A 49,540-nucleotide genomic window follows, 5' to 3' on the forward strand; every position below is an offset into this window, starting at 1 on the left:
TCCCAATATGGTGTTCGAAATGGATGGATGATGGCTATTGCCCCAAATTCATCTACAGCAAAAATTGGCGGTTCAACGGATGGGATTGATCCTTTGTATGCAGTAGAGTACGCGGAGGAAAAGAAAAACTTTAAGTTTAAGGTAACCGCGCCTGATTTGGATCATAACACTTATAACTATTATCGCCGAACTAGAAATCAACTAGACCAGAGCTGGAGCATTCGGCAAAATGCAGCACGCCAACGCCACATTGATCAGTCAATTAGCTTTAACCTTTATGTTCGTCATGATATTAAAGCAAAAGACTTACTAAATCTTCATATAGATGCATGGAGTCAAGGCTTGAAAACGACCTATTACGTTAGGAGCACATCTCAAAGTGAGATTGAAGAATGTGAAGCATGCCATAGTTAGTCAATATACGATAAGAGGAGCATCACAAAATGATTCATACACCATTAACGAAAATAAAACTATTAAATCCTGAATATCCAAATAAATCAACTGGGATTATTAATGGAAGGTCTTCAGGTCTTCTCAATTGGAACGATATTGCCTATCCTCAGATGTACGATTTGTATCAAACGCTGCTAGCTAACTTTTGGAAAGCACAAGAAATTAATATGCAGGATGATATTAAACAATGGGAGTCGCTTAGCCACCAGGAAAAAGATGTTTTTTTGCGCATCAATACACAGCTTGCTTCGCTGGACAGCTTACAAACACCGACAATGAGTCAAGTCATGGATTATGTGACAGACTCCAGTTTTAAAGCGATCTTTGCGGTCATTTCCCAGCAAGAAGCCGTTCATAATGAATCGTATTCTTATATACTTAGCTCGCTCATCCCTATTGATGAACAAAATCAAAGGTTTAACCAAGCCAAAAGTGACCCTATCGTAAGGAAGCGAAATCAGCTTATCTTAAATGCTTATGAGGATTTTAGACAGAACCCAACGCCACTATCCTTATTTAAGTTAAGTGTGAATTCTATTAATCTAGAAGGCATTTATTTTTATGCCGGATTTGCTTTTTTCTATCACTTAGCCCGACAGCAAAAAATGTTAAAAACCAGTACCATGATCAGTTATATTCAACGGGATGAAATGCAGCATGCCTACTTTATTTCTCAATTTATTCGTATTCTTTTAACCGAAAACCCTGAACTAAATACGGAAGAAAATATTGAATATGTGTATGAAACGATTAACGAGGCAGTCGAACTTGAAAAAGAATGGGCACATTACATTTTGGCTGATATTACAGGGATTGATCTACAAGAATTCGAAGGGTATGTCGAATATCTTGCAAACAAGCGATTAAGACAGCTTGGTTTAAACAATCTTTATGAGGAAAGAAGAAACCCAATGCCTTGGATTCAAGTTTTTAGTGATGAAATGATGAATACGACAAAGTCAGATTTCTTTGAACAAAAGTCAAGAACGTACTCAAAGGTCTCACAGTCTAATGGGTTTGATGAATTGTAATGAAGCTTGCCATTGTTTATACCTCAGTAACAGGAAATACAAAAGAATTAGCTGAGGAAATTTATCGCATTTCCCTGATAAAATCATTGGACACAGATATGTACCGGATCGAAGAGTTTCAGGAATCTTATTTGCTTCAATATGATACAATCTTAATAGGTACGTACACGTGGGGAATTGGGGAGATCCCAAAGGAAATGTGGCGACTATACCATGCGTTTGAATCGCTTAATAGAAAAGATATGTTTACAGCAGTTTTCGGAACAGGAGATAGTTTTTACCCAAACTATTGTGGAGCTGTCGATTTGTTTCGGGATATGCTTTACGTTCACACCAGCTTGGCTGCTACTTTGAAAGTCGAGCTAATGCCACAAAAACAAGATGTTTATCGCTGTCAGCTGTTTGTTGAATCAATTGTAAGACATGCTAGTAAGAAGAAAATACAAGTATAAATATCCAAAAAAATATAAAGATCCTCGCAAACCTTACTTGATAATGAGTGAAAATAAAATCATAGACTGATCAATTCTTAGCGATCAGTCTATTTTTTATCAATAAGGTAAACCTTATTACTCCCCCCTGAATCGCTTTATTCCAAAATATGGCCCGATTGTGGAAGACTGATCTTATTGAAAGTCATCATCCAGCCAATTCTACCTGTATCGCGGATCCTTATAACTGTTAAAACAAGTGATGGAACAAGTATCACTATCCAAAAAGGTAAGAAACGAGCAGGAATAGTAAGCCCATAACATTTTGCGTAACTCTTATTATCTCTTAATACGGAAAGAAATGTATCTAGACATAGGCGAAGACCTATTTTGATAAACAGAGATAACAGTCAATTGTTCTGCATTCCCTAAGGGTATTTGTGCTAAATAAAGATTAGAATTAGTTTAAGTTAAATAGAAGAACTTGAAAGTTATTATGTTGAGAAGGCCTGAAATTGAATCTGTATCAATTCACCAATTTTTAAAACAAATTCACATTCTGTTATAAAAAAATAAATCTTATTTATAACAAAAAGGCAGAGGAATCCCCTACCTAAAGAAATCTGTATTTATGGATTGGTTAGGTGGTCTTAAGAATACTCGGATGAATCCGCCTTATGGCTCCGATTTCAGATGGAAAACGGAAAACGCCGGTGATTGGTGGTTAGTATGTAGTCACAATGCTGCTCAATGGCAGTAACCCATACATGAAAATCATCCTGCTCAAAGCGGTGCAGGGGTGAGGACATTTCCTGTGAACTGGCAATTCTTTTGGCTGTTTCGTGGTCACATCCGCTTAACTCCACCAGCACGTTACCAATTGGCCAGTTTTCCCGTATAATGGTCTCCTCCACACTGTACCGTCCTACAAGGCGGTTGACTGGTAGGTGCATATAATACTCAAAAATTGGATTTAAAAAAATATCCAAAAATTCTCAGATGTCATTTTCATCGTATTATCGCCTTTGCCAAGTCCGTTGGTGGCGGTTCGAACAAACTCAAAACAGACAGACTTTCGAGAACACCGGCTCAAACAAATCGGAGAGTCGGGAAGCCTGGAGGATTTTCCGATTTACACCATCTACCCGAATCGCACCGCATAGAACCGCGGTATCAATAAAAACTTTTGGGGGTCGAGGAGCATCATAAATCAAATGCATCGACTTCCCCCGCCTCTTGGTTTTTTGCATCAATCCACCGGAAGACTTCTTTGGCTTTTTTGTCTTGCTCGGACTGGTTATAAAGGTGTTCTCAGGGATTCTCCAATGTCCACCTTCTGTTTTATAGGCACCTTTAAACTTACCCTTATCACACATTCGACGTATTGTTTGGTCACTTAATCCTAATTTTTCCGTTGCTTCCGTGGTGCTGTAGTAGGTCTTCTTTTCTTCTGCAAACTCTGTTGCTAAATAAAGTGTGTAAACTCCCCTTCTGGTGGTTACATAAAACTTTTTAGTGGGTTTCCTTTTTTGAGCAAGCATGGATGCATACAATTTTTTCCGTGTGTTTCAGCATCCTCTTTACTTAAAGTACTGATTTTGTCGATATAATCCACAATCAATTCAAAGGTTGTTTCTTTTTCCTCGTCAAATGCCTCTTGGATCTTTCTTTCCAACTGACGAAGGTCCGATATCTGATCCATAGTAGGAGCAGACAATCGCATTCTGGACAAAAATGCCGATGGAAGATTTAAATGATGAAATGATTTTTCGATAGCTGTCTTAAACACCGTCGCTGCCTTTTCTTTGTCAATATTAGAAAGGATTTGCACACTATCCCATCGATTTTCCTGCTCATGATTCATCACCAACACCTCCTCTTTTTATTTATTGCATCATCAAAAATCAAAATTCTCAACAAACCCAACAAAAGCACCCCCTTCTTCAACTACAATCCCGTTCGAGTATTAGGTTAGCTGAATATCTCTGATTGAACATATGTATTTTATATATTCTTTTATAAAGGGATCTGGGGAAGAACGCCCAGATTTCGGGACTTAACCCCGTTAACAAGCCGATGGCCCTCACTTGTGGAATCATGTTGTCTTCGTTTACCTATTAGGAGTAGGAAATAATGCCCGATTCATTCGAATTAATATCGTCCACTTCAGAAACCCTAATTGCTTTTATTAACACCAAAAAAATAAAGAAGAATTAGCTTATTTAGGTATATTAAACCAAAAAAATAGATACAATGACTAAACTATCTTTTACAAAATTAAACATTACATTGTTTAAACTGATCCTAGTGATGTCCCTATGAAGAAGTCAGCAGGCATTTAAATCCTTATAAATAATGTACGATGGTGTGAGAGGTTGGGGGGGAATCACCCCCTCCTCTCTCGATTAAAAATCTCTTTATTTAACAGCACTACTGTCCCGTTAATACAATAAGCACATTTTTGCGTTACGAATACTGCCATAACAATTATTTTGAATTGGATATAATGAGTACAGAGTCATAAACTAAGGAGTTATAAAGCATGAACAACAATATTGAAAAGTTTAAAAACATTCATATCATTGTAAACATGGTACGTGGTCTTCAATTTGGGATTGAAGAAAACTTACGGATTATAGCTAATCAGCTTGGTATTACTTATCCAGGACTTAGAATTCTTTGGATACTACAATTTGAAAAAGAAATAACAATAACGAGTCTTTCCAAAATCGGATTGTGGGACATATCTACTACCCATAGGATAGTGGCTAATTTACGTAAGCTAGATTTAGTGGATACAAATAAAAGTAAAGAAGACAATCGAATAAGATTAGTTAGTTTAACTCAAGATGGGTGGAAAGTAATAGACAGTGTGTATGCACTTGCCTTTCAGATGCAATTAAATCCAGATTTGCCATGTGCAATAGAAAAGGCTATGCAGAAATTTAATAACGGTGATTTTAGCAAGTTTATACAGATAGGATTATATCTATGTACAGAAATGATTAGCGAAGACTATGTTAATTGGGTTTATAATGCAATGAATACTCTTATTAAAAAAATAGATTAGAAAAAAATAATAAAAAAGGTTGCAGTTGCAAATAATGTTTTTTAGAACAATTTGCAACTGCAACCTTTTTTATGGAGGTAACATCCTAAAAACTCTGGAGGGGTTAAAGTGAAAAACTCTAAGGTATTTTACATAATGCTGCTAATTTTACCATGGCTTACAGTACCATTATTAGGAAGGAAATCATTTCAAAAATATCTACCAGCAGCAATTTTTATGAGTACATTTACAAAAGCAATAGATTTATACGGTGAAAAGAAAAAATGGTGGCAATTTTATAAAGGAATACCACCTTTGGATAGTATGGACTTTTTTAATTTCGGTCCATACCTTATCACAAGTCTTTGGATGTTAAAAATGAATTATGGTAAAACACTACAATATTTTATTTTAAATATAATTCTTCATATTTTCTTTATCTATTTGGGTGGTCTCAAATTGGTTAAACAATATAAAATATTTAATTTGAAAAAAATAAACAAAACCCAATATTTAATAATTGATTTTTTAAGGGCATCACTTCTTTATGGTTTTCAATACTTAGTTAATCTTGGTCATAGTAAAAATGTGAGTCCTTGAAATGGAAAATCAAGCTTTTTTAACTCTATTTTTTAATAAATTCAATGAAAACGCTATTCTTTCAGTAAAATGCTTGAAAGAATGGTGTTTTTTATGTCTAGGTATTTTTTAACGATTAAACAATGCTCTCTTTCCCTAGAGACGACAAAAATGAAGAGGCAACTCTCTCATTTTTTTTAAGTGCGGAAACAATGAGTTTAGTATCCTACTCAATAAAACCATTGCTGTAAATCAAATTTGCTAAAATGTTCAAAATCCCTAATGATAGATTGGTACATCCTAATATTTTCGCTGTTTTTCATTCCTTTTTTAATCTCGCATTATTATAAGCCCTTACATCTTCAATTAAAAGCAGCAATAATCCTGTACTCCCAATAAAAACTGCTGCATAGCCAACGAAGTCAAAATAATACATAAGACCATTTCCTATCATTAGGGAGCTTGGTTTATGGGGATAATGAAAAATGGAAAGCTAGTTTATTTTACATATTATTGTTTCATTGTCGAGGCATTGCTTCTAGGGCATTGGTAAAGATCAATTTTTTCAACTCTTATGAACCCTTCAACTTTCCGCAATCAATTATTGTAATTTTGACGTTTTCTTATTGGAGATGGTGACAGCTTCACTGGTACTACCCGTGCTTGTATGGACGCTGGTATTACCCCTATTTGGGTTATGGGCTCAGTCTGTTCAAAAAAATGAACATTAATTTCATTGAAATAAAAACACTCCAAACTTGAAGTGTTTTATACCATTTAATATATATTGTTATTTAACGGCCTCTTTAAATTCCTTACCAGGTTTAAAAGCAGGGACCTTAGAAGCAGCAATCTCTATTTCTTCACCTGTTTGTGGGTTTCGTCCTTTTCGAGCTGAACGTTCACGTATTTCAAATGTACCAAATCCTATTAATTGGATTTTTTCTTCTTTAGCAAGTGTGTTAGAGATCGTATCAAATACCGCATCAACTACATTTGCAGCGTCCTTCTGTGACAGTTCGGCTTGTGATGATACAGCTTTCACTAGTTCTGTTTTATTCATTTTAATACACTCCAATTTTAGAATTACTTTGTAATAATATATAGAATACAATTTTGTGATGTAAAAGTAAATTATTTAACTCCTTAAATCGTATAACTATGTCTTGGTAGTAGACTAGATCGCCTAATGAATAACTACTTCTAAACAGTCATCATCACTGTTTAAACTGTTTTTGTTAAAAAAATCAGAAACAACTCTTCTTATTTGATTAATTCCTTCTTCTAATTCTTTGGCCACTAACCACACATCTTATGATGCCATAGCTTACTCATCATCTTAGATAATATTATACGGAAATTTCCACGTGTTTGTAATATAGTGGAAAAAGGTGATTATTTCAGAAAAGAGCATTCGAGATCGAAGCTTAGATCGTTCCAAAGAAAAAGGAACCAACCGGCGACATCACAGTCTATTTGAATATTTCATTACGAAAACGACTGTTTACCTTATCTTTGTAATTTCTTTTTCCAATATATCATACAGGTTGGATAAAAGATGGCTATAACTACTCTTAATTTTCTCGTAAATCAATTTAGCTTCTTCTTCATCATAAAGATGAGAGGTTTTATTTCGATCTACCATCATATCAATCCACTTTTCTCCGTCCTCAATTAAACCATAAGTAAATGCTTCCTTAATGGTTGACCTAGGACTTTTAATTTCAGTGATCCCTGTATATTCTAAAAACATTTTCATAAGTTTCCAACTTAACTCAAAAGTGAACTCAAATCGCTGGATAACTCCATCATAAATAATATCAGTCTCTAGTTGAATTTCTGTTGCTTCCTTAAGTCTTGAAGTTGCACGTTTATAGTCATTAAGCTTCTCATAAAGCCTTTCCTTGTTCATAGATAATCACACCTTCTTTTTTAATATTGAAAATCAGTTTCTCTTTCTTCAGACGATTCATAAAAATAACATCAATTTTCAAAGGGGTGGACATTCCATTTATAGCATGTTCTATTAAGTTTTGCTGTGTACGAGATATTTCTTTTGTAAAAACAGCTAAATCAATATCAGAAGAACGACGGTAATCCCCTCTTGCGCGTGAACCGAATAGAAGAATTTTTTCTATTTTGTTATTCTTCGAGCAGTAGCTTTGTAATTCCCGAATAAAGGGTTCTGATATACCTGTTGCATTCCAATGAGTATCTATCATGATTCTCACCTCGATTCATACTATTTACAATTACTTTCCCAATAATAGAAGAAAACTAAAGGTTTTATCCACAAGTTATTTTCACTAATACCAATTTCAGTACAATATGCATTAACTTCATTAAAATAATTATACATTTCAGACGTTAATTCCATACCCCTTACTATTCTAAGTACTCCTATTTATTGTCTGACAAGACCTGGTAAGTTTCTGGCTTTTCAAATTAAACCACATGCTATATAGATTGTGTAGGCCCCTGATAAAAGACCATCAGAGGGATTGATATGGCGAGCTAACATTCGAACAATGATTCATAATCCTTTGGTTATTCAATACTTTTAGAGCTAATCCATAACTCAACTTTAGGGCTACAGAACTAATAGAATTTATTACATTTTGAAAGTAGGGAAAACTTTTTTAAAAGGCATTATCTGAGATGAAATGTCCAGCACTATTTTCCATCCTTACAGCTTTTTCTAAGTACCTTTCTGTAGTTTTCGGGTCACTGTGGCCTAATTCTTTTTGAATGGTAAAAAGATCAGCCCCCTGCCTATAAAGATAAATAGCGTAAGCATGGCGGAATGAATGGGGAGTAATCCGGTTTTCTCTGCCTTCTAAAAATGGTAAATTGCTGTCCAGAATAACTTTAACAATATAATTACTTAAATTTTTAGTAGAGTAATGTTTTTGATTGCGATCTGCGAATATCGGAGATTCGTCGGTTTTACTAAGTGTTATACTTAACTTTCTTCTTAATCTACTTCCCTTTATTCTCTCAAAATAAACAGGGGAAATTCTTTTTAAAAATCTTTTATTTCTCTTCCCTATCCCCTCAATCCAGTACGCATTCGTACTTGCATCGTAACTGACATCTTTCCATTTTGCTTTTGCTAATTCCGTAATTCTCAATCCAGTTATCATTAAAGTTGTTAATAGAGCATAATTAATAGGATGGTTTTTATAATAATTGATTATCAGAAATGCTTCTTCCGGATAAAAATCTTTGTTTGGTATCTCCGAATCACTAATGGAAGTATTTATTATTTTTTCATGTAAGGGATACTCAATATAATCACATTCATGCAGCCAACGTAAAAACGCTTTTATGACAGCTGACTTAGACTGGATTGTTGCAGGAGTATAGGGTCTGCCTTTCTTTCCTAAAGAAGCTGTACTTAAATATTTATGGAAATTTGTAATATGCCTGGGCCGTAAATTTTTAAAACCCTCTTTCTCGTTAAAATCGTTGACATCAACTTTTAAAAACTCATGGTGATTGAATATGTATTGATAGAATTGTATTAATGTCCGAAGATATTCTCTTTTTGTGCTGATGGTCTTATTTCTTTCCTTGCGAATATGCGTTTTTCTTTGAACATAATAATAGATCATTTCCAAATCGGTAAATCCATCAAATTCTGATTTATAGTTTCTCTCATTTTGCTGCGTATGTAACATCAGTTCCTGAAGATACTCGGAACTTTCAAGCTGATTTATTAAAGAAATGGTATTTATCCCATTCGAAACTTTCCCTTTTGATGATATTAACTCACCCATACTCGTTTCCTCCCCTCAAAGAAGAATTAAGCTCCCCCTTCGCGGTTGAATTATTCAAGGTACAATTTAGATTTGCAACTGATACAATTAATCTCCGATATTTGTTTAAATCGGATCTTCCGAAGTTCATTGCATTTCATTTTCTGAGATGAATTGTATTTAAATCCACATAGACATAAATTTTCGTCTTTTACTATGTGGTGCAGGAAAATTTTATCACAAAACACAGATGGATAAAACATGTTTTAATCTCCCTTTTTTATTTGAATTGTCTTTTAGTAAATTAACTTAAAAATTTTATTTGTAATTTCTTATATTTATTATTTTTATAATTAATTTCGTTTTATCATTATTACAGCTAATCTGACTCATAAAGTAATAAAAAAGGTCTGTTAAAGATATATTTAATAAATTAATAATGGATTTCTTTTGTTATTCTTTTATAGATAAATAGAAAAATACTAATTTGTCTATTATCGATTATTTATCTAAAACTAAATAATTTATATACTGTTTTAACATTTCGTTAATGTCCATCGCAATTTTAAATATACAATTTTTATTTTTACATAATATAATGGTTATAGTTTGCTATAGATAAATTTTAGAAAGGAATGAATTAGGTTTTGGAACAAACTAAAATTATTACTGTTGATGATGTGATGAAAATTTTAGGTATATCTTCTAAACAAACAATCTACAACTATATCGCAGACAATAAATTAACTCCAATTAATAAAGATGACTGGTATATTGAAAGGCGTTATGAATTTGATTTGGAAGATGTTAATCGACTGAAACAAGAACTTGAACCACCTGGGCTAACCACAAGTGAAGTTGCTGCACTCTTAGAAGTTTCACAGACAACGGTTAATAAATTAATTCGTTCAGGGCAATTAAAAGCGTTTAAGAAGGAATTTCGGGGAAAAATCTATAACTTTGTAAACGAGGACGATTTACAGGAGTTTCAATTGAATCACGAAATCGAAGCAAGGCCAAGCAAAAAGCATTTTTATGATAAGGAAAGGAATATCACCCTATTCCAACCATTTGTAAAACAAGCGGAAACCTCGACTGAATTAGCGAGAATTATAGCGATTACTGATGAAAGAGTTGAAGCGCTGACCGAACATGATGAAGTTTTGACTTTTGAGGAGCTACTAACTAATGGGTTTGTTCCTGCATTTGAGATTAAGGATTTAAAGCAAAATACCAAAGAAGGTTATGCTGCTTTAAAGTTTAAAGCACCTAAATTTGTTAAATCAAATCTTTATACCGTCATAGACGTTATTTATCAGCAAGTAAGCCCAGCTAATATGAGGCTTGAAAAGGTTCAAGATGAAAAGGATGTTTATATTTTAGAAGTTAAACCTTCACTTATTAAAACTGATAACAATGGGGAAATATTGGATCTGATTCAGTCAATATTAATAACAGGTGAAGTAAAAAAACGTAAAAGTGGAATTTATATAGATAGCGATATAGAGATTATTAGAATAAGAGTCAGTAAAAAGCAAAAGAAACAATTGTCCATATTAATGAAGGAAAAGGGTTATTCGAGCATTGAAGAATTGTTACTTAGTAACACTTTAAATAGTTTAGCAATCCCCCACAAATGAAGTGGGGATGCACCATAACAATTTTGTATTTTGCAGAGAAAAAGTACACATATTTGCAGTTACAAATATAGAATAATGCACTTTGACGCTGAGCCTCTATGGGCATGCTCCTTTAGCCAAAAAGCCAGTAGCTTCCCAATTATTCCCTGCACTTATTGCAAAATTGCTTTCTATATATTTTATGATTCAATCCCTTTTCATAGAAACAGTTAGCCTTTCCTTTTGCCCATTAGCTGTCGATTACCTGAAAAAAGAATTAGTGTTACTTAAGATAAAAAAACATATCTATGTATAAGCTTCTTAACCATTCAATTATATGATGAGTTTATCTGTTTAAAATGAAATAAACTCTGCGAGATTAGCAGGATTATAGGGCAAGAATAACATAGGGAATCGGTGTATAGGTGCGTATAATGGTTATTATGCGATGAATTAAAACCTTTGAGTAACCAATTGTGAAGTAAAATCGAGGACTTCCTTGCATCAAAGATTTTAGAAGAGGTAATATATGAGGAACTTACAGCAACGTTATTTAACGGGTTAAGGAAATACTATAAGATGGGAGAATCACCATGAAATAAAAACAAAGCGCTTCTCTTTATTCTAGAAGCTGTGGAACTTAGCGTATCAGTATCCCTAGAACTGTATTTTTTACGTTCTTTTAGGTGTATATATAATATTAAGAAACACGAAATTAAATAGTCCTTGTTAAGTCAAGGTTTGTCCACATTTTATAAATAAAATGAAAATGAAATAATATATCGTTATATATGTTTCGTGGTCAAAATGTGGTCAAAAAAATTTGACTTCCTATATTATTTATAGGGAGTCATCCTTTTATTGATCTCAAATGTAACGCACCCTCCTTATTACATCATGCCGCCCATTCATCAATGCATAATAGAAGAAAATAAATGTAAAAAATCATTGATATAATAGAGGTTTTCATTTTTCAATTAAATATTACAATACAGAAATTAAAAAAACTATGAGCAAAATTATGAGCATTTTTAAGATCAAAAGGTAGGGTTTATTGCCCTACCTTTAGTTTGTTATTGGATTAAAGAGAGTGCAGTTACCTTTATCTAGTGTGACGGTTGGGAAGTTTTAATAACCATCGAATCATATCTCCAATTATAGGAAATATATCATTGTGTTTTGCTCCAAAGCGAAACCACTGATGATTCTTATCGTAATTTCCAATATCCCTATTACCAGTGTTATTGTCAGGTAAATACTTAGCTAGATCCAATAACCCAAACTTTTCAATTTCCTCATCAGTTACTTCGTAGTACCTCCATAAAGGATTACTACGACCAAAATCTACATTGGGTATATTTATTAATAATTTATCTAATAACGATTCATTCCGGTAACGTCCAAAAGCAGTCAATCGCATAGCCTCTTCGTAATATTATCTTCTGAATCATGCCACCTCGCTTCGCTATCGTAAGACTTAGCAATGTCTTCTAGGATTGCGCCAACATACGGGTAGTAAAAGTGCAGATGCTCCGCCCAGGCGCGGTATTTCGTTGCTAGCTCTCGCTCCTGTTCGCCACCATGGCCTCGCCATACAACACCACGAGAATTGCGAACCTTTACCTTGAACCCATTAGCAATATCTGGCGATGATATCACTTCCATGGCCTCGCAAACCTCCTGACACGGCCATAAGCCGTCTTCACCCATAGGTGCATTTGCAAGAAGCTGACCCAAGCATTGATCACCGATCTCTTTACGGCCATACTCTTGACATAGACGGCGCACTTCTGAAACCCATTCTACAAGCGCTACTGTGTCGATTATTCCATTTTTATCCGCACCAGGAATCTTGGATATATTATTCAGAAGTTGATATGCAGACGATGCAACTGCCATGCGCTGCTCTTGATTTTCAATTCTCCATTCTTTTGGATCCTTACCTTCGTCGCGCCGTTTGTAAGCAAGTGCAATCGCTTGGACAAAAAGTGAAGGTGAGCCTCCAACTTGGGCTTCGAGATTGGGGATTCCATGTTCACTTTGACCTAGGGCATCAATGAAGAGGAATTCTAGTTGTGCCATTTCCTCGCAGGTGACATCCGTACGACCATCGAGCGAATCTAATGCTTGAGAAATGTAGTAGCTTTCAAGCTTATAATGGCCTGCTGGTTCTGCATCAATTGTTGCTACGTCGTATAACAGCTTCTTAAGTCGGGAAGTCTCAAGATCCTTAAACTCCATTCGGACAGCATGGAATGCGGCGCGGGGCCTCCGAGCCTTTATAACACAATCAACTAGCTCGGTGAGCTCGGAAGGCGAATGCGGACCCCAGGAAGGGAGCACTTCCCTCCAGTACTCTAAACTGACATACTCTTCATATTCGTCCAATAGACGCCAAGTAGATGCCTGAAAAGGCGCGCATTTAAATAATCGCTTTTTCTCTTCATCTGACAACTCATTGGCCACAGCCCTTAATATTTCACCGCGACTCCCGTCATCGATTGCCAAAACAAAACCCTGAATACACCACTCGTATTTACTTCTTAGATCCCCTTCACAGGAAAGGCACTTTAGGACAAATTCCACTCTCGACTCAAAGTCAGTTATACAAGATGAGGCATAGCGGCCTATAACCCCAACAGCACCACTGCTGGTGATTAATTCCGACAAGCCCTCGAAACCGCGTTTGTCCCATATCTCTAGCATCGCATCGAGTCGCAACTTATCGATTTTTTCATCGCGTTTTCTATAGTCATAATCCTCTCCTTGAATCTCGTCAGCTGATTCCTGCACCCAGTTATCAACGAACAGCCAAGCGTGACGAATGGCTGGGTCTAAGGGTCGAAGGATATCGTATGCTTCACGAGCACGATCACGGGTAGCAACTTCTAGTTTCCTGTGTCGACTGCGCCGGGTAAAGGCAAACTGCCTTATACACTCACGCAACTCTGCTTTCCCGGCATCATCAGCATTCTTGGACCACTCACTGATAATATCCCACACTTTTGTTTGGTCTTCCTCATGCATGCTCTGGAGGGATTCGACGAGATCACCAAGTGTCCTTTCGTTTTGAGCCGGCCAAGCTAACAAGAGATTCAAAGCCTTTCGATTAAAGTCATACATCTCTTCTCCCGTTACGACCTGTCCAGCTCCTGAGGCATCACCGCGCCAGTTGGGCCTGTAGTTGGAGTGACCAATCCTAGAACCCGGCTTAATTTGATCCATACAAATCTCCCAACCAAGATTCGGAAAACGTTTAGTAAGCACCTCTAGCACCTTATACCTCTGCTCCGTTGATGCCGAAGTTTGGGGCATCCATGATCTAAAGATTGCTTTAAGACTGGCATCTGGTTTATTTACCCAATTATCATCAATTTTCGTTATGGAGAGTCGAGCAAGAATTGTCGTTACGCGCAGGAGGTTTTGTGGTCTCCAGGCAAGACACTCCAGTGCCCATAGAAGGCCAGTTCTAGATGGGGATACTCCAAACAGACTTCTATCAACCGGCTTGAGAAGACCGTAAACAACTGGATTCTCTTGCTGCAAATCACCATCAATGATTTTAAGAAATTCATCGGGAGCAGCTTCCGCGTAGCGTGGTAAATCGTGATTTTGAGAAAGTAGTTTTTCTAAAGTCAACGGTGTTAAGAGTTTGCGAACCAATACTGCCACCCGACATTCGATATCCATACCTATACGACTCTGAAATAAGTTGTTGCCATGGACCGATAAAATGACTAATGTCTCACAGACACCTGTACGTAACGCACTCGAGTGATTCCGGGTTTTGTTGTAAATAGCGGCAGCCCACCTATCCTTTTCTGGTAGTTCTAGGGCTGGATCAGACTCTAAAAGGACATATTCAGCCGCGACAAAGAACCGATCTAGGTCTTCCCAGGTAACCATCCTTTCAATAGCAAACAAGGCGTCAATCTTCGAGGTTACACCCCTATATCGTCCAGCAGACCACACTGGGCTGTCATCAAACCGTAGCAGGCGAACGATGTCATCTTCTATCAATTCATATTTTCGACTTGCTACCTTCGACACAATCTCCCGGTCCGCCTCTGACTCTGCGAACCAGGCACCAATTAATGCCATCGGGACTAGCGCCTTTGCCCTGTCATCATCGTTAGCCCATAAAGGTATCCTAATCGCATGGTTCTTAGAAAGGCGGCGACGCAAAATTGTTGGCGAACGACCTGACTCACTCGCAAGCCTATCAATATCTCCTTCTTCTATTCCGATGGAGGTAAGAGCTTTTTTAAAGGTTTCGTGACTGAGAAGATCAAGCTTGATGTCTGCTTCTGTATCGACCGCATTTCGGGGGCGTAGGACAATACAATGAAGCCGTTGGTGGGCATCAAGAAGTTCACGCTCAGCATCTTCCGAATTAACGATTGGGATAAAATCGATTAGTGAGGCAACTAACTTCCTGAGTTCACCTGATGATGTAAAGATAGCAGTTAAATCTTTAAACCGCCGAATTTCTTCTTCATTAAACATGCAGGCCAGAAAAGCTAGCGCCTCATCTCGTGAGTCAGCTGCGACCACACAGGGCTTATTGCTTGATTGAGAAAGCCACCTCTTAAATTTATCTTTATAAGCGTCGATTGAAGGAGCAAATATTTCGGGTGTTAGGCGGGGTTCGCTTGCATTCGCCCATCGACTCCATGCTTGCTCAAATGTTTCGTAGCCTCTGACTGGTAATTCTAGTTTTTCTGCAAGCCAGATTTGTGCAGGTACAGATTGATCAAGCCACTGTTCAATGTCGCTCGCATCGAACGCTCTGACAGACTTCCAGTCACCAGCCTCAGTCTTTTTCTTCACCCACTCTCTCTTACCATGCCAATTACGGGGTGTTACGAAAACAAAATTGCTTTCTGAACGAACTGCTCGATCAATCGAGGTCAACCGAGCGTTATAATCACTTTCTGCTTTACCAGCGGGATTCTTATCTGTTCCGAACTCCCAATAGGATGTTCCCTCCGGAATCCATGGTGTAGCGACACCCGCTATAACAAAACCGTCTGAACCTTTGCGCTGTGAATTGTCGTAACCCGGGAAGTCAACCTGGTGCAGTTCTTCGCCAGTTGAGTGAACCAATTTTCTCAATAAAACAGGAAGGTGACTACGCGCGTCAATTTGACTATTGACCCAGTCCTCAATCTGTCTTGCTTTTATCGTTAAGAAATTTGGAACAAAGGCGCGTACTGTTATTTCTTTTTCCACTGGTAACCTCATTAGGCTATCGTAAGCAGTTTGTAATTGCAGTAGTTGCTTTTGATCTGCACCGAATGTCTTTTCCAACCTGACTGCCATTTTCGGGGACAGGGACGATTTCCCATTCAGGAAGTTTGATAATGCCACCCTGCCAATACCTAGTCGTTCTGCGGCTGCAGTGACACTCATACCCGCGGGAATAATGTTTTCTCGAACATAAGCACCAGGATGAGTTAGTGTTCCAAATTGTTTCATGCTTTCCCCTCCAAATGTATTTATTTCCATTTATCATTTATTACCTTAAAATGTATTGTGCAACGCTACAATAGTCAATTCTTTTGTAAAAAATTTCTTTTTTAACCATAAAAGAGAGGACAGTGATATTCACTCTCCTCTTTTACTAGAAACACTTCATTTAGGTTAATATAAATTTTTTTACTCCTTTTTTGCTGTAGGATTTACAAATCCAAACTCAATTTTTTCCCGGTTGACACCTTGGAGTATCCGCTTTTCCAAAAAGGCTCCATTGGTTTTTGCAATAAATTCTGAGCTCTTAGCCGGTCTTTTATATCATTTGATTTATCCTAGCAAAACGATCTAGCTTGATAACAACCAAGGAGTCATCCTTTTCTAGTTCTTGCAGTAGCTTGCTAAACTGTGGCCGTTCTGTTTTCTTTCCAGTGAACTTATCAGAATAAATTTTTTTCGCATCCTTCTTTTTCCAAGGCCTGAACCTGTGCTTCTAAATCTTGAGGTAAAGTTGACACCCTCGCATAGCCATATTTCAAAGAAAATCCCCCTTTATTTATGACTATGGTTATGACACCCCTTGATGCCTTTATTTATTTGTTTTATTTTCCGGTATCAGATCCTTTAAGTTATGACACCACATAAGGCTGTTATAGTCTGTTATAGTTTTTTAGACTTAAAAAAGCCGATTCTCAAGTTAGAAAATCGACCAAAACATTTTATTCCGTTATATAACTCCTATAGTTTAAGTAGAAACCTTTACAAAATCAAAGTTACTTTAGAGGAATGGTTTTACCATAAATGATAAAGAATATCTAAAAAAAGGGGGGAAAGAATGGTTACTAATTTGATTCGAATAGGATTACTTATCGTTTCATGGGCTTCTATTTTATTTTTACCTAAAAGTGCATTTCGTAAATACTTGCCTGTTTCCATTTTTTGCTCCTTGCTGGTTATATGCGGCTGCTTTTTATCTTATAGGTATAAGTGGTGGAGAGTTAAAGGAGGAATCGCAGAACTCATTTTTATGGATTTAAGTTTTATTTATGGTCCATTTTTTGCAGGTACAATGTGGATTTTTCATTTAACGTTTGGCAAATTTAAACGTTACCTTCTTTTAAATTTAATCTTGAATTTAAGTTTATCATTCCCACTTACTTACATTTTTGAAAAGTTTAACGTTTATAAATTAGTTAATTTTAAACGTATACATCTTTTTTTATTTTACTATGGATTTGCTTTTATCATTTATGGATACCAGCTGTTGATAGAGCGTTCCAGAAAAATATTTGATTGGTCTGCTGTTAAATTCTAAGGAATTTTAAAAACAAGGAGCTTTAAATTAAGCTCCTTGTTTGAGTTTATCTACATTGGACATATTTCTGCGAATGACATTTCAAGCGTTATAGCACCGATTGTGGAAGATCTTAAAATACTTATTGTTTTTTTATCCGTCTCTAACCTGCACTCTATTGATACAAATATAAAAGACTGATAAAATCATAGATAAGAGTGTCTCATAAGACTTGTATCAAAAATGAGGTGAATTTTTGCGGAAAATTGGTTACGTAAGGGTCAGTTCGACCAGTCAGAATCCATCTAGGCAATTTCAGCAGCTAAATGAAATCGGAATGGATCTAATTTATGAGGAAAAAATTTCCGGAGCAACAACAGAACGCGAGCAGCTGCAAAATATGCTCGCGGATTTGCAGGAAGGTGATATTATTTTTGTAACAGACCTGACCCGGATTACGAGGAGCACGCAGGACTTATTTAAGTTGATTGATTACATACGGGAGAAAAAAGCAAACTTAAAATCTCTTAAGGATACATGGCTCGATTTGTCAGAAGAAAATCCATACAGCCAATTTCTTATTACAGTCATGGCTGGTGTGAATCAGTTGGAACGGGACCTAATCAAGATGCGGCAGCGTGAAGGGATTGAACTGGCGAAAAAGGAAGGAAAGTACAAAGGCCGGCTGAAAAAATATCATAAAAATCACGCTGGAATGAATTACGCCGTCAAGCTATACAAAGAGGGCAATATGACCGTTAAACAAATTTGTGAGATTACAAGTGTGTCGAGGGCGGCTTTATATCGAAGGCTGTCAGAGGAGGAGCCGAGTCTAAAACGATAGGCAGTATGGAAAATTCAGGGAACGCAAACCTTGCATTTTTTCAATTATTGAGTTGCTTTTGACGAGTTACTTCTATTATATATTGTATATCTTTAACCCACTTCTGCAATCAGGTTATATGACGAGTTTAGGTATTGAAAAAGGAATAGTACCTTTGCAAAATTTGTAGAATTGTATGATGAGTATGATATCAAAAAAGGCGGATTTGGCTCGTTAATGGATATTATGTGATGAGTTTTGTTAGCATGATAGTGTCAGTTAGTATGAACAGCAGTTGGGGACAATATCCTATGAACTCGTCATACCATTTCTAATGGGTGAGTCAAAATTTCTAGTATTTGTAGAGTTTTGTAAAAGCAAATAGTATAATTATCGGAAAATACTAAACCGACTTTTCATAGGGGCGAAATTTATGGCAATTAAGAGAACAATCACAATTAAAGGCTATGAACCCTTTTTTTACAGATTAATAACATTCACTAAATAATTCAACATTTTTTGTTTTATTTTTATTTTTTTAAAATATAACTGAGTACATCAAGTAATTTTTATTTTTTAACAAAAAGAAGAACCACCATGAAACAAGCATAGTGATTCTCCTTTAGTTAAATTATTCTTTTATTACGCAACAGGTATTTGTATAGATAAAAGCGGAGGATACTGCTGTGAACCAAATATATCCCCATCACCAGGATCACCACTTGGCCTATCTCGTAAGATTGTAAATTTAATAGCATTTGCTGGATCGTATTGTACAAAATCCGTAATCTTTTCCTCAGAAATCTTGTAGAGTTCTGCAACTGATTTCCTCGAAATTACACCGCTTTTGCATACAAGATCATAGGTCTCTTTTTCTTTAAAAATGATATCAAATGTGATTTTGTCTGTTCCTGCATTCTTGGATCTAATCGTTTTTGCTAGGTCCTGTAAAGATACTGTTCTCATTATCATCACTCCTTTTCATTAGCTATTGACCAATTCATCTTTACCAACTTCTTCAACATGTAAATCAAATAGTTCAAGAGGATCTTTAACCGGAATTATATGATTCATAGACCAACTGTAAGTGGCACCTGCATAGATAACATCATCAATCAGAAATGCTGCTGTCCCTGCTGTCCCCTTAACTTCTGGCAGGCGAGCATAGAATATCTGACGGGTAGCAAATAATGTAAGGGCCTCTGCAGTTTCCTTTGAATCAGCGACTCCTTCTACAACAATCCCAAGCTCATGTGATCTGATTTCTTTAACTGGTTCTAAATCTCCCATGACGCCATCCTTACCGAAAGTTCTAAAGTTCAAATGATAAGATTCTCCCTCAAATTCTTTCTTTACTTGTTCCCGCGCCATTTCTAGCACTTTATCTATATTTTGGATGGTGTAAGGATCACGTACTCCAGCAATGCCGATATATTTCTCTCCAACCTTCGCGGATCCTTCTAGTTTAACCTTTATATCCCCCTCAACAGGTATATATTTTTGCCCAGTTATCCGAGTTGTCTTTGAATCGTACTGTTCATAATGGCAATTGGTCATATCCAGCATTCCGCCCGCAAAATATTCAAAGAATGGATTGGATCTTTCATACATGGCATGCCCCGCAACAGAAGCTATCGTACAGCTTTGATCTGGATGCATAGCTGTAACCTTCACATCATGGTGCGAGATGGTCCCAATAATACTTTCTTTTGCCCCATAAGGTTCGGCACAGAACGAAGCACATTCAAGCACCTTTCCAACATAATAGGCGTGTTCTTCTGGGAATCCTTCATGAATCGCTGCCGCAGCAAAGATGGCACAATCACTTGAACGGCCACCAATAATTACATCCGCCCCCATCTCTAATGCTTTTACGAATGGATGAATACCTGCTACAGCTACAACTCTTTCCGACCTTTCAACATCCTCTTTTGTCAGTGCTTTTCGCCCATCTAATCCCTCGATGATAACCTCATTGGTCAGCTGGCTCTTTAAGTAATTTTTATCTACCTCTGAATAGAAATAAGCTAGTTTAAAAGGAGCAAGATTATGTTCTTTTGCTAAATCCTTAATGATTTGAACATACATATCCACTCGGCTATTTGCCCCAGTATCTCCTGCAGAGCCAATAAGCATCGGTACTTCCTGTTCCCTTGCAGCCAAAAGCATTAATTCCAAATCATGTTTTTGCCATTTATACATACTTACGGATCGGTTAGCGCCAAGTGCGGAAGCACCGATATCGTCACTTCCGGAATCACAGCAGTAGTAATCAGGTTTTGTTGTTGCACCAATATAAAAACTTTCTTCTTTTGTAGGAGCAAAGCCAAGATGTCCATTAGGACATAGAATCCTCAACTCTTTCTTCATAAAAATCCTCCTTTTGTAATAACATGTTATAACCAGTATTAAACCAAGTGTATAACTCTTACAATATTTTGTCAATTCCCAAAAATTAAAAAAAAGCAAATGTAATGAATTTACATTTGCCTTGTGATAAAAAATTTATACTTGTCCCCTCTGTAATAGGTTTCTTTAAACTCAAGTGGGGTCTTACCTTGATAAACAATTGATGTAACACGAAATAAAGGAAAATGAATATCAACATCTAATATTATTGATAATTGTTCAGTAGTTGATAGGGCCTCGAAGGTTTGTTCAACATGGGTGGGTTCGTAATCGAGGGATTGGTATAAATCGAGCGTAGAAAAAGGTTTTTCTTCCTTGAGTGCCCGTTCCGCAGCCTGCTTCATCTGTTCCCCCACTGAAAATGAAAAATAGCTATTGTAATAGACAATCGGGTTGCTATCACCGTAGCCAACCAATTCAAGATTAATAACCTTTTCCATAACGTCTATATCAAGCAACCGGGCTAATTGAAAATCACTGGTTATAACGCTTGATTTTAAAAGTTTGGTCGAGGCAATTAAACCCTGTTGCTGGAGTGTAGATTGGAATGTATTAAATTTACCTAATTCCTGTTTGATTTTAGGCTGAGTAACAAAGGTCCCGACTCCATGTATACGTTTAACTAGCCCGTCTCTTTCCGCAAGATTAATCGCTTGTCTAACAGTGATTCTGCTAACTTTATATTGTTCAACAAGCTCTCGCTCTGATGGTAGTTGATCATCTGGCTTCCATTCTCCAGATTTAATTTTTTCTTCAATGACTTGTTTAAGCTGTTCGTATAAGGGAATCGATTTATTTCTATTTAGCATCTTTTTCACCTCTTTACTTATTATAACTGATTATATCCATTACTTGGTACATGCAAAGGTGAATATTTAAAAAAATTAAATAATATTAGAGCAAGGCTCTTTTTATTGGGTGCAAAATGCGAAATATTCTAAAAACTATTTGAAATCAAAAAAATATTTGTTATAATCAAAATACTTGATATAACCTCGTATGCTGTGGTTATATCGAGTGAATCTTTAGGAGGTGAATGGAATGTTTGGTATACCGAGTGCTATTTTATATTTAATCGCCTTAATTGTGTTTGTAGTAATTTTATTTGTCTGGCTCAAACGGCCAATGTACGAAGTGATGACACTTTCATTTGTGTTTATTGTAATCATCACTGGATCCTTCGATTTATTCTGGGAATCACTTCTGTACCCCTCAACTAGTTCACTCTTTTATGCTATTTTTGCTTTTATGGCAGTCGCAGTAATTTTTGATGCAACCAAGGTGGTAAACAGTATTATTCATTTAATGCTGGCTATTATCGGAAGGGTTAAAGGCGGGGCAGGGTATGTTGCATTACTATCAAGTACATTTATGGCAGCCCTTTCAGGAAGTGGTCCTGGAAACGTGGCTGCAACTGGTGTATTTACCATACCAATGATGAAACGATCCAATTTTCCGCCAGCTTTAGCAGCATCAGTAGAAATGTCTTCAAGTATGTTAGGCAATATCATCCCGCCATCCGGTATAGTTATTTTAACTTTTGGGATTTTAAATGAAGTTTATCCAGATAGTATTTCATTAAGCGGCTGGATGGTCGCAGCATATGGAGTTGGTTTATGGTTCTTCGTTCAGCGCTGGCTGACACTTTGGGCATTGTGCAAACTATATAAGGTTAAGCCTGTTCCCGTGCAGGAACTGCCAAAGTTTAAAAAAAGTTTAGCAAAGGGCTGGCCTGCCTTAGTATTACCTGTGCTGATTTTCCTTCCTCTATTTGCTGACTCCAATTTCAAAGATTTTATTATCGGCCGTATTGGTGAAACTGGCGCAAGTGCTTTTTCATCCTCTGTACTAATGTTTACACCGGGTTTAGCTGGAGCTTATGCATTAACTATTGGAAGGAAATCATTAGCTTCAGGCCGGATAAATTGGCATAACATTGTAAATATATTTACAGACTCACTGCTTAAGGTTGTGCCTATCGGTGTTACTATTTACATGGCCTATGCGATTTCACAAATTTTTATTGGTTTACAGATGAATGATGTTGTAAGAGATTGGTTCCTTTCTTTTGGATTAAATCAAATAGCAATCATTATTATTTTACCTCTGTTCTTCATGATTCTCGGGATGGTGTTACCTGGATCTGCTCAGGTGGCAATTCTTGGAAGTGCCATGATTGCGGTGTTTGGCTCAATAGGTGGAGACCCGGTTTTATTAGCGATATTGCTCCCAGCTATGACAGGTGCTCTTGAAGGAATGACTCCTCCTTTGGCTTTAGGTTTATATGTTGCGATGGGGATTGCCGGATCCACCTTTAAGGAAACAACCAAACTAGCAATTGTTTGGATTGTTTTACATGTTCTACTCAGCATCATCTTGCTAACAGGTATACTGCCGATAATCGGATTGTAGGAAAAGGAGGTATATAATGAATCTTCTAGTCTCATTAACTGAAAAAATCTACACATGGCTTGCGATTTTGACAATGGCATTAGGTTTTATTGTGGCTGCGGCCTTTACCCTAAGCCTCATTATAGGAGGAAGTGCAGGAGAAAGCGTTGCGGTGTTATCAGGGAACACAATGAAATGGGGCATTCGTTTAGCCTCAATAGCTACACTTGCAGGGATTGTGAATATTTACTTAAAAAATCAACATACCTTAACATTGAATGCTGAAGAGGCAGAGACTGAAATCCCCTTAGAGCCACCTACAGAGGGGGCAATATTAAGTGAAAAATAGAGAAACTGCTTTTGTCGGTATCACGATGCACGTAGACAGTGGGCAAGATCATGATTTATACCCAGGGCACCCATTACTATATGTTGAACGAGATACAATCAATATGGTAAAAGAGATAGGGCTCATTCCCTATCTCATTCCTGTTTATGAGGATGGTTCATTGCCGCCTTTAGATCATCTGAGTGCCCTCATATTAACTGGAGGAGGGTTCTTATCTTTATCAGAGCCGAATTCTCAATTATCTACCCTATATACAACCGGAAAAGAACGATACGAAGCTGAAAAGCAATTAATTAATTACGGACTAGATAAGAACCTGCCAATGGTTGGATTCTGTCGAGGGGCACAAATGATTAATGATGTGTTAGGGGGAAGCCTTGATAATATTCCCGATGAAGGCATCGAGCACCACCAAGAAAGATTGAATATTCCTGCTGACCAAGCTGTTCATGAGATTACGGTAAATAGAAACAGCAAATTTTATTCCCTTACTGGGTCAAAGCGACTTTCAGTCAATTCCTTTCACCGCCAACATATGAGGATACTTGGAAAGGGATTAAGTCCGGTCGCAGCCTCCCTGGAAGATGGGATTGTTGAGATTTTTGAATCTGACGACAATCAGTTTGTTTTTGGATTTCAATTCCATCCCGAAAAATTATATAAGAATGATACTACATGGATTTCCTTTTTTAGAGAGTTTGCTACGGTTTCAAGTACAAATTAATTCAAATATCTTTAAAGAGCTGAAAACCTTTTAAGGAATTCGGCTCTTTTTATTCCTAAAGGTACCATCTTTGACATCGCCTTTGTATTTTAAATTACCATTCTCATAAAATAATTCCATGCGATAATCCCTCCTTTTATTTGGCTCTACTATTTTTCTTTATTATTTCATCCGGCTGCCGATTCGTAATCAAGTCATGTAGTTCTTCAAGAGCAATTAGATAATTGTAAAATTCCATTGAAAAAACACCATCGTTTCCTTCTAACCTATAATAATCATCGAACTCATCCAGCACAGATTCAATCCCCTCCAATAATTCCGACTTTTTAGGGGATCCATATTTTAGGGATTTATTAAGGTCCTTTTCATAGCTTTTCATCCACTCTATATACTCAAAGCGGAGCGCCTCATAATCATCGATATATGGGTGATCAAAATCATTCGGTGAATTGTCAAATTCCTCATAGCAATCATCCGAGCAAAAAACAATGCCCTCACAATTGATTCTTCTTTCCAAACCAGGTTTTTTTCTGCAAACTTTACATCGTTTCATATTAAATCCCTCCCTGTTAGCCAATATACATAGGGATAATATATTTTGTTATGACTTAAAAAGATTTAATAAATTCAAGTAATTAATATTAAAACCTAAGGAAAGTTTAATTTCCACCCCAAACCACATTGAGAAAATCAAATTTCCTCACTTTGCCCTATTCCTCAAAACTTCATATGATTATGAATAGATGACATATTATCAAACCCCACATTTCCATTACTACCACTTTTGCTTTTCGGCCCTATCCCCGGCTGAAAAGCTTGTTTTTTATTCCCAAATCGATCATTTTTTACAGGTTTTTGGGTGTTTTCAGCGTGAAAACAGATTAGCCTATTTGGCACAAGTAGGTTATTTTCTATGTAAATAGTTAATTTTTCAAGTGGAAAACACCAATTTTGGAAGGGATGAGTTCAATGGTTTGGAAAAAGAAAATTGAGGAATTTTTAAAATCGGGGGAAGCATTTATCCCTGTATATGAAAATAGTGCAGGTACTTCCGTTAAGTTGTTTTTTAAAGACGGATCAACTGAAATCCTTAATATATCGTGTAACTCTTTTCTGGGAAAGCTCCTGAATTATTTCGGGACAAGTATTGCAACTAACCGTCGACGTTACGGAGACCTCATTGGAAGAAAGCAGCAAGTTCCTATTGCCCTATCCTACGGCGTCATCTTAGTTCCATTTTCCGCTAGAGAGCCTATTGGCCGCCAGGCACGAACCGGATGGGTTTTGGCAAAGGAAATCCATTCATTTATAAAAAAATCCCCAAGCAAAACAATCATCCAGTTATCAGCACACCAAGTACCTGTTCTTCACTCTGAAAGGTTCAGTTTTGAGCAGCTAAAGAATGCTAGATTCATAGAACTTTGTTTTGGAGAAATTCACGAACCTCATAGAAAAAGCTGGATCTTTTCTGCAGGGTAAAATAATTCCCTGTTTTTTTATTTTTGCTTTTTAAGCCAAAAACATATATAAAAGGACGTTTTTTTAAAACCTTATCAAAAACCCCTCACTACCAAACTGTTTTCATACTGAAAGCAACTTTGAGCTTTCCCTACCCCAGTTGATATATTGGCATTAAGAAAGGAGGGATAACCAATGGCTAATGAAATTTTAGTGAAAAAATCACTTATTTTGTCCGTTGAAGAAGGTATCGACGAGGATGGTAAGCCAATTGTGAAGCGTTATACGTATTCCAATATCAGAAAAGTTGCAACTCCGGATGAGCTTGTTGCTGGAGCTGCTGCACTTGCCAGCCTTTATGAGGGAACAGCTTCTTATTCAACCGTTAACACCAACGATTTATTCTAATTCAAGATTTATAGAAAAATAGAAAGGAGGATAAACTGAGATGGCCAAAACAATGGAACTAAACTTTGATGCAGAGTTGGATCAGCAAAAATTACTATTAAGAATCCAAAAGAATCACTTACCCCAGCAGAAATTAAAACTGCCATGGAGCAAATGGTTCAGGCCAATGCCTTTGAAACAGGCAAAGGTTATCTTGTAAGCGCAGTTAGCGCTCGCGTCATTGATCGTACAACTTCAGATATCGAATTACCGTAACCATTAACGGAAGGTCCTTTAGCCTTCCGTTTTCATTTATCTAATAAGAAAGGAGGAGAACGATAATGGATTGGATGTCCATGATCAGTGAAGTTGGTTTCCCGATTTTGGTTACCTTTTACCTTCTTAATCGAATGGAAACAAAGATAGATCAACTCTCACAGTCCATTAATGACCTGACCATATCGCTAAAAAAATAACATTTGAAAGGATGAAGAACATGCTTATAGCAATTGACCCTGGGCATGGAGGAAAAGATCCCGGCGCCTTCGGGAATGGAATATTTGAAAAGGATATTACCTTGCAGCTGGCTCTTAGTGCTGGTAAATATTTGAGGACGCACTACAACTGTGATGTGGTGTATACAAGGAACAAGGATGTGTTTCTATCGCTTTCAGAGAGGGCAAATATCGCGAATATGGTGAAAGCTGACTTGTTCTGTTCATTCCATATTAATAGTTTTAACACTTTATCTAAGGGCTTTGAAACGTACCGGTATCCAGGGAAATCTGGAAAATCATTAGAATTGCAAAAATGCGTGCATGAAGAAGTAATGAAGGTCCTGAAGCAGCATAATATCCCCGATCGCGGAATGAAGCAACAAAATTTCGCTGTTGTTCGCGAAACAGATATGCCAGCAGTACTGACTGAAACACTATTTATCTCAAACCCAATTGAGTCTGCCCTTTTAAAGTCCGAGGACTTCATTAATAAAGTAGCTGAAGCGCATGCCGTGGGACTCGCCAAAGCAGCAGGATTAACAAAAAAGACCCCTAGCCCACAGCAGGCAAAGAAATACTATCTCGTCACCGGAACCTTTAAATACAAAGAAGAGGCTGAAAAAAACGCAAAGATGCTGACGGATCAGTACGGATGGGTCGTACGCGTAAGAGAATCATAGTTGGCTCTGCAGATATTTGGTGGAGCTTTTTTTATAAAATCTAAAAATCTTACAATACCAAGTAATGTCAGATTTTTAGATTTTGTAAAAAGTATTGATACACAAAGGTTTTGCAAGTCTTTTATGACTGGCAATTTATTAGCGAAAATCTGTTAAAATCCAAATCAGTAGAGGAGGAAGTCTGATTTATGAGCACGGTTCAACCAATACGCGACCGAGCAAAAATAGAGGCCATAAAGAAGATTTTACGCGCATCATCGCTTAGAAACGAACTTCTTTTCGTTCTAGGAATCAATACTGGGTTCAGAATAAGCGACCTACTCTCCCTCAAGGTTGGTGATGTACTAAATAAAAAAGGAGTAACAGACCGCATTGTGCTGCGCGAACAAAAGACCGGCAAAAAGCGTTATATAGCTCTTAATAAAAAGACTAGCAAGTTAATAGAACGATACCTGGAAAAAGAAAGACCATCTGCATCATTATCTGACCCTCTATTCCTAAGCCAAAAAGGAGGACCAATCAGCCGGCAGCATGCCTACGAAATATTAAATCAGGCCACTGAAGCCGTTGGGATTGACGAGCGAATTGGTACCCATTCACTCCGAAAAACATTTGGTTACTTTGCTTATAAGTCCGGAGTGGACCTATCAATGATCCAAAAGCTGCTAAACCATTCCAGTCAATCAGAAACATTGCGGTATATTGGTATCACCCAAGAGCAATTGGACGAAGTCGTGTTAAAGCTGGACCTCTAATAAATCTTCTTAATAAGCTTCTATATAATAAATCTCAGTATTTCTTTTTCTTATTGATAGCTCTGGATTGGTTATTGTCAATTTGGTGCTCAATCTGAAGTTGCTAATTTCTTACTATAGTTTCCAAAAAAAGATTCACCCCCATTTAGGGCGAAATTTAATTCAGGCCCTAAATGGGGGTGAAGGCGTTTCATTATTATTTTTTCTTAGTGGAATTTTCGATTGCACGAATATTTGCCTTAGTTGTTTTTAAAGACTTCTGACCGATGACAGGCAGTGTTAAATGGGATGGGTGGTCAGCGTCTTGATAAATTTTAACAGAAGCTGGTGTATCGTTTATTCCAGGTCCCTGAGGTGCTGTTTGATCATCAAGTTTTTTCGCACCTCCTGCAACGCTAAGGCGAATGCGGTGGCCTTTTTCAAACACATACGATGTTGGCAAAATTCCAACTGTATATTTCTCCACTTCACCTGGTGTTAACGGTTTAGGATTAGCGCGAGATTCAACTCTAGTAGCATTTAAGTATCCTGCTGTAACCTGTTTGGATGTTCCATCTGGGGCAACATCCGTAATCTGAACAACAAAATCTGCATCTTCTGCATCTGCTTCTGCCCAGAAGGTTAGTGACATATTACCCGTAATTTCAGTTGGAACTGTAAGGGTGTCCGTTGTCCAAGTAACAGTATTTTCTTCGTAAGGCTGCTGGTTAATTTGCAGTCTGCCACCTGAACTCAATAGTGATGGCAGGAATGGGCCATTTTCTGGTGAATACTTATAGCTCACACTATCCTTCTTTTTATTGGGAGAATCACTCGTAAAGGAACCATCATTGATACTGTCGATTGAACGGCTCTGTTTGTGGCTTAAATATAAGTCAACATAATTGGTGTCATGAAGCGGCCAAGCCTTCTCATAGCGCCATTGGTTCGCCCCTTGAACATAAATCAATACGGGATCTCTTTCATCAACCCCGTTATCCTCACCCTTTAAGTACTTATCAAACCATAGGGCTTGGTAATCTTCAAACTCATACGACATAACTCCTGAAAGGTATGCATGGGCACCAGGTGACATGATTAATTTACTGTCGCCTCCAAAACTGCTGTATAATTCATATGCCTTCACGTTTCCAGGACTGATATAGTCATTCCAGCCTCCTGAAATAAATGCTGCTACACCACTGTCGGCAATTGCTTTTAATTCGTCAGTAGAAACTGTGCGTTCTTTCCACCAGTCGTCAAAATTACGATGCTGGCTTGCTACATCATATTCATAACCACGTGCTACACGGCCTGGTCCAGCCTCCATTCCGCCAGGATACCATAAATAATTATAGCAATCCGTACAGCCTACAACCGGGCTTATCGCTTTAAGACTTGGAGGAAGTTCTTTTGCTGCGAGCCATTGGCTAATTCCTAAAAGGGAAAGGCCTGTTGTGCCAACTTTTCCATCACTCCATGTCTGCTTTGCTGCCCATTCGATGACATCATAACCATCTTCTCCAAAATGGTTGTATAGACCGCTTTCACCTTCGGACGTACCTGAGCCTCTCAAGCTTATATGCAGAACTGCATAACCGCGTTGTGCTAGATCAATAAGCATCCCCTCAAACGAGTTTCCTGGATCCCCATGACCATATCCGTTAAGTTGAACAATCGTTGGGAACGGACCTTGTAATCCTTCTGGCCTATGCGAAAAAATTTGATATAGATCTTCAAAACTTTTGGGTTGAGGTAGAGGGAGATATTGACATTGACGGATTTCTTGGTAAATCTGATGTACGACCTGGGTTTCAAACAACAAGATATACATTTCATATTGAAACAACAGCCCCTGAAGAAAAAATCGAAGCATATAAACAATATATTGAAGCACATTGCCCTGTAGGAGATACGATTGCAAATACAGTTAATCTTGTTTCCGCAAATGTTGTTGTTGAGAATCCTGTTAAATAATGTTGCATGATTATCCTTAGTAAAAGACCATTATAAGAAGTGGCTGTCTTTTTAGACAGCCACTCTTCGTTAAATCCTCTTTATTCTAGCACTACTTCCTATCCTGAATAACCTAATTGCAATCTGTACCTTTCCCCACATTCCGAACAATTCGGAAGCTGTTTTCGAACCATTCGGAAGTCTCCGAATGAGAATAGTGGAATATAATCCCTTTTATCGGATGATTAGGATTAAACTACCTGTACGATACCCCCTATTCCTGTAGTATCATTGTATTTGGTCTAAAGGATAATCTATTGGGGGTAAATGAATGAAAAAAATAGTTATGATGTTATTGGCAGCCGTATTAATTTTTTCTATTACAGGGCTCCAATCTTCTGATGCACATGCTGCTACGCGTGTAATGTGGGGAAAAACAGAATTAAAGGTCGGCCAGATCGGAAAGGTCACGGTCTTATCAAATACAAATTTGGTCACTTTAGAAGCGAATGGTTCTCTAAAGACTGTTCGTACATTAAAAGCTGGAGACGAATATCGTGTATACAGCTATAAAAGTGCACATGACGGATTGTATGGCGTTGGGGGTGGACAATATATCCAGAAAAGCTCCAAAGTAAAATACGAAACGCCTTCAAAAGCGAAATTAGCGCTGCTTGAACAACAATCGACGGCTCCACAAAATACTTCTACTCCTGCTGGATCAACCAAAATCATGTGGGGAAAAACAGAATTAAAGAAGGGGCAAATTGGAAAGATCACCGTTCTCGGAAATACACCAGTTTACGATGTAAATATGAAATTGGTAAAGACACTAAAAAAGGGCGAAGAATTCCGTGTATATTCCTATAAGAGTGCAAATGGAGGTATGTACGGGCTTGGTGGAGGACTCTTTGTAAAAAAAGGTTCATCTATCAAATATGAAACACCTTCAAAAGCAAAATTAGCTTTATTGGATACCGTAAATAATAAGCCATTACAAGTTCATTTTATCGATGTAGGGCAAGGGGATTCTATTCTGATCCAAACTTCAAACGGTAAAAATATGCTTGTTGATGGCGGGGCAAAATCAGCCGGAGATGAAGTGGTTAGCTTCCTAAAAAATAAAGGAGTAACCAAACTCGATTATGTAGTTGCTACTCATCCAGATGCCGATCATATCGGCGGACTAATTTCAGTCCTTAATACTTTCCAGGTAAGTAACTTTGTAGATTCCGGACAATCACATACGACTCAGACTTACTATGAGTTATTATCTTTGGTCGATACTAAAGATATCAATTATGTAATTCCTAAGGCAGGCAGCACGATTAATCTAGATTCAAACCTTGGGATAACTGTATTGAACGCAGCTGAAGCTGGAGACGATAACAATGAAGCATCAATTGTACTGCGCTTAACATACGGAAACATTAGTGTCTTGTTAATGGGAGATGCAGACACTGCCACAGAACAAGAAATAATGAGCAGTTATGCCGTTAAATCTACAGTATTAAAAGCCGGACACCACGGTTCAAATACTAGCAGTTCTCAAGCATTTATTAATGCTGTTAAGCCTGCTGCAACAGTCTTATCATATGGTTTTGAGAATTCATATGGGCATCCTCATTCAGAAGTTGTGAGCCGTCTAAAGAATGCAGGATCTTTACTATACTCCACTGTTTTTTCTGGTAATATTACCATGAGCACAAATGGATTGAGCTATTCTTTTAATACTAAACCATGGAATGGTGTCACAATAACACCTACTCCTGTTCCAGAGCCACCTGTAACAACTCCTGAACAGCCAGCAGACCCTGGTTCAGGAACATATGTCATTCCGGGGGCACCTACCTCATTTGCTAACTGTACAGCAATGCGAGAGTACTACCCGAATGGTGTACAAACTGGCCACCCAGCCTATGCTGCCAAACACGATCGAGATAATGATGGATGGTCATGTGAACGCTAATATTAAATAAAGGAGTTGCTTTGAATGACCACATATACTCTTGATCGTTTTGAAGATTCGTTTGGAGTTCTTCTGAAACATCCAAATGAGGATAAACAGCTTCTTATTCCTAAAGAAGTACTCGAGGGATTTAGAGAAGGAGATATCTTATCGGTAATAAAAGAGGATGATGAATATTCGATTTCTCTGCTTAACGATGAAACGGAAAAAATGAGAAGTAAGGTTATTGATTTAATTGAGAAATTGAAGAATAAATAAGCAACTCCTAGGACTGACCCCAATTGTTAAACATTCTATCTATTGGGGTCCTTTTTGTTTTTCTTATTAAAAATTTGTTCACTTCTGTATGCTCTCCAGCCCAGCGAAGCGTCCCTTTACTTGCGGGAAGTGCCCGTGGTATCGCGACAGCGAAATTTGCCCCTTAGCGAAGCGCACAGGACGGAGCTTTTTAGCAAATACCACCACGGGTGAAGAGTCGCACGTGAAAAAGGTGTATATGTCGTAATAGGCGTAAATGAAACTGAAGAAATATTTAGTTATTTTATCTGTTTCTGGCCCAGGAATACAAATTGCATTATAAGTAAGCTCCTTCATATGAAGATCAAACTCTTTGTTTGCGAGAAATCTAAATTCCAATTTAGATATGGAAGAAAACACTCTGGGAATACAACAAGCTTCGCCCCATTATCGGTTACCTCAGCAAGGATTTCACAAATTAAATCAAATGGTTTTTCCTTATTCGTTGGTAAAATAGGTGATACTTGTACTATAGCGACGTATTTTTGCAAGTCTTTCTATGTTAACTATGATTAACTATATTTCCTTCCCGTATATAGGTAGTATTTAATGTTACAAAAAAGGTGTAGTATTTAACTTTGTTAACGTTAAATACTACGCCTTGATATACTGTATATAAGAGCAGGTTAATTTAATAAAGATAAAGAATTTAGATTTGGTTTTTATATGAAATTTTACAATGAATTTGTTGAAAATTGGGAATTATAGTGTTAATAAAAACTTTGGAGCTTAAATCATGCACATAATATTTAATGCACTTTTTCTATTTGCAGCAATAAAATGGGGTGACTGGAGAGATTGGAGTAAATACCATTCCACGATTTTGTTCTTATGGTTTGGTGATTTACTTTATAATTTTCTTTGTTACGACTATATTATGTGGGAGTATAAGGAGAGCATATTTGGTTTTTATCTTCTACCAAATCATATGGTCATTTCATTATTAATTATGTTTGTTTGTTATCCAGCCACTGTTTTAATCTATCTAGGGAAATTCCCAAGCAAGAGAATTAACATTATGATATGGGTATTGTTCTGGGTGGTTTTATTTTCTCTAATAGAATACATAAACTTACGATATTTAGATTTAGTATCGCATCATAATAATTGGACAATGGGATGGTCAGTTATATTCAATACGATAATGTTCCCAATGCTAAGATTACATTATAAGTATCCCATAACAGCTTTGCTCATTTCTATTCCCATTATCTCCTTTTTTGTACTCTATTTTAATGTTCCGATAGGTAGATGAAACTGAATTAGAAGACTTTTTAGTGAAATAGCCAAATTTGTGTTAACTCTTCTAAGTTTGAAGTTAGAGGAGTTATTTTGTGTGCCAGTCTTGTTAAGCTAACGCAACCTTTTATCATTGTTTATATGTATCCATAGATAAGCGTTTAAGGACTTGACTTGGAGCCTCTGTGGATACGATTTGTCTTGAAAGGCTGAAGCTAAGGTTTCATTAGGCAAACGAGCCTATCATACCTACCTCTCCAAGTAAAGTCCTATCGTTGTTTACGTTGAAAACTATAATTACTTACTGAAGATAAGAAGTAAACGAAGATAGAAAATATTCTATTTTTGTTTCTTTATTAACGATGAAAAGGTCAAAAACCATACTGTATATAAAGGTGCGTTTGCTTAACAAGTCAAATTAAAAAAGTTGGTTCCTTTAAGCGTTTCCTTAGCGTATAATATCTGCGTTTTGTCGGCAGGACCCCGATAAAAGATCATAACGATTTGTAAGGTTCCTTTTTTAGCGGTTTGCTTCGTTATTTGGAATAAATTCTTGAACCAGTCTTTCATTTTCATGATTTTTACATATAACCGTTTTCCATCTTCACATCAAATAAGCAGCTTTTCACGTAAAACTTTTGCTGAATCATAATTGTTTCCCTTGTGTACGGGATGTTTCAATCCCCCTAAAGAAACAATGTCGACTGATTTGGACAATGGCCATACACCTTAACAAAGAATGCCAATGTATTTACGCCACCTCTTCTACTCGTAAAATCGCTTCTTCCGATGGAATATATTTGGGCCAATTCTAACCATATTTGTACCTACCGTTAAGATATTTGGGTTTCTTAATACATCCCCCGCAAATTGATTCTCTTTCATAACTATAACTTGTATATAGGAGGAGTTATTTCTTCCCTCCGATGCCGACAACTATTTTGTTAATGTTATACCCTCTATTTGTTTCTAAACCAGACTTTCAATTTTAGGTACAAGCACAACCTTAAAATGTTTTTATACATATAATGGAATATTGATAAAAGAAGGGAGCGATGTGCTTTGGCCATATATGATACCGGTCCTATCCCCAATATAGATGGGACAGGCCGAATAGCCAATAAATTGTTTGTAAGTGTTGAAAATACAGCAACTGGAAATTTCCCTGCTAACGCCCTAATTGAAGTTTATCGAATTACTAATCCCAATGAACAAGGACGTGCTCAACAAGTCATTTATGCTAAAAATTTAGTTGGATTATCGGAATTTGGTTCAACTGTTACTAGTGTTGGGCCTGTATTTATACTTGAAGTAACACTTAATAGTCCCTTAATCTATGGGTTTGGCGTTCGAATAACAACCTTTCCTGATCCTGGAGGTGGGAGCCAAATTACAGCCACCATCTTCACACAGAACGCTCAAGGACAAATCATTAATCTTCAACGAGTATTACCAGGAGAATTCGGTACACCTATGAATCCGGCTCTACAAGCAGTTAATGAATCCCAGACCCCAACTGAAATGCGTGATGCCATTGAAAACCCTGCGCTTGGTCTTGACCTTGCTGCCTATAATACCTTAAGCGATGATCAAATGAACCAAGTTGCTGAGATTCTTTTGGATAATCGTCCCCCTATTGGATATTCAAGTGTTGAAAATGTCCAAAACGCCCTCAATGAGGCAGTCAATATGGTCACCATTGACCCAAACAATATTTATGTAAGCTCTGGAACATCCGGAGGTGATGGAAGTCGGGCTAATCCATTTGGAACGATTGAAGAAGGAATAAATGCTGTTAACCCTAATGGAACTGTTCATGTCTTAGAAGGCACCTATAATATTGAAACTCAACTCGTGATTTCTAAATCGTTGACTTTACAAGGTGAAGACGGTCCCCTTCCACAAATTATATTCGGGACTGAAAATACTTTGGATGGACTTGTGGTTCAAGCCGATAATGTTACGGTAGATGGCTTATATTTAATTAGCAATAGAACCTTGACTGGAAGTAATGCAGTGTTTAGTGTGCCATTAAGAACACTGGACAATCTTTACCGTAATATTACTATTCGGAACAGTATTATTGAAGGCACGGTTCGAAGCGGTTATATGTGGGTTGAAAACATGACACTGGAAGGTAATCTATTTATTCACAATGCTAATAATACTCAGTCTTTAAGGTTTCAAATGGTACGCGGAACTACAAGTGTCCTGAATAATACATTTCAGGGAAATGCTACAAGTATAGGGGCAGTAATCTTCGAACCAAATCTTGTGTCCTATACAGTATCTGGCACGATCAATATTAATGGAAATACAGTGGAGAGATTTACGCAATTTGTTAACTTTTTTAGTATTCTTGAAGGCCCAACTAGTTTATTTATAATGGATAATAATATTGACCATCAAGACAGATCTGGAAGTTCAATCATCTTAACAACACGTGTGAATTATGCTTTGGTTGAAAACCTATTAATTCAAAATAATCTATTCATTAACCCACACCCTACTCGCCTAGCTGTATATTTTGCTGGTGGCGGTGGTGGTAGCAACATTCCTGCAGAGGATCAAATTCAAGTCTATGAAAATACGTTTGATTTTCCAAATGGTTATGGTCAGCGTCCTGGTGATATTGTTGATCCAGTATTCCCAGTAGGGTATAATGCTGATGCAGCAGCTTTTGGAATGACACTAGATGCTTTTGATTTACAAGGAAACATAAATATATAGTGTTATGGTTTTCTGTTGTAAAGATTGTCAACCCCGTATATCCTTTGGTAAAATCATCATCTTATAATAAATAAGGGCTTGTGTATTAAAAAATCCGGAGTTTTTCAGGTTCAAATATTTCTTCAACTGTCCACTTTTTTCATGGGTCTATTTTTATAAAACCCTGTCCCTTACCATAATGAGCATTCTTTTGTAATAAATCGCTACTCCACTAAATACTATGCTCGATTTTAAAAAACTCACTATTACCTTTTTTATTTAATAAATCTATTCATCAAATTAAAAAGGAGCAACCCCTTTATATAAAAGGCTGCTCTCAAATCAGGGACTACCCTATGAAAAAAACGTCCTTTTACTATATATATGCATATTTGCTTCAAAATGTATGTACTCCAGTCATAATGGGCAGTAACATTTTACATTATGTATATTCATCAAGTATTTATGGAGAAGATATAATAATTGAGCAAGGCGGAGACTCCTATTCAATGAACCTAACAGCAGCACCTTGCTCTTTTTTAAAAATAGTTGGCTATAACCCAACCATTTTTAAATAGCTAACATAAACATAACTAAAGTGATCTTTGTCTTCAACCAGCTGCTAAAAGGCGCCTAAAAAGGCGCCTTTTAGTGTTGATGTCTATAATGTTTAACATTCCATTTATTGTAAGTTTATTTTGTGTTGCTCAAACTTTGCTGCGTAGCTATCAATCCATGGTTTCATAAAGTGATAACCAGCGTACAAAAAAGTTTGAGCAACAGTTTTTATTATAGAAATTAAAACCAAAATAATACTTTCTTAATTAATTTGGTACAAATTCCCAAAAAAAATGATGAGTAAAGGTTTTTAGCTTACCATCTTTTTTTTGAAATTTTTATGTTAGACCCACGACTAAACCTGGAGTTACGCAAAATATAGTAACCAAACGGGAACAATTAATATTCCAGATAATTTAGTTTGTAGAGCAATAGATCAGGAATGGATTGTTTAAATAAGAACCTCAAAAGGCTTCCGTTCACTGGGATTGAAAAATGTGCTAAAACCTAGGATATTTAGTGTTCCAAATTTAACAATATTGAATTAATTAATTAGTAATTAATTAATATATTTTAAGTATATAAACTATAGTTTGTTTATTTTGTAATATGGCTAACTGACAAGGAGGGTGATTTAGGTATGAAAAACAAACTAAAAAATCTTCATGAGATGAACAAAAAGAGTATTTGTTTCCCCTCTCCCCCTCCAAAAGGTTGTCCAGATATTTACCCTGGAAACGAGGTACCGAGAATTTTAAAGGGAGAATCTCTACAGTATGTGACTTTCTCTGACGGTATAAAAAGAATATATACAAACAAAGACGGTTCAGGAGAATATGGGAATGTCGGTATTCTTGATCCAAATTCTGTGTCTTATACAAACCTATTTATAAATGGTATGCTTCAACCTCCTGTTCTTTATCGAGTGAAAAGAGGTGTGCTAGTCTTAACAACTAAAGATGTCCCCAATCAAGGTGTGCCTATCATCCTTCAGTTTATAAAAATTTATGAACCTTAGATAATAATTTGTCTTTAGAAAGATGTCAAAAAGCTCGGGTAACCCGAGCTTTAGTCTATGTTTCAACAGTTGTATTTGATGTTGGAGCATAATTGACTACTTCTAAAACAACAGGTGAGTTCGGAAGGATTGAATCTCCACCTGCAGGTACCGCAAATGCCAGTGATCCGATACCAGTTGTTCCAGGTGTGTATGTTGAATTCCCTTCCATTTGCAAAGCACCATTAATATACACATTGAAATAACTATTGTCAGTAGCTAACACAGGAAGCTCAGTAGCTGCCGTACCGTCATCTAAGAAAAAAGCAGCTGTGTCTATGGTTAATGTATCTCCGGCTGCTGTTTCGGCTGCTGTTACATTAAAAAATTTTTCGGGGGTAGGAACAACATTTGTTATCGTCGTAGCATTAACAAGAATTTTCATAAGTTGAAGTGCCAATGATATGTCCCTCCTTTCTAACAATATATACTAATATATGATGATAGGAAAATATTGTATTGGACAAGTTGATTAATTTATTTTAAAACTTTTAAAAATTGTCTGAATCCCACCTATCCTAAAAGACATACTAAAGCCAACCATTCAATATCTAGATTAAATGATTTAAATGGGCTCTATACAGGCGTTTGTAAGGGGGAAATTGAAATGATGATATCTTTTCTTCCTAACTAAGCGGCTGAGATAAAAGTAGAAAAGTTTTGTAGGAAGAGGGTCTTAATGTGGAATTAAACCTTTCAACATAATAAATTCGCATTCACATTTCGTTGCTTCATTCTAAGCCAGTTTACACTTCTCACTCCAATAATAAGTAGCCCACTATAATTCCATTGTATTTACCCTGTAATCGGGTACGCGATCCAAAAATCTTAAACAATTACTATCATTAGGCTATTAACTAGCCTAACTCCTTATTGGCTATTCCTCTGCCTAATAATACAAATAAAATGATACATGTCCCTTACAAACCTCAATTTTCCCCATATATATAAAATGTAAGATTAATCTAATGTAGGAAAGGAGTGTCTTGAATGAAGCTTTATTTAGACCCAGGTCACGGAGGGTCAGACACAGGCGCTGTGGGGAATGGGTTGGCCGAAAAGAATATTGCTTTAGATATTGCACTTAGAATTCGTTCAATCTTAACTACTCAATTTGAGAATGTACAAGTGAAGATGAGCAGGATGGGTGATTCAACTAAGAGTTTAAAGCAGCGCACAGATGAGGCGAACACATGGGGGGCAGATTTTTATTTATCTATTCACTGTAATGCTTTTAATGGATCCGCAAGGGGGTATGAGGATTATATTCACTCAGGGTTATCCGACTCTTCTGCAACCTCAAAATATCGGAGTATTATCCATTCAGAGGTAACAAAACTAAATCAGTTACCAAACCGCGGTAAGAAAAAGGCCAATTTTCATGTTCTTCGTGAAACTGTGATGCCTGCACTTTTAACGGAAAATGGCTTTATTGATAATGCACAAGATGCAGCGCTGATGAAACAATCTTCTTGGTGCCAAAATGTGGCACAAGGCCATGCAAATGGATTAGCAAAAGTATTTAATCTTAAACGCAAACAGCAGCAGGAAGAACCTGGCGTAATATATAAAGTCGTTGCAGGGGCTTTCAAATCAATAGATAACGCCAATGAGCGTGTTGTATTCCTTCGATCCAAAGGGATTGAATCATTTGTGGATATCGTAACCATATCAGGAACCGTCTGGTATAGGGTTCAGGCAGGGGCATTTTCAAACCTGGATAATGCAAAAAAACATTTGGAAGGTGTTAAAAAAGCAGGGGTTCTTGATGCATTTATTATCACTGAAGGCTCAGAGAGTATCCCTAAGGCTGGAAGTTCATCCGGATATTCCATATTAGGACAAACCTTTCTCTCTCCGGCACATATGAATCTATTTGTTAAAAAGGTTAATCCCAAAGCGCTGGAGTTAGGCATCTATTATTTAACGTTCGGGGAGTATTATGGAATTAGGGGTGACATCGCCTTTGCACAGGCGATGCATGAAACAGACTATCTCCGATTCACCGGGGTCATACGGCCGGAGCAAAACAACTTTTGCGGTTTAGGTGCAACAGGTCCTGATAATCCGGGTGCAAGCTTTAAAACACCTAGAGAAGGTGTACTTGCCCATTTGCAGCATTTGTATGCCTATGCATCTACTAAACCACTGCCAGATGGATTTCCACTCATTGATCCTCGTTTTGATTATGTAAAAAGAGGTTCTGCACCGACCTGGGTTAGTTTAAATGGAAAATGGGCTGTGCCAGGGAGTACTTATGGTCAATCCATTTTAAACCTTTATGAAAAAATGATTAATAGCGCACAGGAAAATCTGAATAATGTAATAAAAGAAGTGAAAAGTTAAACTTTTTCTGGTTTATTGCCCCTTCTGGTTATTTCTAAACGATTTAATCATTCCCTCAATTAGAAATTTGCGTAAGATATCTTGTACAAAAATTTTTAGAGAGGAATGAGTGTAATGTTAGGTTTTTCAGTAATTCAGCTAGTTCGTCGAAACGGGCATAAACTTGATAAGAACATCCGGCAAGAATTACTACAAATCTACTCCCCTTTTCGTAACATTCCATGCTTTTTGCACCGACCCATAGAGTATTTAAGTAAGAAGGTAAAGAAGTTGCCATTAATTATTGAGTTTGAGGCAGAATGTTTTGAACTAGGCATTAAGGATGTAAGAAAAACGCATTCCGGTACTCTGAGTTCGTATCCGTCCATTTCCTGCTGTTCTACAAAATTATCTATCGAAAAAATAGAACATTTACTCGATAACTGCGGTCACATTAAAAAGATCTTTTATGATCGAGAAGTAACAGCCCTACTTGATACGGCGATCCCATCCATTCACTCCAACCAATTACAGAACGCCGGCCTAACAGGAAAAGATGTAACGATTGCAGTAATTGATACAGGCATCTACCCACAAAGGAAGAATTAAAGGATTTAAAGATTTTATCAACAAGCTGGATGATACTCCATATGATGATAATGGACATGGTACACACTGTGCAGGAAATGTAGCTGGAAACGGAACATTATCCGGCGGAAAATATAAGGGACCTGCCCCTGAGGCGAATTTAGTTGGAGTAAAGGTTCTTAATAAAATGGGAACTGGCTCACTTTCTTCTGTTATTTCCGGGGTGGACTGGTGTATCCAAAATCAAGCACAATTGAATATTGATATTCTTTCATTATCACTCGGTAGTGAAGCACAGCAACCCGCAGAAGATGACCCTGTTGTAAGGGCAGTGGAAAAGGCATGGGATAACGGTATAGTTGTGTGTGTAGCAGCAGGAAACTCTGGTCCTCGGTCATCAACGATTGCCAGTCCTGGGACAAGCCCAAAAGTGATTACGGTAGGAGCTGCGGACGACCGCAATACGATTATCCGTTCTGATGATATAGTCGCTAACTTTTCAAGCCGTGGCCCAACAATTGATGGCCTGATGAAACCTGATCTAGTCACACCTGGGGTCAATATTATATCTTTACGTTCACCAGGATCTTTTCTAGATAAGACAAATCCATCAGCACGTGTCGATTCAAATTATTTCTCCTTATCAGGAACCTCAATGGCTACCCCAATCTGTGCAGGTGTAATCGCACAAATGCTACAAAGGAATCCAAACCTATCTCCAGATGACATAAAACTGCATCTAATTAACGCATGTGAAGATATGGGACAAGATCCAAATTCTCAAGGAAATGGTTATTTAAACACGGAGAATTTATTAAAAATAAGTGTTAGAGAACATTAGTTTTTGTTAAGAGGTATCCACAACAAAAAATGAATCACGGTTAAGCGTAACAATTTCTATCGGATGTTCCATTGATCAGTTCGGAAGGTTCCGAACTGATCAAGTTCCTTATTCGCTAAATTTGGAGGGTGGACTAGATAGCAACAACCACCATTCAACAATGGAGGAATAGCCCGTACAGAAAGGATCCCAAAGAATATAGCGGACTAAAATTAGTCAAGGATCCGAAATGAATTGATATTAATAGAATTGAAGGCAAAATCATCTTAATCCTTTAAAAAACGCTGATAGAATAGGCGCTGGAGGATCTTCTGACGCAATGTCATTCGGAAGAACAGCGTCAAAAAATCAATTTTAGGATAGAAGGGAAGGAAATAATCAAATGGCAGCACCGGAACGTGGCCAGCTTGTTTTTGTCAATTTTAACCCCAAAGCAGGACATGAACAAGGAGGGTATCGCCCTGGTATCGTTTTATCACCAAAGGAGTTTAACCTGGTAACAGGTTTTGCAATAATATGTCCGATTACCAGTTCTATCAGGTCCTGGGGATATGAAGTGAAACTCCCTGATGGTTTAGCTTTTCAAGGGGTAATTTTAACTGATCAAGTGAAAAGCTTGGATTGGAAAGCCCGCTATCTTCGAGTAAAAGGGAAAGTTCCAAAGGAAATTGTGAATGACTGTTTGGCAAAGATACTTACCTTTATGTAGAAAAGAAATTGGGCATTTAACCCTTCAAAAAATGCAGAAAATTGGAGATTACGACCTATTAATCTAATGCTCTGATTGGCAGAATGTTCAATAAATAAAAAGGTAAGCATATAAAAACCTAAGCATACACAAATAACCTTTCTAATGGATAATGCTTAGGTGATGCTTTTTTGTTTGGCCCTGGATCGGGAAAAAAAGTTGCAAAAATGATTAGAATACCTTACAAATCTAATTATTGTTCCGATGGAAAAAGCAAATGTAAAAACTGTATTTAATTTTAACTGCAAAAGTTTAACGAAATGGATGAGGGCTATAGTAAAATAAATTTCCATTTCTCCCCTTAATCTGAGCAACAGCAAATAAAAATAATTTTTCTTTAACCGTTTTATTTTGATTTTACAACTTCTTTTGCTTGAGTGCACTACAACGTGCATAAAATATATGGGTTTCCATATTAGTGTTTGAGTGGATTTATCAAGATTTTCTCTCATTTTCTATTAGAAGGGAAACCAAAATTGATTTTAATTATTAGATTTGCTCCCTCTTCCAATATACACTAGTCTCCTTCCAATAAGTTTTACTAAAATCCAATAACAATTACAGGTAGAACTTAATGTTACAACTGCTATATAAGTACTGATACTTCATGAACATTTTTAAAATGGGGGATCTGTTAATTCTAATACTATTGGCTAATGTTGGTAGGAAACTCGTGTTGGAATAGTATTAGAAATCCTAATAGGCATCTTTTAAATTTCTTCTTAGTTCTCATATTTCATCAAATATTTAATAGGTTTTATGACTTATGAAATATAGAATTACTAATGATTCGTTCATTTGACGGTTTGGATTATTAGCAAAAATAGCTTCTTATGTTGGTTAATTGTGGATTAATGCTTTTTTAACTAAAGTTTGATTAATATAAATAGTTGATTTAGTAAATATTAATTATACTCCCCCCTTTTTCTATTAAGGTCAACCAGATTTCATGGTTGGCCTGATTGCTATAGCATTAACAATACAAAAAAAGAAGCTTTGTGAGGAAAAAAGAAAATTTAGAATAGAGTATAATATATACTTAAAATTCTAGGACTGCTAGGAACAGTTCATAAAAGAGAATTTAAAAATAACATATAGGATTGCCTTTAAAAAACACTTATAACGGATATGTGAGAGAAAACTTTTAAAGAAATAAATACCAAAATCTCACTCATCTCCGTGTTTGAAACTAATAATAAAAGAATAATAATAATTAATAACAACAAAACTGGAAAAAATATTTATTATAAAAAATTCTCCATATGTTCTTTAATAAACGTCATATGGTTTTTGAGAAGCTCCTTCCTGACTACAATTAGGACAAAAACCGGGTTAAAACCTAAAAAGAAAAACTACTTATACGTAACAGTTTTATTCTTAGGGCATAAACTCAAACCATAAAAGGACAATCATTATTTCAGAAGTCAGGACATTTAAACGCATAGCTTAATGTCGCTACAGTTATAATTCAGAGATAGTGCAGCAATAAGTTACAGCATTTCGATGAAGTTATCACAATATGTCCCAGGATATTATATTATGGTTATTAACGCCGATAAGCCTTAAGCTGTTCAAAACGCCTTGTTAGTATTTGGTAGTATATGTTGGGGTGTATAAGAAAAAGGCTACGTTTTGCCTTTGACATTGATCATATAAAGTCTTAACCCAATCAGTTCAATTGGTCTTGCCCAGGGGGATGCATTCAATGCAACACCCTGTTTTACATATCCCAAAAGTCACTCATTTTTGACTGTGGATCTATTTTACGAATGCCTTTTAAGAATTTTTTCATGGTGTCCTGTCTAGGAATATAATCCTGATCGGTACAAGCCTTCGAAACTGTATTTTTGCTAATTCTCGTAATCTTCACTAGTTCCTTCTGTTTTATTCCCCTTTTATCAATCCAATCCCCGAGCCTAGTACGCGATTTTTTTGTTTCACACATGACACTTCCCCCTTTGACCTAGATAATTCATTTATATTCGTTTTTCAATGAAATGCCTCTATTTAACGTAACAATCATTCGGGATCAAATGAGGGACTCCTTGAAAATCAAGGAAGCGTGGTCTGCGTCATGCTCAATTAGAATAGATAAGGGAAAGAAATACTTTCAGAATAGATTCTCTAGTGGTGAAATTTGAGGACTTTACAAGCAATAATCAAAAGGAAAAATTTTCTCATCTTTCCCGCCTATTTTTAACTATACATCGTACATTTTTTGGATTTATTCCATATGATGCTAATGTATATTAAATAGCACTCAATGTGAAAGAAAGGAAAGATGTTTAGATGAGTAAAAACATCAAATCCATTAGGGGAAAACAAGTTAGACCTAATCCAATCGGACCTGAATGTATTAGAGTTACAAAAGTATATGACTGGGTTGTGATGACGAATCGGGATCGAAATAAAGTTCCTATTCCGAGTGAATGCTTTGAAGCAATCGAAAATTGCCGGGCTGAAGGAAATGCAGTTACAGCTGCTTGTTCCGAAGTTGAAGGAAGCCGTACCTGTGACTTCCTTGGCTCTCGTCCAGCCCCAGAAGATTTTGGACCAGGGGTTCAAATTGTTTCACTTGCCTTTCATGTTCAACTTCAAATTCAATTTTTTTGCAATGGAAGACCTATTCCAGGATGCGGATTTGTTGTACCTGTTAGTTTCGTAGACGATGTCATCTTGTGTTTCCCTGAAGGAACGGAAATAAATTGTAATATCTACGATGTTCAATGTTCTGTGGTTTTAAATCAAATGCTTGGAAACATGGTTATGATTGACGTTGTTATGTGTAAGGATGTGCAGGTAGAAGCAGAAGTAAAACTTGAAGTAGAAGCAAAATTCTGTGGGCCTCGTGAAATCGTACCAATTCCAGAGGAAGAAGTTAATTGCCCTATTCCAACTTTCCCACCTCAGTGTCCGACATTCTTCCCTCCATTAAACTGTGAATGCCAAGGTGCTGGTGAATACAGTGGTACAGCAACTATTTCTTATACCGAACTCGGTTTACCTCTAGCTACTCCGACTGGTCAATTGGATCTTACAGCACTTGTCTGTGACCAGTGTACTCTAGCAGGAAGCAATCTAACAGTTACATTTATAGATACCCCTGCTCCTACTCCAATTGGTACACCTGACGATGACCTAGATCAGAGCTTTACATTCACAGCAACAGAATTTGAACAACCTGAATGTGTTGGTACTACTACATTAAATGTAGCTGGTACAGGAACATTTACACCGGCAGGCGGAGTTGCCGAGAACGCAACATTTACTCTTTCTTTAGTTGACACGGATGCTGCGGATACCCTAACACTCACTATTACAAGTCCGTCTACAATCGTAATTATTCCTTTATCAGCAGTTGTAAATCCTAATTTAGAAGTAGAAGTGGAAGATTGTGACCGTTTTTAAGAAAAATTGGACCGGGGGACATCTCCCCCGTTAATGAATTGATTAATTAAATATAGAAAAGGGAGAGTTTAAATATGGGCAAACTTCGTAAAAAGATCAGAAGCAAATTAGGGTTGCCCAATCCTAAACAAAATTACAAAAGAAAAACAGTATCAAGTATTCAGCAGGTACAGACCACATCAACAAGGGGCTGCTGCGGACGAGGAAGATAATCCATTCCCTTCTTTTTATCTGACAAAAGAGGGTTATCAAATAATTATTTCACATTGTCAAAAAGAATTGCCATATGAGGCGTGTGGCCTATTGTCGGGAAAGAGAGGGTTAGCCAAAAGCATCTGGAAGATGGAAAATATTCATCGCAGTCCCTATTCCTATGCAATGAATATTAACGAGATTCAAAGAGTTTTTACTCAAATAGAGTTGAAACATGAACAATTAATGGGAATCTATCATTCCCATCCTACAGATCGTGCCTACCCTTCTCCTGAAGACGTGTTATATAATAATTATCCAAATGTGGTTCATATTATTGTATCACTTGCCTTTAAAAAACCAGTTGTTCGAGCATTTCGTTTTGAAAAAACAAAAATTATCCCTTATCAAATATGTGTTACAGATGACTAATGGTAATGGTCTGTAACACATATTTAGTCTAATAATGACAAGGAAATTTGATTATTGGATTTAAATTCAAGATCATCCTTAGGAAAGAAGACACTTGAGTCTACACGAATAGTTTTCTCTTCTGAATTTAGGAGGGTGATTTGTAAATTAGATAAAGTTTCAGTTTGTCCTGGTAAGATATCGAGGGATTGAATTGGACAAATCCAGAGTTCTCCCTTTTCTTCAAATTCCTCTAACCAATTTTCATTCAGATAACGCCAACCCTTCGCTCCTTCTTGGCTTAAAACCCCTTTTGTCTGCGCAAAAGCGTGAGGCACAATCTGCCCGGTAATTTTAATATTTTTTGATGGCTTTGATCTAATACAAATAACAGGATTCCGAAGTACTTTGGTACCAATATTTTTAATACTCAGACCACCTAGAAACTGAACTTTTTTGCTATCTTCCTTATCCTCAATTAACAAATGATAATTAAAATACACCTCTGCCGCGAATGTTTTATTTTCCTTTATAGTGTTCCCATAGGTTTCTTTTAGTTCTGAATTTTCATTTGTAACTTTTAAGTCTCCCCTATGAACTGGTTTTTCTGGGGAATATGAAAAAGTATTTTTGGAAAAAAAACAAAGTAGATTTTCGACTGGAATAAGTGAAAATGGGGAGTTTTCTATAAACCTTGCAAATATTCCTGAAGTTATTACTAGAGCATAGATTTCTCCGTAACGGCCCCAAAAATCATCATCAGGTGTCACTGGCGTCAAAATTTTAATATTTAAAGAAGCCGGTTCATAGTTGCTGCTAACAGGGTTTAATTTGAAATTAATACAACTTTTCTTACATTCGGACTTAATCACTTCCACTAACTTTTGATAAACGGATGTTGAACTATGGCTTAATTCTAGAAGAGGCTCCTTAATATTTGGTACTTCAAGCAAAGCAAATTTAAGATACAAGTCTGCTTCTGTGTTACCTTCCATTTGTTGTTTTTTTAACAAAGCATTAGCTCCACTTGCTTCCAAAAAACTTTGAATTTGTTTAAGTACAAGTCTCTCCTGATCATGTTTTCTGAATGAATAAGGTATTACGTTTTCTTCAGATGTAATCAAAATTTTTCTCTTCTCTAGAGCTGAGGTTAAATGAACACTTTGATTCGATGAGTCTAAATCAATGTCAAACCCCATTTCATGAAAAAAGTATTGAAACGCAGGAAAATCTTCATACTTTACCTTTCCTAACTCTTTTTTTTTCACATTAATTTTTAAATCCATCTTGTACCTCCTTTACCATTCTAGATTAGTTCCCATCTTAATTACATAGAACCTCTTAATAAATCTATATTCATGGATTACAAAAAAATGAGTGAATTAACCTTAGATCCCAGAAGTTGATTAGGCTCTGACAAGAATTAAAAGGAGATATTACTGTCACTACAATTTTCCTTCCTGTCCATGTACCAGATTGATAAATTTTGTACTACGTGTTCAAATCATTACAATAACCCTGCTTAAATGGACAATTTGTTTGTTCATAAGAAGGGTTCTGTGTATTTTGTGCGTGAGTTTTCCTTGCAGTTAGGTATTCTCACTTAAAACTTGCCATTTCAGTGTTCGTAGGTAAGGATCCAAATAATAATCAACAAATACCCATTTTCTACATATATATATGTATATAAAAGCCATATAAAGTTATTGTAAATACAGTTACCTATTTATAACGAAATAAACCTCATTATTTTATATGTTAAACAAAGGAAGTGTATTTAGATGCGGATTACGGACTACCCTGACGATAAAAGTATCCAGCAAGAACAAGTAATCATTCATCTTAAGTCTGAGCTTTTACAGTATAAGGAAAAGGTAAAGGAACTCGAAGAAAATTGGAAGAAAAGCCAAAGGAAAAAACTAAAAGATGAGAATAAAAAATTATTAAAAGATCTTGAAGAGGTTCAGGATTTGATTCAACAAAAAGAACATGAAAAAACTCTTCTTGAAGATGCATTCTCTCAATTGAAAAAGGATAATGAACAACTGCAGCTTGAACTTTACTCTATTCATAGTGATTTATCAAAATATGATTCCTTAGAAAGTGAATTCAATAATAAGGTTGATGAACTCTTTAAGAAACTGGATAGCAAATTTTCGCCTTTGATTTCACAATTAAAACCACAAGATAAAGATGTTGATTATATAAAAACAGTGGAAACCATTCATACAAACATCGAAAATATCATTGATACCCTTTATCATAAAAATGTGGAAGAGGAAATACTCGAAAAGATAAAAGAAACTCTCCCCACTTTTCAAAAAATAATGGATATGATCAGTAACAATAGAACAGAAACAGAAAACCTTAATAAAACAATAACAAACCTTTCTGAAAATATTATTTCTGACAAACAAGAAATTAAAATGCTAACTGCTACTGTAAAAGAGCAAACGAACAGGGAAACTGATCTAAAAAAGGAAATCAATAAACTAAAGCAAGCTGAAACTTTATACAAAGAGAGAGAAGGACAGTTTAAAAACCAAATACAACAATTAAACGAATCAATTAAAGTATTAACACAAAAGGAAAAACAATATACTGAAGAAATTGGTCAGCTAAATCAATCCATCGCTAAATATTCAGAATTAGAAAACAAGCATACTAAACAAATTAAAACACTAAATGATAAACAGAGTGAGTATGTAGAGAAGATTAAAATTTTAAATAAGGAACTTTCCAGTATCTCCTTAAAAGAAAAGCAGCTTTCCAGGGAGTTTAATAAACTAAAGTATCAACTTTCTAAGGAAAGAGATAAACAGAGTGAGTATGTTCAAAGGATTGAAACTTTAAATAAGAGAATTTCAAGCCTATCTTCAAGAGAACTTACAAAACAGCTTAATCAAACCAAACTCCAGCTCTCCGAAGAAAAAGCTAAACAAAGTGAGTATGTACAAAAGATTGAAACTTTGAATAATAAGATTTCCGGTTTCTCTTCAAAAGAACAAGAACTTACAGAGCAACTGGGTCAAATGAAAATTCAGCTCGCCGAGGAAAAAGCTAAACAAAGTGAGTATGTACAAAAGATTGAAACTTTGAAC

At 36.6% G+C, this 49,540-nt stretch carries 49 protein-coding genes and 2 pseudogenes; 31 read left to right on the forward strand and 20 right to left on the reverse strand.

Features of this window, described 5'->3' with window-relative positions:
* The 3 genes from AC1Q59_RS15005 to AC1Q59_RS15015 all read left to right on the forward strand — a co-directional run.
* Positions 1–414 (forward strand): ribonucleotide reductase barrel domain-containing protein (locus AC1Q59_RS15005; RefSeq protein ID WP_492366665.1); only part of this gene is annotated, 414 nt, incomplete at its 5' end.
* Between the two features lie 29 nt (positions 415–443).
* Entirely contained in the window at positions 444–1,487 is a 1,044-nt protein-coding gene (locus tag AC1Q59_RS15010; protein WP_492366666.1) for a ribonucleotide-diphosphate reductase subunit beta, read from the forward strand.
* Entirely contained in the window at positions 1,487–1,939 is a 453-nt protein-coding gene (locus AC1Q59_RS15015; RefSeq protein WP_492366667.1) for a flavodoxin domain-containing protein, read from the forward strand. The genes AC1Q59_RS15010 and AC1Q59_RS15015 overlap by 1 nt, the downstream gene beginning before the upstream one ends.
* 137 nt (positions 1,940–2,076) lie before the next feature.
* On the opposite strand, the gene AC1Q59_RS15020 is transcribed toward AC1Q59_RS15015, so the two are convergent.
* From AC1Q59_RS15020 to AC1Q59_RS15035, 4 genes are all read right to left on the reverse strand, one after another.
* Positions 2,077–2,328, reverse strand: coding sequence for a DUF805 domain-containing protein (locus tag AC1Q59_RS15020; RefSeq protein WP_492366878.1), 252 nt, complete (start codon positions 2,326–2,328; stop codon positions 2,077–2,079).
* Between the two features lie 279 nt (positions 2,329–2,607).
* On the reverse strand, positions 2,608–2,832 hold the full coding sequence (locus AC1Q59_RS15025; protein WP_492366668.1) for a hypothetical protein: 225 nt from the start codon (positions 2,830–2,832) through the stop codon (positions 2,608–2,610).
* Positions 2,833–2,976: 144 nt separating this feature from the next.
* Entirely contained in the window at positions 2,977–3,459 is a 483-nt protein-coding gene (locus AC1Q59_RS15030; protein WP_492366669.1) for a helix-turn-helix domain-containing protein, read from the reverse strand.
* The gene (locus tag AC1Q59_RS15035; protein WP_492366670.1) at positions 3,417–3,782 is read right to left on the reverse strand and encodes a hypothetical protein; all 366 of its coding nucleotides are present in this window, start codon (positions 3,780–3,782) and stop codon (positions 3,417–3,419) included. The genes AC1Q59_RS15030 and AC1Q59_RS15035 overlap by 43 nt, the downstream gene beginning before the upstream one ends.
* A gap of 678 nt (positions 3,783–4,460) precedes the next feature.
* Here AC1Q59_RS15035 and AC1Q59_RS15040 point away from each other — a divergent pair.
* A complete protein-coding gene (locus tag AC1Q59_RS15040; protein WP_492366671.1) occupies positions 4,461–4,988 on the forward strand; it encodes a MarR family winged helix-turn-helix transcriptional regulator in 528 nt (175 codons plus the stop codon).
* Between the two features lie 108 nt (positions 4,989–5,096).
* Entirely contained in the window at positions 5,097–5,567 is a 471-nt protein-coding gene (locus tag AC1Q59_RS15045; RefSeq protein WP_492366672.1) for a hypothetical protein, read from the forward strand.
* A gap of 769 nt (positions 5,568–6,336) precedes the next feature.
* Here AC1Q59_RS15045 and AC1Q59_RS15050 read toward each other — a convergent pair.
* The 4 genes from AC1Q59_RS15050 to AC1Q59_RS15065 all read right to left on the reverse strand — a co-directional run bounded on the left by AC1Q59_RS15050 (position 6,337) and on the right by AC1Q59_RS15065 (position 9,325).
* A complete protein-coding gene (locus AC1Q59_RS15050) occupies positions 6,337–6,609 on the reverse strand; it encodes an HU family DNA-binding protein (protein WP_492366673.1) in 273 nt (90 codons plus the stop codon).
* 441 nt (positions 6,610–7,050) lie between these two features.
* Positions 7,051–7,458, reverse strand: coding sequence for a nucleotidyltransferase substrate binding protein (locus AC1Q59_RS15055; RefSeq protein ID WP_492366674.1), 408 nt, complete (start codon positions 7,456–7,458; stop codon positions 7,051–7,053).
* Positions 7,436–7,768: a nucleotidyltransferase domain-containing protein gene (locus AC1Q59_RS15060; protein WP_492366675.1), complete on the reverse strand. Its 333-nt coding sequence runs from the start codon at positions 7,766–7,768 to the stop codon at positions 7,436–7,438. The genes AC1Q59_RS15055 and AC1Q59_RS15060 overlap by 23 nt, the downstream gene beginning before the upstream one ends.
* Positions 7,769–8,185: 417 nt before the next feature.
* Positions 8,186–9,325: a tyrosine-type recombinase/integrase gene (locus AC1Q59_RS15065; protein ID WP_492366676.1), complete on the reverse strand. Its 1,140-nt coding sequence runs from the start codon at positions 9,323–9,325 to the stop codon at positions 8,186–8,188.
* A 626-nt stretch (positions 9,326–9,951) separates the two neighbouring features.
* On the opposite strand from AC1Q59_RS15065, the gene AC1Q59_RS15070 reads away from it, so the two are divergent.
* Positions 9,952–10,944 carry a helix-turn-helix domain-containing protein gene (locus AC1Q59_RS15070; protein ID WP_492366677.1) on the forward strand — a complete coding sequence of 331 codons (993 nt, stop codon included), beginning with the start codon at positions 9,952–9,954 and terminating at the stop codon, positions 10,942–10,944.
* A 1,081-nt stretch (positions 10,945–12,025) separates the two neighbouring features.
* Here the strand turns inward: AC1Q59_RS15070 and AC1Q59_RS15075 are convergent.
* From AC1Q59_RS15075 to AC1Q59_RS15085, 3 genes and pseudogenes are all read right to left on the reverse strand, one after another.
* Entirely contained in the window at positions 12,026–12,337 is a 312-nt protein-coding gene (locus tag AC1Q59_RS15075) for a hypothetical protein (protein ID WP_492366678.1), read from the reverse strand.
* On the reverse strand, positions 12,334–16,431 hold the full coding sequence (locus AC1Q59_RS15080) for a HigA family addiction module antitoxin (protein WP_492366679.1): 4,098 nt from the start codon (positions 16,429–16,431) through the stop codon (positions 12,334–12,336). Before AC1Q59_RS15080 ends, AC1Q59_RS15075 begins: the two co-directional genes overlap by 4 nt.
* A 298-nt stretch (positions 16,432–16,729) precedes the next feature.
* Positions 16,730–16,934 (reverse strand): annotated as a pseudogene (locus AC1Q59_RS15085) (recombinase family protein); the annotation flags it as partial.
* A gap of 296 nt (positions 16,935–17,230) precedes the next feature.
* On the opposite strand from AC1Q59_RS15085, the gene AC1Q59_RS15090 reads away from it, so the two are divergent.
* A complete protein-coding gene (locus AC1Q59_RS15090) occupies positions 17,231–17,710 on the forward strand; it encodes a hypothetical protein (protein WP_492366680.1) in 480 nt (159 codons plus the stop codon).
* Between the two features lie 235 nt (positions 17,711–17,945).
* Positions 17,946–18,533: a recombinase family protein gene (locus AC1Q59_RS15095; RefSeq protein ID WP_492366681.1), complete on the forward strand. Its 588-nt coding sequence runs from the start codon at positions 17,946–17,948 to the stop codon at positions 18,531–18,533.
* 621 nt (positions 18,534–19,154) lie between these two features.
* On the opposite strand, the gene AC1Q59_RS15100 is transcribed toward AC1Q59_RS15095, so the two are convergent.
* The 3 genes from AC1Q59_RS15100 to AC1Q59_RS15110 all read right to left on the reverse strand — a co-directional run bounded on the left by AC1Q59_RS15100 (position 19,155) and on the right by AC1Q59_RS15110 (position 21,730).
* On the reverse strand, positions 19,155–19,478 hold the full coding sequence (locus AC1Q59_RS15100) for a DUF4387 domain-containing protein (RefSeq protein ID WP_492366682.1): 324 nt from the start codon (positions 19,476–19,478) through the stop codon (positions 19,155–19,157).
* Positions 19,479–19,496: 18 nt separating this feature from the next.
* A complete protein-coding gene (locus AC1Q59_RS15105; protein WP_492366683.1) occupies positions 19,497–20,882 on the reverse strand; it encodes an acyclic terpene utilization AtuA family protein in 1,386 nt (461 codons plus the stop codon).
* 110 nt (positions 20,883–20,992) lie between these two features.
* Complete coding sequence (locus AC1Q59_RS15110; RefSeq protein ID WP_492366684.1) at positions 20,993–21,730, reverse strand: GntR family transcriptional regulator; 738 nt, start codon at positions 21,728–21,730, stop codon at positions 20,993–20,995.
* Positions 21,731–21,962: 232 nt separating this feature from the next.
* Here AC1Q59_RS15110 and AC1Q59_RS15115 point away from each other — a divergent pair, with 232 nt between their 5' ends.
* From AC1Q59_RS15115 to AC1Q59_RS15125, 3 genes are read left to right on the forward strand one after another with little or no spacing between them, the layout of a single operon-like run.
* The gene (locus AC1Q59_RS15115) at positions 21,963–23,333 is read left to right on the forward strand and encodes a TRAP transporter large permease subunit (RefSeq protein ID WP_492366685.1); all 1,371 of its coding nucleotides are present in this window, start codon (positions 21,963–21,965) and stop codon (positions 23,331–23,333) included.
* A 16-nt stretch (positions 23,334–23,349) separates the two neighbouring features.
* Complete coding sequence (locus AC1Q59_RS15120; RefSeq protein ID WP_492366686.1) at positions 23,350–23,661, forward strand: hypothetical protein; 312 nt, start codon at positions 23,350–23,352, stop codon at positions 23,659–23,661.
* Complete coding sequence (locus AC1Q59_RS15125; RefSeq protein ID WP_492366687.1) at positions 23,651–24,385, forward strand: gamma-glutamyl-gamma-aminobutyrate hydrolase family protein; 735 nt, start codon at positions 23,651–23,653, stop codon at positions 24,383–24,385. The genes AC1Q59_RS15120 and AC1Q59_RS15125 overlap by 11 nt, the downstream gene beginning before the upstream one ends.
* A gap of 136 nt (positions 24,386–24,521) precedes the next feature.
* On the opposite strand, the gene AC1Q59_RS15130 is transcribed toward AC1Q59_RS15125, so the two are convergent.
* Positions 24,522–24,938, reverse strand: a complete 417-nt coding sequence (locus tag AC1Q59_RS15130) for a hypothetical protein (RefSeq protein WP_492366688.1) — start codon at positions 24,936–24,938, stop codon at positions 24,522–24,524.
* Positions 24,939–25,354: 416 nt separating this feature from the next.
* Here AC1Q59_RS15130 and AC1Q59_RS15135 point away from each other — a divergent pair, with 416 nt between their 5' ends.
* From AC1Q59_RS15135 to AC1Q59_RS15165, 7 genes are all read left to right on the forward strand, one after another.
* Positions 25,355–25,864 (forward strand): hypothetical protein, encoded by a 510-nt coding sequence (locus tag AC1Q59_RS15135; protein WP_492366689.1) that lies wholly within the window; start codon positions 25,355–25,357, stop codon positions 25,862–25,864.
* Positions 25,865–26,038: 174 nt separating this feature from the next.
* Complete coding sequence (locus AC1Q59_RS15140) at positions 26,039–26,251, forward strand: DUF1659 domain-containing protein (RefSeq protein WP_492366690.1); 213 nt, start codon at positions 26,039–26,041, stop codon at positions 26,249–26,251.
* A gap of 40 nt (positions 26,252–26,291) precedes the next feature.
* On the forward strand, positions 26,292–26,450 hold the full coding sequence (locus AC1Q59_RS15145) for a hypothetical protein (protein ID WP_492366887.1): 159 nt from the start codon (positions 26,292–26,294) through the stop codon (positions 26,448–26,450).
* Positions 26,396–26,506 carry a DUF2922 family protein gene (locus AC1Q59_RS15150; protein WP_492366691.1) on the forward strand — a complete coding sequence of 37 codons (111 nt, stop codon included), beginning with the start codon at positions 26,396–26,398 and terminating at the stop codon, positions 26,504–26,506. Before AC1Q59_RS15145 ends, AC1Q59_RS15150 begins: the two co-directional genes overlap by 55 nt.
* A gap of 65 nt (positions 26,507–26,571) precedes the next feature.
* Positions 26,572–26,706, forward strand: coding sequence for a YvrJ family protein (locus AC1Q59_RS15155; protein WP_492366692.1), 135 nt, complete (start codon positions 26,572–26,574; stop codon positions 26,704–26,706).
* 20 nt (positions 26,707–26,726) lie between these two features.
* Positions 26,727–27,407, forward strand: a complete 681-nt coding sequence (locus AC1Q59_RS15160) for an N-acetylmuramoyl-L-alanine amidase (protein ID WP_492366693.1) — start codon at positions 26,727–26,729, stop codon at positions 27,405–27,407.
* A gap of 188 nt (positions 27,408–27,595) precedes the next feature.
* Positions 27,596–28,162, forward strand: a complete 567-nt coding sequence (locus AC1Q59_RS15165) for a site-specific integrase (protein WP_492366694.1) — start codon at positions 27,596–27,598, stop codon at positions 28,160–28,162.
* Between the two features lie 196 nt (positions 28,163–28,358).
* Here AC1Q59_RS15165 and AC1Q59_RS15170 read toward each other — a convergent pair whose 3' ends face one another.
* Positions 28,359–29,936, reverse strand: a complete 1,578-nt coding sequence (locus AC1Q59_RS15170; protein WP_492366879.1) for a CocE/NonD family hydrolase — start codon at positions 29,934–29,936, stop codon at positions 28,359–28,361.
* Here AC1Q59_RS15170 and AC1Q59_RS15175 point away from each other — a divergent pair.
* The 3 genes from AC1Q59_RS15175 to AC1Q59_RS15185 all read left to right on the forward strand — a co-directional run bounded on the left by AC1Q59_RS15175 (position 29,822) and on the right by AC1Q59_RS15185 (position 32,324).
* Entirely contained in the window at positions 29,822–30,118 is a 297-nt protein-coding gene (locus tag AC1Q59_RS15175; protein WP_492366695.1) for an OsmC family protein, read from the forward strand. The genes AC1Q59_RS15170 and AC1Q59_RS15175 overlap by 115 nt on opposite strands.
* Before the next feature lie 310 nt (positions 30,119–30,428).
* On the forward strand, positions 30,429–32,066 hold the full coding sequence (locus AC1Q59_RS15180) for an MBL fold metallo-hydrolase (RefSeq protein WP_492366696.1): 1,638 nt from the start codon (positions 30,429–30,431) through the stop codon (positions 32,064–32,066).
* Positions 32,067–32,090: 24 nt separating this feature from the next.
* A complete protein-coding gene (locus AC1Q59_RS15185) occupies positions 32,091–32,324 on the forward strand; it encodes a DUF3006 domain-containing protein (RefSeq protein ID WP_492366697.1) in 234 nt (77 codons plus the stop codon).
* 332 nt (positions 32,325–32,656) lie between these two features.
* Here the strand turns inward: AC1Q59_RS15185 and AC1Q59_RS15190 are convergent, their stop codons facing one another.
* Positions 32,657–32,854 (reverse strand): nitrilase-related carbon-nitrogen hydrolase, encoded by a 198-nt coding sequence (locus tag AC1Q59_RS15190; RefSeq protein ID WP_492366698.1) that lies wholly within the window; start codon positions 32,852–32,854, stop codon positions 32,657–32,659.
* A 245-nt stretch (positions 32,855–33,099) separates the two neighbouring features.
* Between AC1Q59_RS15190 and AC1Q59_RS15195 the strand changes: the two genes are divergently transcribed.
* From AC1Q59_RS15195 to AC1Q59_RS15205, 3 genes are all read left to right on the forward strand, one after another.
* Positions 33,100–33,618 carry a CBO0543 family protein gene (locus AC1Q59_RS15195; RefSeq protein ID WP_492366699.1) on the forward strand — a complete coding sequence of 173 codons (519 nt, stop codon included), beginning with the start codon at positions 33,100–33,102 and terminating at the stop codon, positions 33,616–33,618.
* 1,046 nt (positions 33,619–34,664) lie between these two features.
* Positions 34,665–36,332 (forward strand): right-handed parallel beta-helix repeat-containing protein, encoded by a 1,668-nt coding sequence (locus AC1Q59_RS15200; protein WP_492366700.1) that lies wholly within the window; start codon positions 34,665–34,667, stop codon positions 36,330–36,332.
* Between the two features lie 1,177 nt (positions 36,333–37,509).
* Positions 37,510–37,887 (forward strand): DUF4183 domain-containing protein, encoded by a 378-nt coding sequence (locus AC1Q59_RS15205; RefSeq protein ID WP_492366701.1) that lies wholly within the window; start codon positions 37,510–37,512, stop codon positions 37,885–37,887.
* A 55-nt stretch (positions 37,888–37,942) separates the two neighbouring features.
* Here the strand turns inward: AC1Q59_RS15205 and AC1Q59_RS15210 are convergent, their stop codons facing one another.
* The gene (locus AC1Q59_RS15210) at positions 37,943–38,326 is read right to left on the reverse strand and encodes a DUF4183 domain-containing protein (protein ID WP_492366702.1); all 384 of its coding nucleotides are present in this window, start codon (positions 38,324–38,326) and stop codon (positions 37,943–37,945) included.
* A 590-nt stretch (positions 38,327–38,916) separates the two neighbouring features.
* Here AC1Q59_RS15210 and AC1Q59_RS15215 point away from each other — a divergent pair.
* The 3 genes and pseudogenes from AC1Q59_RS15215 to AC1Q59_RS15225 all read left to right on the forward strand — a co-directional run bounded on the left by AC1Q59_RS15215 (position 38,917) and on the right by AC1Q59_RS15225 (position 42,389).
* On the forward strand, positions 38,917–40,272 hold the full coding sequence (locus AC1Q59_RS15215) for an N-acetylmuramoyl-L-alanine amidase (RefSeq protein WP_492366703.1): 1,356 nt from the start codon (positions 38,917–38,919) through the stop codon (positions 40,270–40,272).
* 114 nt (positions 40,273–40,386) lie between these two features.
* Positions 40,387–41,680: pseudogene (locus AC1Q59_RS15220) on the forward strand (S8 family peptidase).
* Between the two features lie 382 nt (positions 41,681–42,062).
* A complete protein-coding gene (locus AC1Q59_RS15225; RefSeq protein WP_492366704.1) occupies positions 42,063–42,389 on the forward strand; it encodes a type II toxin-antitoxin system PemK/MazF family toxin in 327 nt (108 codons plus the stop codon).
* Positions 42,390–44,148: 1,759 nt separating this feature from the next.
* Here AC1Q59_RS15225 and AC1Q59_RS15230 read toward each other — a convergent pair.
* The gene (locus tag AC1Q59_RS15230; RefSeq protein ID WP_492366705.1) at positions 44,149–44,373 is read right to left on the reverse strand and encodes a helix-turn-helix domain-containing protein; all 225 of its coding nucleotides are present in this window, start codon (positions 44,371–44,373) and stop codon (positions 44,149–44,151) included.
* A gap of 344 nt (positions 44,374–44,717) precedes the next feature.
* On the opposite strand from AC1Q59_RS15230, the gene AC1Q59_RS15235 reads away from it, so the two are divergent.
* The 3 genes from AC1Q59_RS15235 to AC1Q59_RS15245 all read left to right on the forward strand — a co-directional run bounded on the left by AC1Q59_RS15235 (position 44,718) and on the right by AC1Q59_RS15245 (position 46,460).
* Positions 44,718–45,836: a BMQ_0737 family morphogenetic spore coat protein gene (locus tag AC1Q59_RS15235; protein ID WP_492366706.1), complete on the forward strand. Its 1,119-nt coding sequence runs from the start codon at positions 44,718–44,720 to the stop codon at positions 45,834–45,836.
* A 74-nt stretch (positions 45,837–45,910) separates the two neighbouring features.
* A complete protein-coding gene (locus AC1Q59_RS15240; RefSeq protein WP_492366707.1) occupies positions 45,911–46,048 on the forward strand; it encodes a hypothetical protein in 138 nt (45 codons plus the stop codon).
* 40 nt (positions 46,049–46,088) lie between these two features.
* On the forward strand, positions 46,089–46,460 hold the full coding sequence (locus AC1Q59_RS15245) for a M67 family metallopeptidase (protein ID WP_492366880.1): 372 nt from the start codon (positions 46,089–46,091) through the stop codon (positions 46,458–46,460).
* A 23-nt stretch (positions 46,461–46,483) separates the two neighbouring features.
* Here AC1Q59_RS15245 and AC1Q59_RS15250 read toward each other — a convergent pair whose 3' ends face one another.
* Positions 46,484–47,725 carry a hypothetical protein gene (locus tag AC1Q59_RS15250; RefSeq protein WP_492366708.1) on the reverse strand — a complete coding sequence of 414 codons (1,242 nt, stop codon included), beginning with the start codon at positions 47,723–47,725 and terminating at the stop codon, positions 46,484–46,486.
* Positions 47,726–48,220: 495 nt separating this feature from the next.
* Between AC1Q59_RS15250 and AC1Q59_RS15255 the strand changes: the two genes are divergently transcribed.
* The coding region (locus AC1Q59_RS15255; protein WP_492366709.1) for a hypothetical protein at positions 48,221–49,540 on the forward strand (1,320 nt) is incomplete at its 3' end.

The sequence above is a fragment of the Cytobacillus sp. MT66 genome (assembly GCF_058792595.1).

Bases quoted from the DNA above. Each gene is read 5' to 3' on its own strand.
- AC1Q59_RS15010 (WP_492366666.1), top strand. From the start codon at position 444: ATGATTCATACACCATTAACGAAAATAAAACTATTAAATCCTGAATAT.
- AC1Q59_RS15015 (WP_492366667.1), top strand. From the start codon at position 1,487: ATGAAGCTTGCCATTGTTTATACCTCAGTAACAGGAAATACAAAAGAA.
- AC1Q59_RS15030 (WP_492366669.1), bottom strand. From the start codon at position 3,459: ATGCTTGCTCAAAAAAGGAAACCCACTAAAAAGTTTTATGTAACCACC.
- AC1Q59_RS15035 (WP_492366670.1), bottom strand. From the start codon at position 3,782: ATGAATCATGAGCAGGAAAATCGATGGGATAGTGTGCAAATCCTTTCT.
- AC1Q59_RS15040 (WP_492366671.1), top strand. From the start codon at position 4,461: ATGAACAACAATATTGAAAAGTTTAAAAACATTCATATCATTGTAAAC.
- AC1Q59_RS15050 (WP_492366673.1), bottom strand. From the start codon at position 6,609: ATGAATAAAACAGAACTAGTGAAAGCTGTATCATCACAAGCCGAACTG.
- AC1Q59_RS15055 (WP_492366674.1), bottom strand. From the start codon at position 7,458: ATGAACAAGGAAAGGCTTTATGAGAAGCTTAATGACTATAAACGTGCA.
- AC1Q59_RS15060 (WP_492366675.1), bottom strand. From the start codon at position 7,768: ATGATAGATACTCATTGGAATGCAACAGGTATATCAGAACCCTTTATT.
- AC1Q59_RS15065 (WP_492366676.1), bottom strand. From the start codon at position 9,325: ATGGGTGAGTTAATATCATCAAAAGGGAAAGTTTCGAATGGGATAAAT.
- AC1Q59_RS15080 (WP_492366679.1), bottom strand. From the start codon at position 16,431: ATGGAAATAAATACATTTGGAGGGGAAAGCATGAAACAATTTGGAACA.
- AC1Q59_RS15090 (WP_492366680.1), top strand. From the start codon at position 17,231: ATGGTTACTAATTTGATTCGAATAGGATTACTTATCGTTTCATGGGCT.
- AC1Q59_RS15100 (WP_492366682.1), bottom strand. From the start codon at position 19,478: ATGAGAACAGTATCTTTACAGGACCTAGCAAAAACGATTAGATCCAAG.
- AC1Q59_RS15105 (WP_492366683.1), bottom strand. From the start codon at position 20,882: ATGAAGAAAGAGTTGAGGATTCTATGTCCTAATGGACATCTTGGCTTT.
- AC1Q59_RS15110 (WP_492366684.1), bottom strand. From the start codon at position 21,730: ATGCTAAATAGAAATAAATCGATTCCCTTATACGAACAGCTTAAACAA.
- AC1Q59_RS15115 (WP_492366685.1), top strand. From the start codon at position 21,963: ATGTTTGGTATACCGAGTGCTATTTTATATTTAATCGCCTTAATTGTG.
- AC1Q59_RS15120 (WP_492366686.1), top strand. From the start codon at position 23,350: ATGAATCTTCTAGTCTCATTAACTGAAAAAATCTACACATGGCTTGCG.
- AC1Q59_RS15130 (WP_492366688.1), bottom strand. From the start codon at position 24,938: ATGAAACGATGTAAAGTTTGCAGAAAAAAACCTGGTTTGGAAAGAAGA.
- AC1Q59_RS15135 (WP_492366689.1), top strand. From the start codon at position 25,355: ATGGTTTGGAAAAAGAAAATTGAGGAATTTTTAAAATCGGGGGAAGCA.
- AC1Q59_RS15140 (WP_492366690.1), top strand. From the start codon at position 26,039: ATGGCTAATGAAATTTTAGTGAAAAAATCACTTATTTTGTCCGTTGAA.
- AC1Q59_RS15145 (WP_492366887.1), top strand. From the start codon at position 26,292: ATGGCCAAAACAATGGAACTAAACTTTGATGCAGAGTTGGATCAGCAA.
- AC1Q59_RS15150 (WP_492366691.1), top strand. From the start codon at position 26,396: ATGGAGCAAATGGTTCAGGCCAATGCCTTTGAAACAGGCAAAGGTTAT.
- AC1Q59_RS15155 (WP_492366692.1), top strand. From the start codon at position 26,572: ATGGATTGGATGTCCATGATCAGTGAAGTTGGTTTCCCGATTTTGGTT.
- AC1Q59_RS15160 (WP_492366693.1), top strand. From the start codon at position 26,727: ATGCTTATAGCAATTGACCCTGGGCATGGAGGAAAAGATCCCGGCGCC.
- AC1Q59_RS15165 (WP_492366694.1), top strand. From the start codon at position 27,596: ATGAGCACGGTTCAACCAATACGCGACCGAGCAAAAATAGAGGCCATA.
- AC1Q59_RS15180 (WP_492366696.1), top strand. From the start codon at position 30,429: ATGAAAAAAATAGTTATGATGTTATTGGCAGCCGTATTAATTTTTTCT.
- AC1Q59_RS15185 (WP_492366697.1), top strand. From the start codon at position 32,091: ATGACCACATATACTCTTGATCGTTTTGAAGATTCGTTTGGAGTTCTT.
- AC1Q59_RS15195 (WP_492366699.1), top strand. From the start codon at position 33,100: ATGCACATAATATTTAATGCACTTTTTCTATTTGCAGCAATAAAATGG.
- AC1Q59_RS15205 (WP_492366701.1), top strand. From the start codon at position 37,510: ATGAAAAACAAACTAAAAAATCTTCATGAGATGAACAAAAAGAGTATT.
- AC1Q59_RS15215 (WP_492366703.1), top strand. From the start codon at position 38,917: ATGAAGCTTTATTTAGACCCAGGTCACGGAGGGTCAGACACAGGCGCT.
- AC1Q59_RS15225 (WP_492366704.1), top strand. From the start codon at position 42,063: ATGGCAGCACCGGAACGTGGCCAGCTTGTTTTTGTCAATTTTAACCCC.
- AC1Q59_RS15230 (WP_492366705.1), bottom strand. From the start codon at position 44,373: ATGTGTGAAACAAAAAAATCGCGTACTAGGCTCGGGGATTGGATTGAT.
- AC1Q59_RS15235 (WP_492366706.1), top strand. From the start codon at position 44,718: ATGAGTAAAAACATCAAATCCATTAGGGGAAAACAAGTTAGACCTAAT.
- AC1Q59_RS15240 (WP_492366707.1), top strand. From the start codon at position 45,911: ATGGGCAAACTTCGTAAAAAGATCAGAAGCAAATTAGGGTTGCCCAAT.
- AC1Q59_RS15250 (WP_492366708.1), bottom strand. From the start codon at position 47,725: ATGGATTTAAAAATTAATGTGAAAAAAAAAGAGTTAGGAAAGGTAAAG.